The organism is Aeromonas finlandensis (assembly GCF_000764645.1).
Taxonomy (GTDB): Bacteria; Pseudomonadota; Gammaproteobacteria; order Enterobacterales; family Aeromonadaceae; genus Aeromonas; species Aeromonas finlandensis.
This window is the reverse complement of record NZ_JRGK01000061.1, coordinates 1-57671: the sequence shown is the minus strand read 5'-3', so window position 1 is coordinate 57671 and position 57671 is coordinate 1. Positions and strand designations below refer to the sequence as shown.

The 57671-nt window shown below is 61.3% G+C and carries 49 protein-coding genes and 1 riboswitch (1 of these 50 running past the window's edge); of the genes, 30 read left to right on the top strand and 19 right to left on the bottom strand.

Annotation, left to right across the window (positions count from 1 at the left end):
• Together cysQ and nudE are read right to left on the bottom strand one after the other, a co-directional pair.
• On the bottom strand, window positions 1–653 hold the 5' portion of the coding sequence (cysQ, locus tag LD28_RS0108105) for a 3'(2'),5'-bisphosphate nucleotidase CysQ (RefSeq protein ID WP_033136476.1). Its footprint begins 160 nt before the window's first position; 653 of the gene's 813 nt are visible here — the first part of the coding sequence; it begins with the start codon at window positions 651–653; its stop codon lies beyond the left edge, outside the window.
• A 37-nt stretch (window positions 654–690) separates the two neighbouring features.
• Window positions 691–1299: an ADP compounds hydrolase NudE gene (nudE, locus tag LD28_RS0108100; RefSeq protein ID WP_033136475.1), complete on the bottom strand. Its 609-nt coding sequence runs from the start codon at window positions 1297–1299 to the stop codon at window positions 691–693.
• Between the two features lie 147 nt (window positions 1300–1446).
• Between nudE and yrfG the strand changes: the two genes are divergently transcribed.
• Entirely contained in the window at window positions 1447–2127 is a 681-nt protein-coding gene (yrfG, locus tag LD28_RS0108095; protein WP_033136474.1) for a GMP/IMP nucleotidase, read from the top strand.
• A gap of 98 nt (window positions 2128–2225) precedes the next feature.
• Here the strand turns inward: yrfG and LD28_RS0108090 are convergent, their stop codons facing one another.
• The 4 genes from LD28_RS0108090 to LD28_RS0108075 form a co-directional block, all read right to left on the bottom strand.
• Complete coding sequence (locus tag LD28_RS0108090; protein WP_005348798.1) at window positions 2226–2438, bottom strand: hypothetical protein; 213 nt, start codon at window positions 2436–2438, stop codon at window positions 2226–2228.
• A 177-nt stretch (window positions 2439–2615) separates the two neighbouring features.
• Entirely contained in the window at window positions 2616–2954 is a 339-nt protein-coding gene (locus tag LD28_RS0108085; protein WP_033136473.1) for a DUF1294 domain-containing protein, read from the bottom strand.
• Window positions 2951–3541 carry a sugar O-acetyltransferase gene (locus LD28_RS0108080; protein ID WP_033136472.1) on the bottom strand — a complete coding sequence of 197 codons (591 nt, stop codon included), beginning with the start codon at window positions 3539–3541 and terminating at the stop codon, window positions 2951–2953. The genes LD28_RS0108085 and LD28_RS0108080 overlap by 4 nt, the downstream gene beginning before the upstream one ends.
• Window positions 3542–3627: 86 nt before the next feature.
• The gene (locus LD28_RS0108075; protein ID WP_033136471.1) at window positions 3628–4890 is read right to left on the bottom strand and encodes an MgtC/SapB family protein; all 1263 of its coding nucleotides are present in this window, start codon (window positions 4888–4890) and stop codon (window positions 3628–3630) included.
• Between the two features lie 220 nt (window positions 4891–5110).
• Between LD28_RS0108075 and LD28_RS0108070 the strand changes: the two genes are divergently transcribed.
• The 12 genes from LD28_RS0108070 to LD28_RS0108020 all read left to right on the top strand — a co-directional run bounded on the left by LD28_RS0108070 (window position 5111) and on the right by LD28_RS0108020 (window position 15323).
• Window positions 5111–6112, top strand: a complete 1002-nt coding sequence (locus LD28_RS0108070; RefSeq protein ID WP_033136470.1) for a sulfate ABC transporter substrate-binding protein — start codon at window positions 5111–5113, stop codon at window positions 6110–6112.
• 62 nt (window positions 6113–6174) lie between these two features.
• Complete coding sequence (locus LD28_RS0108065) at window positions 6175–6750, top strand: RBBP9/YdeN family alpha/beta hydrolase (RefSeq protein ID WP_033136469.1); 576 nt, start codon at window positions 6175–6177, stop codon at window positions 6748–6750.
• 270 nt (window positions 6751–7020) lie between these two features.
• Window positions 7021–7860 (top strand): sulfate ABC transporter permease subunit CysT, encoded by an 840-nt coding sequence (gene cysT / locus LD28_RS0108060; RefSeq protein ID WP_033136468.1) that lies wholly within the window; start codon window positions 7021–7023, stop codon window positions 7858–7860.
• A complete protein-coding gene (cysW, locus tag LD28_RS0108055; RefSeq protein WP_033113998.1) occupies window positions 7857–8747 on the top strand; it encodes a sulfate ABC transporter permease subunit CysW in 891 nt (296 codons plus the stop codon). The genes cysT and cysW overlap by 4 nt, the downstream gene beginning before the upstream one ends.
• Window positions 8748–8770: 23 nt before the next feature.
• The gene (locus tag LD28_RS0108050; RefSeq protein WP_033113999.1) at window positions 8771–9838 is read left to right on the top strand and encodes a sulfate/molybdate ABC transporter ATP-binding protein; all 1068 of its coding nucleotides are present in this window, start codon (window positions 8771–8773) and stop codon (window positions 9836–9838) included.
• A 122-nt stretch (window positions 9839–9960) separates the two neighbouring features.
• Window positions 9961–10908, top strand: a complete 948-nt coding sequence (gene cbl / locus LD28_RS0108045) for an HTH-type transcriptional regulator Cbl (protein ID WP_033136467.1) — start codon at window positions 9961–9963, stop codon at window positions 10906–10908.
• Window positions 10909–11103: 195 nt separating this feature from the next.
• Entirely contained in the window at window positions 11104–12315 is a 1212-nt protein-coding gene (locus LD28_RS0108040) for a threonine synthase (protein WP_033136466.1), read from the top strand.
• Window positions 12312–12977, top strand: a complete 666-nt coding sequence (locus tag LD28_RS0108035) for an amino acid ABC transporter permease (protein WP_033136465.1) — start codon at window positions 12312–12314, stop codon at window positions 12975–12977. Before LD28_RS0108040 ends, LD28_RS0108035 begins: the two co-directional genes overlap by 4 nt.
• Window positions 12958–13089, top strand: a complete 132-nt coding sequence (locus LD28_RS23910; protein WP_277619815.1) for a hypothetical protein — start codon at window positions 12958–12960, stop codon at window positions 13087–13089. Before LD28_RS0108035 ends, LD28_RS23910 begins: the two co-directional genes overlap by 20 nt.
• Window positions 13070–13732 (top strand): amino acid ABC transporter permease, encoded by a 663-nt coding sequence (locus LD28_RS0108030; RefSeq protein WP_033136464.1) that lies wholly within the window; start codon window positions 13070–13072, stop codon window positions 13730–13732. Before LD28_RS23910 ends, LD28_RS0108030 begins: the two co-directional genes overlap by 20 nt.
• A complete protein-coding gene (locus tag LD28_RS0108025) occupies window positions 13729–14490 on the top strand; it encodes an amino acid ABC transporter ATP-binding protein (RefSeq protein ID WP_033136463.1) in 762 nt (253 codons plus the stop codon). Before LD28_RS0108030 ends, LD28_RS0108025 begins: the two co-directional genes overlap by 4 nt.
• Entirely contained in the window at window positions 14487–15323 is an 837-nt protein-coding gene (locus tag LD28_RS0108020; RefSeq protein ID WP_033136462.1) for a transporter substrate-binding domain-containing protein, read from the top strand. Before LD28_RS0108025 ends, LD28_RS0108020 begins: the two co-directional genes overlap by 4 nt.
• A 150-nt stretch (window positions 15324–15473) precedes the next feature.
• Here the strand turns inward: LD28_RS0108020 and gbpA are convergent, their stop codons facing one another.
• The gene (gene gbpA, locus LD28_RS0108015; RefSeq protein WP_033136461.1) at window positions 15474–16898 is read right to left on the bottom strand and encodes an N-acetylglucosamine-binding protein GbpA; all 1425 of its coding nucleotides are present in this window, start codon (window positions 16896–16898) and stop codon (window positions 15474–15476) included.
• A 65-nt stretch (window positions 16899–16963) separates the two neighbouring features.
• Window positions 16964–17049, bottom strand: a riboswitch (cyclic di-GMP riboswitch).
• A gap of 265 nt (window positions 17050–17314) precedes the next feature.
• On the bottom strand, window positions 17315–18997 hold the full coding sequence (locus LD28_RS0108010) for a methyl-accepting chemotaxis protein (RefSeq protein WP_033136460.1): 1683 nt from the start codon (window positions 18995–18997) through the stop codon (window positions 17315–17317).
• Between the two features lie 277 nt (window positions 18998–19274).
• Here LD28_RS0108010 and LD28_RS0108005 point away from each other — a divergent pair, with 277 nt between their 5' ends.
• From LD28_RS0108005 to LD28_RS0107985, 5 genes are all read left to right on the top strand, one after another.
• Entirely contained in the window at window positions 19275–21119 is a 1845-nt protein-coding gene (locus tag LD28_RS0108005) for a M3 family metallopeptidase (protein WP_033136459.1), read from the top strand.
• A 572-nt stretch (window positions 21120–21691) separates the two neighbouring features.
• Entirely contained in the window at window positions 21692–24076 is a 2385-nt protein-coding gene (gene pgaA / locus LD28_RS0108000) for a poly-beta-1,6 N-acetyl-D-glucosamine export porin PgaA (protein ID WP_241462271.1), read from the top strand.
• The gene (gene pgaB, locus LD28_RS0107995; RefSeq protein WP_033136458.1) at window positions 24076–26025 is read left to right on the top strand and encodes a poly-beta-1,6-N-acetyl-D-glucosamine N-deacetylase PgaB; all 1950 of its coding nucleotides are present in this window, start codon (window positions 24076–24078) and stop codon (window positions 26023–26025) included. The genes pgaA and pgaB overlap by 1 nt, the downstream gene beginning before the upstream one ends.
• Entirely contained in the window at window positions 26022–27272 is a 1251-nt protein-coding gene (gene pgaC, locus LD28_RS0107990) for a poly-beta-1,6-N-acetyl-D-glucosamine synthase (protein ID WP_033136457.1), read from the top strand. Before pgaB ends, pgaC begins: the two co-directional genes overlap by 4 nt.
• Window positions 27259–27573, top strand: a complete 315-nt coding sequence (locus tag LD28_RS0107985) for a hypothetical protein (RefSeq protein WP_033136456.1) — start codon at window positions 27259–27261, stop codon at window positions 27571–27573. Before pgaC ends, LD28_RS0107985 begins: the two co-directional genes overlap by 14 nt.
• A gap of 146 nt (window positions 27574–27719) precedes the next feature.
• Here LD28_RS0107985 and LD28_RS0107980 read toward each other — a convergent pair whose 3' ends face one another.
• Window positions 27720–27953, bottom strand: coding sequence for a hypothetical protein (locus LD28_RS0107980; protein ID WP_033136455.1), 234 nt, complete (start codon window positions 27951–27953; stop codon window positions 27720–27722).
• Between the two features lie 66 nt (window positions 27954–28019).
• Entirely contained in the window at window positions 28020–31256 is a 3237-nt protein-coding gene (locus LD28_RS0107975; RefSeq protein WP_050514276.1) for a S41 family peptidase, read from the bottom strand.
• A gap of 281 nt (window positions 31257–31537) precedes the next feature.
• Between LD28_RS0107975 and LD28_RS0107970 the strand changes: the two genes are divergently transcribed.
• The 4 genes from LD28_RS0107970 to LD28_RS0107955 all read left to right on the top strand — a co-directional run bounded on the left by LD28_RS0107970 (window position 31538) and on the right by LD28_RS0107955 (window position 35085).
• The gene (locus LD28_RS0107970) at window positions 31538–32017 is read left to right on the top strand and encodes a L,D-transpeptidase family protein (protein WP_033136454.1); all 480 of its coding nucleotides are present in this window, start codon (window positions 31538–31540) and stop codon (window positions 32015–32017) included.
• 166 nt (window positions 32018–32183) lie between these two features.
• Complete coding sequence (locus LD28_RS0107965; RefSeq protein ID WP_033136453.1) at window positions 32184–33710, top strand: YjjI family glycine radical enzyme; 1527 nt, start codon at window positions 32184–32186, stop codon at window positions 33708–33710.
• A gap of 10 nt (window positions 33711–33720) precedes the next feature.
• Window positions 33721–34623 carry a YjjW family glycine radical enzyme activase gene (locus LD28_RS0107960; RefSeq protein WP_033136452.1) on the top strand — a complete coding sequence of 301 codons (903 nt, stop codon included), beginning with the start codon at window positions 33721–33723 and terminating at the stop codon, window positions 34621–34623.
• A 138-nt stretch (window positions 34624–34761) separates the two neighbouring features.
• On the top strand, window positions 34762–35085 hold the full coding sequence (locus LD28_RS0107955) for a DUF1820 family protein (RefSeq protein ID WP_033136451.1): 324 nt from the start codon (window positions 34762–34764) through the stop codon (window positions 35083–35085).
• Between the two features lie 70 nt (window positions 35086–35155).
• On the opposite strand, the gene LD28_RS0107950 is transcribed toward LD28_RS0107955, so the two are convergent.
• Complete coding sequence (locus tag LD28_RS0107950; protein WP_033136450.1) at window positions 35156–36088, bottom strand: LysR family transcriptional regulator; 933 nt, start codon at window positions 36086–36088, stop codon at window positions 35156–35158.
• Between the two features lie 169 nt (window positions 36089–36257).
• Complete coding sequence (locus LD28_RS0107945; protein ID WP_033136449.1) at window positions 36258–37454, bottom strand: amino acid aminotransferase; 1197 nt, start codon at window positions 37452–37454, stop codon at window positions 36258–36260.
• A 403-nt stretch (window positions 37455–37857) separates the two neighbouring features.
• Here LD28_RS0107945 and bcsG point away from each other — a divergent pair, with 403 nt between their 5' ends.
• From bcsG to bcsC, 7 genes are read left to right on the top strand one after another with little or no spacing between them, the layout of a single operon-like run.
• Complete coding sequence (bcsG, locus tag LD28_RS0107940; protein ID WP_033136448.1) at window positions 37858–39519, top strand: cellulose biosynthesis protein BcsG; 1662 nt, start codon at window positions 37858–37860, stop codon at window positions 39517–39519.
• Window positions 39520–39532: 13 nt separating this feature from the next.
• Entirely contained in the window at window positions 39533–39736 is a 204-nt protein-coding gene (bcsR, locus tag LD28_RS0107935; protein ID WP_033136447.1) for a cellulose biosynthesis protein BcsR, read from the top strand.
• On the top strand, window positions 39733–40401 hold the full coding sequence (locus LD28_RS0107930) for a cellulose synthase operon protein YhjQ/BcsQ (protein ID WP_033136446.1): 669 nt from the start codon (window positions 39733–39735) through the stop codon (window positions 40399–40401). Before bcsR ends, LD28_RS0107930 begins: the two co-directional genes overlap by 4 nt.
• The gene (gene bcsA / locus LD28_RS0107925) at window positions 40395–42962 is read left to right on the top strand and encodes a UDP-forming cellulose synthase catalytic subunit (protein ID WP_033136445.1); all 2568 of its coding nucleotides are present in this window, start codon (window positions 40395–40397) and stop codon (window positions 42960–42962) included. The genes LD28_RS0107930 and bcsA overlap by 7 nt, the downstream gene beginning before the upstream one ends.
• Window positions 42959–45184: a cellulose biosynthesis cyclic di-GMP-binding regulatory protein BcsB gene (gene bcsB / locus LD28_RS0107920; protein WP_081959463.1), complete on the top strand. Its 2226-nt coding sequence runs from the start codon at window positions 42959–42961 to the stop codon at window positions 45182–45184. Before bcsA ends, bcsB begins: the two co-directional genes overlap by 4 nt.
• Window positions 45185–45187: 3 nt before the next feature.
• Complete coding sequence (gene bcsZ, locus LD28_RS0107915) at window positions 45188–46297, top strand: cellulose synthase complex periplasmic endoglucanase BcsZ (RefSeq protein ID WP_033136443.1); 1110 nt, start codon at window positions 45188–45190, stop codon at window positions 46295–46297.
• Window positions 46279–49722 carry a cellulose synthase complex outer membrane protein BcsC gene (gene bcsC / locus LD28_RS0107910; protein ID WP_033136442.1) on the top strand — a complete coding sequence of 1148 codons (3444 nt, stop codon included), beginning with the start codon at window positions 46279–46281 and terminating at the stop codon, window positions 49720–49722. The genes bcsZ and bcsC overlap by 19 nt, the downstream gene beginning before the upstream one ends.
• A gap of 39 nt (window positions 49723–49761) precedes the next feature.
• Here the strand turns inward: bcsC and LD28_RS0107905 are convergent, their stop codons facing one another.
• Window positions 49762–50037, bottom strand: coding sequence for a metal/formaldehyde-sensitive transcriptional repressor (locus LD28_RS0107905; protein ID WP_033136441.1), 276 nt, complete (start codon window positions 50035–50037; stop codon window positions 49762–49764).
• 71 nt (window positions 50038–50108) lie between these two features.
• Here LD28_RS0107905 and dmeF point away from each other — a divergent pair, with 71 nt between their 5' ends.
• A complete protein-coding gene (gene dmeF, locus LD28_RS0107900) occupies window positions 50109–51077 on the top strand; it encodes a CDF family Co(II)/Ni(II) efflux transporter DmeF (protein ID WP_033136440.1) in 969 nt (322 codons plus the stop codon).
• Window positions 51078–51258: 181 nt separating this feature from the next.
• Here the strand turns inward: dmeF and LD28_RS0107895 are convergent, their stop codons facing one another.
• The 6 genes from LD28_RS0107895 to lpxL all read right to left on the bottom strand — a co-directional run bounded on the left by LD28_RS0107895 (window position 51259) and on the right by lpxL (window position 57668).
• Window positions 51259–51507 (bottom strand): hypothetical protein, encoded by a 249-nt coding sequence (locus tag LD28_RS0107895; RefSeq protein WP_033136439.1) that lies wholly within the window; start codon window positions 51505–51507, stop codon window positions 51259–51261.
• A gap of 69 nt (window positions 51508–51576) precedes the next feature.
• On the bottom strand, window positions 51577–52155 hold the full coding sequence (locus LD28_RS0107890; protein WP_033136438.1) for a DNA-J related domain-containing protein: 579 nt from the start codon (window positions 52153–52155) through the stop codon (window positions 51577–51579).
• A 205-nt stretch (window positions 52156–52360) separates the two neighbouring features.
• Complete coding sequence (locus LD28_RS0107885; protein ID WP_033136437.1) at window positions 52361–52882, bottom strand: MltR family transcriptional regulator; 522 nt, start codon at window positions 52880–52882, stop codon at window positions 52361–52363.
• 133 nt (window positions 52883–53015) lie between these two features.
• Window positions 53016–54161 carry a mannitol-1-phosphate 5-dehydrogenase gene (locus tag LD28_RS0107880; protein ID WP_033136436.1) on the bottom strand — a complete coding sequence of 382 codons (1146 nt, stop codon included), beginning with the start codon at window positions 54159–54161 and terminating at the stop codon, window positions 53016–53018.
• Window positions 54162–54198: 37 nt separating this feature from the next.
• Window positions 54199–56121 (bottom strand): PTS mannitol transporter subunit IICBA, encoded by a 1923-nt coding sequence (locus LD28_RS0107875; RefSeq protein WP_033136435.1) that lies wholly within the window; start codon window positions 56119–56121, stop codon window positions 54199–54201.
• Window positions 56122–56744: 623 nt separating this feature from the next.
• On the bottom strand, window positions 56745–57668 hold the full coding sequence (gene lpxL, locus LD28_RS0107870; RefSeq protein ID WP_033136494.1) for an LpxL/LpxP family Kdo(2)-lipid IV(A) lauroyl/palmitoleoyl acyltransferase: 924 nt from the start codon (window positions 57666–57668) through the stop codon (window positions 56745–56747).
• Between the last annotated feature and the right edge of the window lie 3 nt (window positions 57669–57671).

Sequence of the window (57671 nt, the reverse complement as noted above, 5' to 3'; positions counted from 1 at the left end):
TCCCACTCGCCGGTAGGGCCGAGCCGCACGTAGCAATCGGCCGCCCCTTCCGCCACCAGACAGGATTTGAGGGAGCTGGAGCCGAGCGGGATCAGCTCGTAGTTGATGGCCGGGTTGAGGCGGCGGGTGAGGTTCTCCAGCTTCTGGCGGCGGCTGATGGCCACTACCAGCGAGTCGGGCTGGTCATGCTCGTGATGCATGGCGCTGATGGGTAGGGTCTCGCCATTCACCTCCTTGAAGGCGCCGTAGCCGCGCACCGCCCAGTAGAGCACGTCAGATTCGGGGGCGTAGATGACCCCGAGCACCGGTACGTTGTCCCGTACCAGGGCGATCAGGGTGGCGAAATCGCCGCTGCCAGCGATAAATTCGCCGGTGCCGTCGAGGGGATCCACCAACCAGTACTGCCGCCAGTTGGCACGCTGACTGAAGGGCACATCGGCCGCCTCTTCGGTCAGCACCGGCACATGGGGGGTGAGCGCCGACAGCGCCTGCTTGAGGTAGGCATCAGCAGCAAGATCGGCACTGGTGACCGGGGTCGCATCCTCCTTCAGCTGGCGCTCGAACTGACCGCCGTGATAGATGTCGTGAAGGATCCTTCCGGCTTCGCGGGCAATCTCCTTGACCCCCGGCACCCAGGCCAACAACTCCTGCATCTCGTTATCCTCTGTCTGTTAACTGCCCGTCTGCGGGCTACTCTGCCTGCTCCGCCAGCCACTTTTGGGCCAAGAGCAGGGCACTGATGCAGCGCGACTCGGTGAAGTCGGGTCGTGCCAGCAATTCGTCGATCCGGTTGAGGGGCCAGGGGATCACCTCGAGGGGCTCCGGCTCGTCGCCGATCCGCTGCTCGGGGAAGAGATCCTGCGCCAGCAAAATATCCATCCGGCTGGAGAAGTAACCGGGCGCCAGCGACACCTGCTTGAGCAGGGTCAGGCTGTTGGCGCCAAAGCCAGCCTCCTCCATCAGCTCCCGGTTGCCCGCCTCGAAGGCGTTCTCGCCCGGGTCGATCAGCCCCTTGGGGAAGCCCAGCTCGTAGGAGTGGGTGCCCGCAGCGTATTCGCGCACCAGCAGCAGGGTGTGGGCATCGAACAGCGGCACCACCATGACTGCACCCCGGTTGCCGCCGCGCATCCGCTCGTAGACCCGCTCTTCACCGTTGGAAAACTTGAGGTGCAGGGACTCCACCTTGAACAGTCGGCTCTCGGCCACTATTTCGGCCTTGAGGATCTCAGGTTTGCGCTTGGGGTGATCCAGTTGGTCGGCAGAGATGTGCTCGGGTTTGCTCTTGTGGGGGTCGCTCATCGGACGCTGGCTGCTCGTTAAAAAATCGTGCATCAAGAGTAAACGACTCTCACACCGAACACCACGGGCCAGGGATGGCAAAGGGGGAGGAAAAATCCGCTATACTGCCGCTCCATTTCTTCCGCGACCCCGAGATCAAGAGGCCCGATGCCACACTCCCGCTCCACCGCCTTGCCCTGGCACCAGATAGATACCGTCTTGCTCGATATGGATGGCACCCTGATCGATCTCCATTTTGACAACCACCTCTGGCAGCAGCTGGTGCCGGAGCGTTACGCCGAGCGGCTCGGGCTGCCGCTGGATGAGGCAAGGGCGCAGATCGAGGTGCACTATCAGGCGGTCAACGGCACCCTCAACTGGTACTGCGTGGATTACTGGAGCGAGACGCTGGGACTCGACATTCGCGCCCTCAAGCAGGAGCTGCTGGCGAAGATCCAGTGGCGCCCTCACGCCATCCCTTTTCTGGCCGAGCTGCGCGCCGCGGGCAAGCAGTTGGTGCTCTTTACCAACGCCCACCCCGCCAGTCTGTCGGTGAAGGATGCGCAGCTTGGCCTTGCCGACCATCTGGATCTGATGGTGAGCACCCACGAGCTGGGCTGGTCGAAGGAGAGCCAGCTCTGCTGGCAGGCGCTGGCACAGCGGCTGGCGTTCGATCCGGCCCGCACCCTGTTTGTGGATGACAGCGAGCGGATCCTGCGGGCCGCCGCCGACTATGGCATCGGCTATCAGCTGGCGATCCAGAATCCCGACAGTAGCAAGCCGGAGCAGAGCATCACCGCTTTTCCGGCGATCCGCGACTACGCCGAACTACTGCCGCTGGTAATCTGAGTCTGCTGAAACGAGAGAGGGCTGCATCATGCAGCCCTCTCTCTTTATCTGAACTTTGGTTATCTGAAACCTGGTTATCTGAAGCCTGATGGCGAAAATCACAGCTCCCGAAACGGGCGCCGCTTCTCCTCTTCGATGACGATCGCCTCCAGATTGGCGACCCGCTCCTGCAACTCCCTGATGACCAGATCCTGCTTGCCGAGGCGGTCGGTGATGCGGGCATCCCCCATCTGGTAGCGAGCCCGCTTGCCGAGGTATCCGAACAATACGCTGATAAATACGATCAGGACGATGCCTGTCCACATGGTCATGTCACGACTCCTTGTCGTTATCAATATGGTCATCATAAACGGCGAAAACGCTGATGGATCAGCTCTGTTTTCTCATAGCCGCCAATTGGCCGCAATGGGGCCCATTTCGCCTTTGTGATGCAGTTGGCTATTGCTGCCAGAGCGGGTGGCCAAGCCACCACATTGTTACCCAAATGGCTATTGATGCCAGAGAGGGCGGCCAAACCAAAGTCCCCACAGGGTCAGGTGCAGCAGCACGATAAACCAGAACACCAGCCGGTAGCTGTGCTTCCGGGTCTTGTGGCGCAGCCACTGGCGGGCCACCAAGGCACCCGGCCAGCCACCGCACAGCTCCAGCAGATGCAGGCGGGATTCGGGAATGCGCCACTCACCGCGCACCGCCTGCCGCTTGTCCCAGGCGTAAGCGGCCACTGTGAGCAGACTCATGGTCAGCAGTATCCCCAGCGGCCACCACAGCTGGCCGTCGAGGCCGAGCCAGAGGGCGGCACCCAGTGGCAGCAGTGCCAGCGCCATCATTGAGCCAGCTCCCAGCAGCGCTCCTCATCCTGCTTGAGGGTGCGGATCACGCGAGCCGGATTGCCCACCGCTACCGAGTCAGCCGGGATGTCGCGAGTGACCACGGCGCCGGCGCCAATGATGGAGCGTGGCCCTATGGTGACGCCGGGGCAGATGATGGCGCCGCCGCCAATCCAGCAGTCGTCACCGATCTGCACCGGCTTGTTGTAGGCGGTCCAGTTGCGTCGCTCCAGATAGTTCATGGTGTGGGTGGCGGTGTAGATCTGCACGTTGGGGGCCAGCAGCACATGGCTGCCGATGTGCACTTCGCCGACGTCGAGAATGGTGACGTTGAAGTTGAAGAAGGTCTTTTCGCCGATATGGATGTTGCGGCCAAACTCGCAGGTAAACGGCGTGCTGATCCAGCAGGAGTCGGGGCAGTGGCCAAAGAGTTCGCGGCAGATCTGCTGGCGCAGAGATTCATCGCCTGCAGATGATCCATTGAGTCGGGCCAGCAGCGCCTGCCCGCGGATCCGGTCGTTGGCTATCTCCTCGCTCTGGCTATCCAGTGCCCCGCCTGCCAGTACCTTGTCCCAGTCGCTCGCCATTGCTACCTCCTCATGCTACAAGAGCGGGCAGTATACGTGACAGTCAGTCGGGTCGTCAGTCTGTCACTTGTTGCAGGTGAGCCCCGTCAACCTGCGGGCCAGATTAGGGGCAGGATCAGCAGGACCGAGACGAAGTAGGGGAGCAGCACCCGTAGCCCCAGACTGCGCCCGCCGATGCCAAGGGCCAGTAACCCCTTCACCAGCGAGTTGACCAGCCCGGCCAGTAGAATGCCGCGAGCGGCCACCTCCAGTGCCAGCTCCTTGTGGGAGAGCTGGGAGAGCGACAATGTAATGGCGTCCACATCGGTGATCCCCGACACCAGCGACAGCAGATAGACCCCCGAGTTGCCCACCTTGTCTTGCAGCAGGGTGGCCATAAAGCCGATCAGTGCCAGCAGCAGGCCGAACTTGATGGCGGTGGCCAGATCGAGCGGATTGCTGGTCTCTGGCTGTACCGGGCCGTCAGTCAGCTCTTCGCGCTGGCGCCAGAACCAGAAGGCAAAGCCGTAGACGGTGGCTGCCAGCAGCAGCAGAGGGGCGGCCAGGCGCATCGCCAACTCGCTGTGGATGAGCAACACCAGCACCAGCAGTCGCAACCACATGGTGGCTCCCGCCAGCAGGATGCCGGTAGCCAGCAGCCGCTCCAGCCCCCCTTGTTCCTTGTTGAGGCGGGCGAACTGCAGGGTAAGGGCGGTGGAGGAGGCCAATCCCGCCAGTATGCTGGTGAGCACCAGCCCGGCGCGGGTGCCGAGCAGCCGTACCGCGAAGTGGCCGCAAAACGAGATGCCGGCGATCACCACCACCATCAGCCAGATCTTGAAGGGGTTGAAGGCATCGAGAGGGCCCATCTCTTCGTTGGGCAGTACCGGCAGCAGCACCAGCGAGATAAGCAGAAAGCGCAGGGTGGCGTGAAACTCGGTTTCGCTGAGAAACAGCATCCCCTGCTGGATCTGTCCCTTCAAGCCCATCAGCAGGGCCGCCAGCACGGCGCAGGCCACCGCTTCGCTCGGGCTCAGCAGTACCGACATCAGACCCAGCAGATAGGTGAGCAGCATGGCGACCGAACTGGTGAGGCCGAACTCCCCCTGCCAGCGCTGGGCCAGCCAGACCGAGAGGCCGCAGCCGATCACCACCGCCAGCAGGCCGAGCAGCGGCAGCCAGGGGCCCAGGGTCGGCAGCAGCAAACCGCACACCCCGCCAAGCAGGCCGATGAGGCCGTAGGTACGCATCCCGGCGATGCGTTGGTTATCCCCCAGCTGGCGCACCTGCCAGCCCCGCTCCAGCCCGATGATAAGACCGATGGCCAGCGAGACCAGGGCGCCATTGACGGGTTCAGCATTGATCCACATAACGACTTCCTTTTCGTCATCTGCCAGCCTTGCTTCCATGATGGCACAGCGTGCAAGGGGGCAGAGGGGCATGGCTCACAGAGTCTGCGTCCGGCACCTTGTGTCGATGGAGATAGTGGCTTGATATGAGCAAAAGAGATAAGCAAAGAGCTATTTCTTTCTTCTCGGCATAACAACTCCACGGCATGCTGCTCTCAACCCAACGATATGGAGGTTCACCATGAAACTGCGAATGACCGCCCTGACCCTGCTCTCCCTGCTGGCACTTGGCCAGGCCAACGCCGCCGAGATCCGCCTGCTCAACGTCTCCTACGATCCGACCCGCGAGCTGTTTCAGGAGTACAACGCCGCCTTTGCCAAGGAGTGGAAGGCGAAGACAGGTGACGACGTGGTGGTAAGCCAGTCTCACGGTGGCTCCGGCAAGCAGGCTCGCGCCGTGGTGGATGGGCTGGAGGCCGACGTGGTGTCGCTGGCACTGGCCTATGACGTCAACGCCATCGCCAAGGCGGGGCTGACCGCCGCCGACTGGCAGAGCCGCCTTGGCAACAATGCTGCACCCTATACCTCCACCATCGTTTTCCTGGTACGCAAGGGCAATCCCAAGCAGATCAAGGATTGGGATGACATGGTGCGCAAGGATGTCGCCATCGTGACCCCCAACCCCAAAACCTCCGGCGGTGCCCGCTGGAACTATCTGGCCGCCTGGGGTTACGCCCTCAAAAAGAGCGGCAGTGAAGAGGGGGCCAGGCAGTTTGTCGGCGATCTCTACAAGAACGTGAAGGTGCTCGACTCCGGCGCCCGCGGCGCCACCACCAGCTTTACCGAGCGCGGTCTTGGCGACGTGCTGCTGGCGTGGGAGAACGAAGCCCTGCTGGTGCTTGGTCAGGCGGGGGCCAGCGACAAGTTCGAGCTGGTGGTGCCTTCTGTCTCCATTCTGGCGGAGCCGCCGGTTGCGGTGGTGGACAAGGTGGCCAAGAAGCATGGCACCGAAGCGGTATCCAAGGCGTACCTCGACTACCTCTACTCCGACGAGGGGCAGCATATCGTCGCCAAACATCACTATCGCCCCAGCAACCCGGCGATCCTGAAGGAGACGGCGGCGCAGTTCCCGAAACTTGCCCTCTTTACCGTCAAGGATCTGGAGGGGGATTGGGAGAAGGCCCAGAAGAAGCACTTCGCCCAGGGTGGTCTGTTTGACCAGATCTACCAGCCCGGTGGCTGAGGCAGATAACTCCATTTACCCCCTTTGAACTGGCCCCTGTGCCAGCCGATAGGAGCACCAAGATGAACAAGATCCTCCTGGTTCCCGGTCTGCACAACAGTGGGCCGGATCACTGGCAGAGCCGCTGGCACGATCACTTTCCCCAATGGCAGCGGATGACAGGACTGCCGTGGGACAAGCCAGACCTCAGGGTCTGGAGCGCCAAGCTGGCGAGCAAGCTGAAAAGTCGCCGCAGCCGGGTCCATCTGGTGGCCCACTCCTTCGGCGCGCTGACCGCCATCGCGGCGGCCCGATTGCAGCCGGAGAAGGTCGCCTCAATCTTTCTGGTGGCCCCCGCCGATCCCGCCCGCTTTGGCATTGCGGATGAGGCCTTGGCCGGGCCGCTGCAGGTGTCGGCCCAGCTGGTGGCCAGCCGCAACGATCCCTGGATGAGCTTTGAGCGGGCCGAATACTGGAGTCGTCAGTGGCAGGTGCCGCTGTTTGATGCCGGTGAGGCGGGCCATATCAATGCCCAGTCCGGTCATGGCGATTGGCATCAGGGGCTGAATTTGCTGGGTACCCTTTATCGCCGTGGCGAGCTGGTGGTGGCACCGGTCAAGGCTACTTCGGCCCGGCCTGTCGCACTCGGTTTTCGCTAGTTGTCTGTGAAGTGGTTGGAGGGCTGACGATCGCGCGGTTCGTTGGTTGCTCCATGCCCCGTTCTTTGAATGTTGCGCTCCGTATTGCTCCATTTCTTAGGTCTTTTATTTATATAAAAGACCTTTTTTTATTTGGATCGCTCTAAAAGCCTTGTTCCACCGTTGTTAGACAAAAAAGTAATTAGCAAAGTCGCAAACGGTGTTTGTTGCGGATAGGAAGAGTGCGCAGAATCACCACATCTGAAATTATTCATAACAGATGGATGTGTTATGCGATTTGGTTCTTATTCTGTCTTGCCGGGTTTTGGCCCTACCTTTGGCTTCACTCTGCTCTATTTGGGCGTGCTGGTGCTGTTACCGCTCTCGGCACTGGTGCTGTTTGCGGTGAACAACCTGAGTGCTGCCGAGTTCTGGCAGGTGATCGGTTCGCCGCGAGTGCTCGCCTCTTTTCGCCTTAGTTTCGGCGCGGCCTTTATCGCGGCGCTGCTTAACAGTCTGTTCGGGCTGATCCTGGCCTGGATCCTGGTGCGCTACACCTTCCCCGGCCGTCGACTGGTGGATGCGCTGATCGACCTGCCATTTGCCATGCCGACCGCCGTCTCCGGCATCGCCCTCTGCGCCATCTTCGCCCCCAACGGCTGGATCGGCCAGTTGCTTGCGCCGCTCGATATCCAACTCGCCTACAACCCCATCGGGGTGGTGATTGCGCTCACCTTTATCGGATTGCCGTTCGTGGTTCGCACCCTGCAGCCGGTGCTGCGGGAAGCCGAGAGCGAGCAGGAGGAGGCGGCCGCCAGCCTCGGCGCCGATCGCTGGCAGACCTTTCTGCGGGTGCTCTGGCCGACTCTGGTGCCGGCCCTGCTCACCGGCTTTGCGCTGGCGTTTGCCCGCGCGGTGGGGGAGTACGGCTCCGTCATCTTTATCGCTGGCAACCTGCCGATGGTTTCCGAAATCGCGCCGCTGATGATCATGAGCCATCTGGAGGAGTACGACTACGCGGGTGCCTCCGCCATCGCCGTGGTGATGCTGCTGATTTCATTCATTTTGTTACTGCTAATCAACAAGTTGCAGGCCTGGAGCTGGTCTCGCATCGGAGGGAGCCGGATATGAGTTCATCTGCTATCGCCATTGAGGTCGCCCCTGTGGAGGCGGCCCCTGTTCGCAAGGCGCCGGTCGTGATCCGCGAACCCCAGTGGGTCAAGTGGTTGCTGATCACGGTGGGTCTCGGCTGGTTTGCTGCCCTGCTGCTACTGCCGCTGGCCACCGTCTTTATTCAGGCGCTGACACCGGGGCTCGCCTTCTTCTGGCACGCCATCAGCGAGCCGGATGCCCTGAGCGCCCTTGGCCTCACCGCGTTGGTGACCCTCTGCGCCGTTCCCCTCAACCTGCTGTTCGGGATCGCGGCGGCCTGGGCCATCGCCCGCTTCCGCTTTCCCGGTCGTCAGCTGCTCATCACCATCATCGATCTGCCATTTTCGGTGTCGCCGGTGATTGCCGGTCTGATGCTGGTGCTGCTGTTTGGCAGCCGCGGCTGGTTTGGTGACTGGCTGAGCGAGCATGACATCAAGATCATCTTCGCGACGCCGGGGATCATCCTGGCCACCACCTTTATCACAGTGCCGTTCGTGGTGCGCGAGCTGCTGCCCCAGATGGAGGCACGCGGCCCGGAAGAGGAGGAGGCGGCCATCATGCTGGGGGCGAGCGGCCTGCAGATGTTCTGGCGCGTCACCCTGCCCGGCATCCGCTGGAGCCTGATGTATGGCCTGCTGCTCTGTACCGCCCGGGCGGTGGGGGAGTTTGGCGCCGTGTCGGTGGTCTCCGGCCATATTCGCGGTCAGACCAACACCCTGCCGCTGCATATCGAGATCCTCTACAACGAGTACCAGACCGGCGCCGCCTTTGCGGTGGCAAGCCTCTTGGCTCTGTTCGGGATCTTTACCCTGCTGGGTGAAACCCTGTTGGCCCGGCTGCGTGGTCAGCCCACCAAATCTCACTGAATCACCGTTTTAAAGAGGCAGCCATGAGCATTCAGGTTCAACAACTCAACAAGCATTTCAATCAGTACGCAGCGCTGGCAGACATCAACCTCGACTTTCACGACGGTGAGCTGGTGGCGCTGCTCGGCCCCTCCGGTTGCGGCAAGACCACGTTGCTGCGGATCATCGCCGGGCTGGAGCAGGCCGACTCTGGCCACGTCATCATCCGGGGTGAGGATGCCTCGGATCTCCATGTGCGCGAGCGCAACGTCGGTTTCGTATTCCAGCACTACGCCCTGTTTCGCCACATGACGGTGTTCGAAAACGTGGCGTTTGGCCTGCGGGTCAAACCGCGCAGCGAGCGCCCGGCCGAGGCGGCGATCCGCGCCCGGGTCAAGGAGCTGCTGGATCTGGTACAGCTCAGCCACGTGGCCGAGCGCTACCCGACCCAGCTCTCCGGTGGTCAGCGTCAGCGGGTCGCATTGGCCCGCGCGCTGGCGGTGCAGCCCAAGGTGCTGCTCTTGGACGAGCCCTTCGGCGCCCTTGATGCCCAGGTGCGCAAGGAGCTGCGCCGCTGGCTGCGCGAGCTGCACGACGAGCTGCACGTCACCAGCCTGTTCGTCACCCACGATCAGGAGGAGGCGCTGGAGGTGGCGGATCGGGTGGTGTTGATGAATGCCGGACGAGTCGAGCAGATCGGTACCCCGGCCGAGGTCTACGACCAGCCCGCCAGCTCTTTCGTCCACAGCTTCCTCGGCAGCGTCAACCAGTTCCGCGGTCGGGTGGCCGAGCAGGGATTCGGCATCGGCGAGCAGCTGCTCGGCGGGCCATCGGCTTCCCATCTGGCCCACGGCAGTGCAGCCATCGCCTATGTCCGTCCCCATGAGCTGGAGATCTTGCCAGCCGATGCGCCGGGCGGGATCCGCGCCACCATCACCCGTCTGCTACCCATGGGGCCGCGCATTCGGGTGGAGCTGCGTGGCGATGGCGAAACGAAAGGGGCCCACTACGAGGCGGAGCTGACCAAGGAGGCGGCCAAGCTGTTTGCTCCGGGTCAGGGGGTGAAGCTGGTGGCCAGACAGGCGCAGTTCTATCCCGACTATCAGATTTGATGCTGTGTTGCGGGCGGTGTGGCCGCCCGGTTCAGGCGCTCTGCCGGGGCATGATCCGGCCAAATAACAAAAATGAGGGGGTGACCAGATTGTGTCGCCCACCCTTCGCAGGAGGCGACAAGGTGAATTTTCAGCAGTTACGAATTATCCGGGAGGCAGCGCGGCGGGATTACAACCTGACCGAGGTGGCCAACGCCCTTTTTACCTCGCAATCCGGGGTGAGTCGCCATATCCGCGAGCTGGAAGAGGAGCTCGGTATCGAGCTCTTTATCCGCTACGGCAAGCGGCTGCTCGGTATGACCGAGCCTGGCAAGGAGCTGCTGGTGATTGCCGAGCGCATTCTCAATGACGCCAACAACATCCGCAAACTGGCCAGCACCTTTGCCAACCGCGACTCGGGCCGCTTGCTGGTGGCGACCACCCATACCCAGGCCCGCTACGCCCTGCCGCGGGTGGTGAAGGCGTTTCGCGAGCAGTTCCCGCTGGTACAGCTGGAGCTGCGTCAGGGCAGCCCGGAGGAGATAGTGCGGCTGGTGCAGACCGGTGAGGTGGATATCGGCATTAGCAGCGAGCAGCTCGACAAGAGCGAAGGGGTGGTGGCATTTCCCTACTACCGCTGGCACCACAACATCGTGGTGCCCGAGCTACATCCGCTGGCTGGCGAGCGGGCTCTGACCCTGGCGGCGCTGGCCAACTGGCCCATCGTCACCTATCAAGCCGGGTTGACCGGGCGGGTGCGGGTGGACGAAGCCTTTGCTGCGGCGGGTATCGAGCCGCAGATCCTGCTGACGGCGCAGGACTCCGATGTCATCAAGACCTATGTCGAGCTGGAGATGGGGGTCGGCATTCTGGCCGATATGGCGTTCGACGCCCAGCGGGATCAGGGGCTGGTGCAGCTCGACGGCAGCCATCTGTTTGCCCCGCACACCGCCTGGATTGGCCTCAAGCAGGGGCAGTTCCATCACAACTTCGCCTGGCAGTTTATCCAGCTCTGCAACCCCGAGCTGGCGCTGGCGGATATTCAGGCCCGCGCCATGGGCAGCGAGCCCGCCATCGACTTCCAGATTTGAGTTCGGAAGAGAAGAGAGAAGGGGAGCCAATGGCTCCCCTTCTTCATTGCTGCCAGATGATATTGCTAGCGAAAACAGACGGCTTCATATGAATTTTTTCACTTAGATTTGCCAGTTAATTTTGTTTGTTATCCGGTACTTGGATTGCAGGATGGAATAAGTGACTGACCAAAGTCGATCCATTCAGGATAAAGCATGCCGTATAGCTACCTATCACATCTGCGTTGCAGCAAGAGTGGCGAGATCCATGAGGCCGACCAGCCCTGGCAACTGAGCCGGGCAGGTGCACCACTGCTGGCCAGCTATGATCTCGATGCGCTGAAGCGAGTCTGGCAACCTGCGGTATTGTCGGGTCGCCCTGCCAGCCTGTGGCGCTATCACGAGTTGCTGCCGGTGCGGGATCCTGCCCACGTCGTGACACTGGGGGAGGGGTTCACCCCACTGCTACGGCTACCCACGCTGGGCAAGCAGATCGGCATTCCGGATCTCTGGATGAAAGACGAGAGCGTCATTCCCACCGGCTCCTTCAAGGCCCGTGGTGCAGCGGTGGGCATCTCCCGTGCTCGTGAACTCGGCGTCACTCACTTCGCCATGCCGACCAACGGCAACGCAGGTGCTGCATGGGCGCTCTACGGTGCCCGCGCCGGACTGCGCAGCACCATCGTCATGCCGCAGGCAGCCCCCGCCATCACCCGACTGGAGACCTCCCTCGCCGGTTCCCGTCTCTATCTGGTGGATGGCCTGATCAGCGATGCCGGGCGCCAGGTGGCGCAGGCGGTGGCGGAGCACGCCCTGTTTGATGCCTCAACCCTGAAGGAGCCCTACCGGATTGAGGGCAAGAAGACCATGGGGCTGGAGATTGCCGAACAGCTGGGCTGGACCCTGCCGGACGTGATCCTCTATCCCACCGGTGGCGGGGTCGGCCTTATCGGTATCTACAAGGGGCTGCGCGAGCTGCAGGAGTTGGGCTGGGTCAAGGGTGAGCTGCCCCGGCTGGTGGCCGTGCAGGCGAGCGGTTGCGCGCCCATCGTACAGGCGTGGCAACAGAGAGCCGCCGAGTCGAGCTTCTGGCCCGACTCCCAAACGCTGGCGTTCGGCATCAATGTACCCAAGGCGCTGGGGGATTTTCTGGTGCTGGACGCCCTCTATCGCACCAATGGTTGCGCCATCGCGGTGGATGACAAGGCCATCCAGAGCGAGATCCGCCAGCTTGCCTCTCGCGAAGGGAGCTTTGTCTGCCCGGAAGGGGCCGCCGCGTTTGCTGCCGCTCGTCAACTGCGCGAGGCTGGCTGGATCCGGGAGCAGGAGCGGGTGGTCGTGCTCAATACCGGTGCCGGTATCAAGTACCCGGATGCGATCACTGTGCTGCCCCAGCGTCTGCAGCGTGACGGGAGGATCCCGGCATGAATCTGGATCTGCCCTTTATCCTCACGACGCTGCCCGCCTTCGGCAAGGCGGTCTGGGTCACCCTGCAGCTGGGAACCATAGTGATCCTCACTTCGCTGGCGGTCGCCCTGCTCAACGTCGCCCTGTTGAGCCTGCACAAGCGGCCGCTCAGCGCGCTGATCCGCGGGTATGTCGAGCTGGCCCGCAACACGCCGCTGCTGATCCAGCTCTTCTTCCTCTATTTCGGGCTGCCTGCGCTCGGTTTGTCGCTCTCCGGGTTTACCACCGCGGTGATCGCCATGACCTTCCTCGGCGGTGGTTATCTGACCGAGGCGCTGCGTGCAGGCATTGAGGCGGTGCCCGCCAGTCAGCTTGAGGCTGGCCGGGCTATTGGGCTTTCTCGCTGGCAACTGCTGCGCCACGTGCAGTTGCCCCAAGCCTGGCTCGCCACTCTGCCCGCGCTGTTTGCCAACTTCATCTTCCTGCTCAAAGAGACGACGGTGGCTTCTGCCGTGGCGGTGCCAGAGCTGCTCTACACCACCAAGAATTACATCGCCCTCTACTACAAGACCTACGAGATGCTGGCGGTACTGACATTGATGTGCGTGCTGATCTTTCTGCCGCTCTCCCTCGCTCTGCGCGTCGTTGAAAGGAGGCTGCAACATGGTCAGTTCGGTCACTGAATCGCTGATGCAGGCGAGGATCCCGATGTGGGCACTTATCTTCCTGCTGCCGCAGTCACTCGCCAGCGAGGCGCAGGAAAGGAGGGCTCAAAATGGCCAGTTCGATCTCTGAGCAGTTAACGCAGGCACTGCCACTGCTGGCGGTGGGCGCAGGCCAGACCCTTGCCATCTCGCTGCTGGCCATCCTGTTTGCCACCCTCGGCGGTGTCGCTTACGGCGTGTTGGCACAACAGGGCGGTCGGTTGGTTCGGGGGCTGCTGCGGCTTTATCTCGAGCTGTTTCGGGTGGTGCCGGTGCTGGTGTGGCTCTATCTCTTTTTCTTCGGGTTGCCGATCTTTTTCGGCCTCGATATGCCGGCCTTCTGGTGCGCTGTGCTGGTGCTCGCCCTCTGGGGCGCCAGCGAGGTGGGAGAGGTGGTGCGCGGTGGCCTCAAGTCCCTCGCCCGCGGTCAGCAGGAGGCCGGGCTGGCGCTCGGGCTCTCGACCTGGCAGCTCTATCGCCATGTGTTGCTGCCGCAGGCGTTGCAGCGGCTGACGCCGCCGACCATCAACATCTACACCCGCATCATCAAGACCAGTTCGCTGGCGGTGCTGATCGGGGTGGTGGAAGTGATCAAGGTGGGCCAGCAGATCATCGAGCGCACCTATGGCTCGCTGCTCATTTACGGTCTGCTGTTTCTGTTCTTTTTTCTGGTCTGCTATCCGCTCTCGCTCGCCGCGCGCCGGCTGGAGCAACAATGGGGTAATGCGGTATGACACCTCTGCTTGAACTCGGTTCTGTCAGTAAACAGTTCGGCCCGAATCGGGTGCTGGATCGGATCAGCCTCAGCGTGCGCGCCGGGGAGGTGATCGTCATTCTGGGGCCAAGTGGTTGTGGCAAGAGCACCTTGCTGCGCACTCTCAACGGGCTCGAACCCATTCAGGGGGGCGAGATCCGCTTCGATGGTGTGTTGCTGGATGACGCCACCGACTGGCAACGGGTACGCCAGCGGATCGGCATGGTGTTCCAGAGCTATCACCTCTTCCCCAACCTGACGGTGCTGGAAAATGTGCTGCTTGGCCCCCTGCAGGTGCAAAAGAGGGAGCAGGCAGAGGCGCTGCGGCAAGCCGAGCAGTTGCTGACCCGTATCGGTCTTTGGGAGCGCCGCCACGACTATCCGCGCCAGCTCTCCGGTGGTCAGCAGCAGCGCATCGCCATCGTGCGGGCGCTGTGCATGAACCCCCAGGTGATGCTGTTTGACGAAGTAACCGCCGCCCTCGACCCCGAGATGGTGCAGGAGGTGCTGGAGGTGATCCGCGATCTCACTGGCAGCGGCATGACCCTGCTCATCGTCACCCACGAGCTGGCCTTCGCCCGGGCGGTGGCGGATCGCATCGTCTTCATGGATGGCGGCCACATTCTGGAGCAGGCCGCCCCCCACCAATTTTTCGACAATCCCGGGAGCCCGCGTGCGCGCCAGTTCCTCGCCAAGTTTTCTTATACAAATGTCATCAAACGAAAGGAGTCAGCATGAAAAAAATCACCTCGGTTCTGCTTAGTGCCTTATTGGGACTGGGTATCGCCAGCGGCGCTGCCCATGCGGCGGACGGTTCCCTCGACAAGATCAAGGCGCGGGACAAGCTCATCGTCGGCGTCTTCACCGACAAACCGCCGTTTGGCTACGTGGACGAGAAGGGCAACTACGTCGGTTTTGACACGGATCTGGGTCGCCGCCTCGCCAGGGATCTGCTGGGGGACGAGAACAAGATCGAGTTCGTGGCGGTGGAGCCAGCCAGTCGCATCCCCTTCCTGCAGAGCGACAAGGTGGATCTGATCCTCGCCAATATGACGGTGACCCCGGAGCGGCGCGAGGTGGTGGATTTCACCAACCCGAACCTGCGAGTGGCGGTACAGGTGCTGGTGCCGGAAGGGAGCGCGGCCAAGAAACTGGATGATCTGGCCAGCAAGACCCTGATCGTCACCACGGGCACCACGGCCGACATCTGGCTGACCCGCAATCATCCGGAGTGGAAGGTGCTCAAGTTCGAGAAGAATACCGAATCCTTGCAAGCGCTGGCGCAGGGACGCGGCGATGCCTACGCCCAGGACAATCTGGTGCTGTTCAGCTGGGCCAAGGAGAACCCGGGCTATCGGGTATTGCCCGAAAAACTGGGCTCGGAAGACCCCATCGCCCCGGCGGTGAAGAAGGGCAATATCGAGCTGCGTGACTGGGTCAATGACCGTCTCGCCAAGCTGGGTGAGGAGAAGTACCTGCTCAAGCTCTATGACCAGTATGTGCGTGACAAGCTGAGCCCTGATACCGATCCGAATGATGTGATTGTCGAAGGAGGAAAATGGCAGGGTTAATGGACAAACCCTGTTTTGAAGAGTGTGTTGAGTGTGTGAAGTAAGTGAAGAGTGAGGTCTTGGTTCCGTTGGTATGCAAACCGCAAGGTTTGATTTTTCCGGGCGTCCCCTGCTAGAGAGGACGCCCTTTTTTATGTGCACAAGCGTGGGTTAGTGCACTTCATCCCACGCCATCTGCCAGTGGGAGCCGATGCCCGGCTCGTACTGGGGGGCGGTGGTGGTCCACTGCTGGCAGTAACCGCTGTAGGGGAAGGGCTTGCACTGATAGACCTTGCCATTCTTGGGTTGCTGCACCTTGGTGCCAGCGGCATAGGATTTGAGCGAATTCGGGAAGACAAACTGGTAGTCGCCGCCACTGCTCGCCTCCTTGAACATCAGATCCATGGTCTGCTGGATGGTCTCGCCGCCCGCTTTCGGGGTGGCCTTGATCACCAGCTGGTGGTGACCTGCCTTGAGCCCTTCCAGCGCCATGGTGAAGGTGTGGCTGCTGTCCTTGATGTCGGCACTGCTTTCACCCTTGGCGACGCCGCCATGGTCATAGAGGGTGTTGGTGACGGCCAGATCGCCCTGTGCGGTGACGGTGAAATCGAGGGTTGCCTTGCCGTTGTCCAGCACATAGTCGCTGGCCAGGCCGCTGACGCTGATGCTGTCCACCACCGGCGGCTGCAGCTGTTGCAGGTCAATCTCGACCCGCTCCAGCTTGCTACCGCGCTTCAGATAGACGGGGTTCATGCCATAGACCGGATTGAACTGGCCATCGGCTCCTTGCTGACCGGCGCGGATCTGGCTCTGTTCGGCGTTGATCTTGCTGGCGAGGGCGTGGGCCCAGCTGTTCTTCTGGCCTTGCTCGGCGGTGGTGATGGTCAGCACGGTCTGCAGCTCGGGGCGCTCGCCGTTGGCATCGAATACCCGGGTCATTGCCTTGTCACCTGCCGCGAGGTCGATGGAGGGGTAGATGGTGCCTGCCTGGCTCCACGCCAGCGGCGGCTGGCTGCCATCTTTGAACTTGGCATCGATGATGTTGTAGAAGCTGTTGCTGGTGTCGCCCACTTCCCACACGCCGAGGATCACTTGATAACCGGTGCGCTCCGGCAGGGTACAGTTGTGGGTGACCTGCTTGGGCGGCTGCACCATGTTGCCGTCGATGACGCAGAAGGGGGTCAGGTCGAACGAGGCACGGGTGAGCGGCTGGTTGGGGTTCCAATCCTGCTTGGTGAGGTAGTAGCGCCAGTTGCGGGTGACGTGGTTGGCGGTGAAGGTCCAGCTGATGGCGAAGGGGCCGGGCTGTACTTCACGCTTGGTCCAGCGGTCGCTGGTCTGGATGTTCAGCTCGCTCCAGCGCGGGCTGCCCGCCGAGGCGATTTGACCATCCTGCGGGCCGGTTTGCGGGAAGCCGGAGGGGCCTTCCACGCTCTGGGGCTCCCACTGCACACCGCCACACTGACTGTTGCCGCCGGTGTTGCACAGATAGTTGCGGCTCTCTGGCTTGCTGATATAGCCGTGAGCCAGGGCGCTGCCGCTGGCCAGCAGGGCCAGAATTGCAGCGATGTGATTGAGTTGGATTTTTGCTGCCATACATTCCTCTGTTCGACAGATGTGGGCAGTCAGTTGGCCGGGGAGTTCCCCGATGCACACTTGCGTGTGGCAACCCCGCTATCCTGGACAAAACGTCTGTAGACCGGAGGCTTTGCGTCCCGACCTTTCGGTCAGTTTGCCAAATGACTAGATAGTTAGTGATGGGCCAAATGTTCGGCCATCAGCATTGTGCACTGCATTGATTGATTATTTGAAGTTAAATGTTTAAATGCACCGTTCAATGGCGCATAAATCATCCTAACTGACTGTTTTTTAAGTTGTTATCTTGTTTTAGAATGGCGTCAGATGCTGTTGGATATGCCGATAAGGTGTATGCTGATTGCGTGTTGCTGGCGCAAAAAAACCTGCCAGCTGGGCTGGCAGGTCGGGTGACAAGTCGACACGGGGTGACGCCATCAATGACGGGCGCGCGGCTCGCCGGAGGGGCGAGATACGGGCGCCATCATCGGAGCCGCGACGGACTCCTTGCTCAGTTTGAACACCGCAAGCCGCTCATCCAGGCTGCGGGAGAGACCGGCCAGCAGCTCGCTCTCCTGTGCCAGTTGCGAGGCGGACTGGGACATCTCCAGCGCCGAGTCGTTGATGCCGCTGACGTTGCGGTTCATATCCTCGGCCACCATGCTCTGCTGCTCGGCGGCGGTAGCGATCTGGGTCGCCATGTCGCTCACATGCTGGATATGGTTGACGATCAGGGTGAGATCCTGCCCAGCTTGCTGGGACTGGTTGACGCTGCTCTCTGCCAGTTTGCGGCTGGTATCCATGGCGTTGGCGGCGGTGACGGCCCGTTGCTGCAGTTGGGCGATGGTGCTCTGGATCTCTTCGGTGGATTGGCGAGTACGGCTGGCCAGCTGGCGCACCTCGTCGGCCACCACGGCAAAGCCACGGCCCTGCTCGCCGGCCCGGGCCGCTTCGATGGCGGCGTTGAGGGCCAGCAGGTTGGTCTGATCCGAGATGGAGCTGATAACGGCGGTCACCTCGCTGATCTGCATCACCCCCTCCTTAAGCTGGTTGACCTGATAGGTGGCTTGCTCCACCTCGGTAGCCAGCGCCTTGATGCCATGCACGCTGGCATGGACATCCCGATTGCCGAGCCCAGCCTCACCGGTCGCTTCTTGGGTATCCCGCGCGGTATTTTCGGCATGCCCGGCCACATCGGAGATGGTGGCGCTCATCTCGTTCATGGCGGTGGCGAGCTGGGCCAGCTGATCCCGCTGGCTGGTGACCGCCTGATTGGTCTGCTCGGCAGAGGCGGCGATGCGCAGGGCGGCATCCGCCACGTTGCGGGCCCCCTGACTGGCCTCCAGCAGGGCGTGACGGATGGCGTCGAGACTCTGGTTGGTGCAGCGGGCGACCATGCCCAGCTCATCCTTGCCCTGCACCGGGATGCTGACCACCAGATCCCCCTTGGCAACCCGCTGCATGGCATGGTTGATCTGGTTGAGGGGGGAGACGATGGAGTGGGTGATGCGCCAGCCCAGCAGCCCCATCAACAGGATGACAATACCGGTGGCGGTGCCCATCTTCAGGTATTGCGACCAGATAGTCTGATGAATGTCCTGCAGCAGCATGCCGGAGCCGAGGATCCAGCCCCACGGCTGATAGCCGGAGACCATGGAGAGCTTGTCAGCGGTTTCACCCGACGGACCGGTCCAGATATATTGCAGGGTGCCCTGTTTGCCCCCTTTGGCAATATCCACCATCTGGAACCAGAACTGCCCTGCGGTGGCGGCGCCACCTTCCCCCATTGTCTGGCCGACCAGTTCGGGGCGGATGGGGTGAACCAGCATCTTGCGGCTCTCGTCGATGACAAACAGGTAGTTGTTGCCATCAAAGCGCATATGGGTCAGCAGCTTGCGCGCCTCCAGCTGGGCCTGATCTGCTGGCAATGTGCTGGCCAGAAACTGGATCTGGCTCATGGCCTGACTCAATACCGCACTGAGTCGCGCTTCCCGTTCACTCATCAGGTTTCGCTGGAGCGCGTTGGCCGAGATAAGCAGCAATGCGACAAAACCGACAAACGCCAGCGTGAGCAGCAAAAGCAATTTGCGGCTCACGGTGATATCACCGAGCTTGAACATGACTAAACCCTCATTTCCCTGTTGATTTTGTATGGCTCGTTACAGCAGCAGCCTGTGTGTACGAATTAACATCTCATTTACTTTCAGCAAGTTGCCACCGGTTCTTAAATGAGCGTTTTAACATCAGTATAGTCAGCAGACAGCAACCACCCACTTTGTGGTAGCGTATTCAGGCGCATCCCTGCGCAATTTTTGCCAAAGAGTGTGAATGGTTTGGCATTTCATCAAAAAAAGGAGGGGGCCCGGGTACGGGTAACCCCATAACAAGAGGGAATTTATGAGTTCCATTGCCAGGAATTACTTCAACCAGCTCAACGCCGACTACCTGCAGGTACACAGGCACAAGGAGGACCTCTTCTGGTCCACCTACATGGGCACCAGCGACGATCAGGCCGGCTTTACTGCGGCCGAGCAGGCCTACAAGGCCTTTTGTGCCAATCCGGCCCGTCTGCCCGCGTTGCGGGAGATGCTGGCGCAGGCTGAAGAGGATGATCTCAAACGCGGTCTGCAAGGCTGGATCGCCTTCTTCGAGTGCAACGTCATCGAAGATCCGGCTGCCGCCGCTCTGATGGATGAGCTGGTGGCCGCCGAAGCGGATCTGTTCGCTCGCCGCAAAGGGCTGAAGCTGACCCTGCTGGATGAGCAGGGTCAGCAGGTGGCAGGCAGCTTGCCCGCCGCCAGCACCTCGCTTGCCGCCAGCCCGAACGAGGCGGTGCGCCAGAGCGCGCTCGCCATGTTCCACTCCCTGGAGCAGTGGGTGGTCGGCAACGGTTTTCTCGAGGTGGTGGCGATCCGCAACCGCTTTGCCCGTGCCATGGGCTATCGCGACTACTTCGACTACAAGGTGCGCAAGAACGAGCAGATGAGCCCGGAGCAGCTGTTCGCCATCCTCGACGATTTTATTGCCCGCACCGACGCGCGGCTGCAGCAGAGCCTCGCCGAGCTCAAAGCCGCCAAGGGGGAGGCGGCCTTGCTGCCCCACAACCTGCGTTACAGCGTGAGCGGCGATGTAACCCGCCAGCTCGATCCTTACGTGCCCTTCTCGCGGGCACTGAGAGATTGGGTCGAGAGTTTCCGTCGTCTCGGCATCCAGTATCGCGGCGCGACCCTCACCCTGGACTTGCTGACCCGGGAGGGGAAATACGAGAACGGCTTTTGCCACGGCCCGGTACCGAGCTTCTTCCAGAAAGGGGAGTGGGTGCCTGCGGTGGTCAATTTCACCAGCCTGGCCGATCCGGCGCAGGTGGGCAGCGGCTGGAACGGTCTCAACACCCTGTTCCACGAGGGGGGCCACGCCGCGCACTTTGCCAATGTCACCGGCAACGCCCCCTGCTTCTCACAGGAGTTTCCGCCCACCTCCATGGCCTATGCCGAGACCCAGTCGATGTTCTGCGACAGCCTGCTGGACGATGCCGACTGGCTCAAGCGCTACGCCAGAAACGCGGCGGGAGAGGCGATCCCCGATGCGCTCATCAAGGCGATGATCACCGCACGCCAGCCGTTTCGCGCCTTCAACGAGCGTCAGATCGCGCTGGTGGCCTACTTCGAGCGGGATCTCTACGCCATGGATGAGGCCAAACGCACCCCGGATGCCGTGCTGGCGCAGGCTCGCCAGTGGGAGCGCAAGATTGTCGGAGTGGAGAGCCCGCGTCCGCTGCTGGCTATTCCGCACCTCCTTAATCAGGAGTCCGCCTGCGCCTATCATGGCTACCTGCTGGCGCTGATGGCGGTGGAGCAGACCCGCGCCTATTTCCTCAAACGTGATGGCTACCTCACCGACAACCCGCGCATCGGGCCGGATCTGGCTGCCCACTACTGGGGGCCGGGCAATGGCATGACTCATGATGAGACCCTGCGTAGTCTCACTGGCGAGGGATTCAGCGCAGTGCCGCTGGCCGAGGCGTGCAACCTGAGCGCCGCTGAGGCGTGGCAACAGGCGCAAGCCTGCATGGCCGCCGCGCAGCAGCGCCCCGTGGCGGGTGAGGGAAGCCCGCTCGATGCCCATATCCGGGTGGTACACGGCTCCGAGCTTATCGCCGACAACAGTGAGTCGGAGGGGCGTATGCTGGCCGATTTCGAGGCGTGGATCGTTAACCATTACCGACCAGTGTCAGCCGCGTAATCCACAGTGCTCCCGGTGATCGGGCCGGGAGCACTGCTTTTCGTAGCAATTTATTGTCGCAACAGTGTCAGGTATTGCCATTTTGTGGACATGTGCGCGACACAATCTGTCGCTTTGTCGATTGGGCCGCAATTTTTTCATCAGATATGTATTCATATGAAGATGAGTGCGAATAGTGGGTAGCAAGGTCATAGAACCAACAATCCACATGGTTTTGCCTAATTCTTCAATAGTGTTTTTTGTGGCTATCTTTGTGCATAAATATCGATCACATCAATCCATTTGATAACCATTATCATCTAATCTGATTGACTTAATTGTCTACAACTGCAGAATCGCCCTCCTTGCCACTCCCGATGTGAATCGGGTTCGGAAAGCCTCAGATCTCCGCCCGGAGATGGCTGGGCCGCACATAGGAAAGGTGCTGGCCCACAGCCCGCCTTTCACCCTCGAAATCAGCACACAAGTCAGGAAGCCCTCTTGCTCATCAGGCAGGAGCGGACGGGTGTGTATATCCGTATGGCCGTGCAGGGACGATACGACCAGCGTTTGTTATGGGTGGTATGTTGCGAATGAATCGCATCTTTTTGATGTTGGCGCTGCTGCCCCTGCTGGTGTGCGCCAGTGAGGTGGACAGAGTGCGCGAAGCCTGGGTGATCAAGGCCCGGGCAGGAGAGTTGGATGCGGCTGCATACGGGCTGGATGCCCTCTATCGACAAAGTGGTGATGGCAAGGTGCTCGACGATCTGATCGCTGTGCAACTGTGGCGGGGGGATCGCAAGGGAGCGTTGGCCGCCTGTGAGCCGTGCGAGTTCAGCCCCATCAGCAACAGTACGCTGGAAGGGGTGGCCCGTGCCGCCCGCGACGAGAAGCGCTACTCCGAGGCGATCAGCTATTACCGCATCCTGGAGGAGCGCGATCCCGCCAACCGCAATGGCTGGCTCGGGCTGTTTCTCACCGCCAGCGATCAGGGCAACCGCGAGCTGGCCCGCCGTGCGGCGGATGAATATGAAGTCCGTTTCGGCCGAGATCAGGCGATCCTCGATGCCCGCATCTATGCGGCTCGTCAGGGTGAAGACCCCATGGGTGAGCTGCTGGCCCGTCAGCAGTGGCTGGAGCTGGAGCCGGATAACCATGAGCAGGTGCTGGCGCTCTATCGAGTGGCAGTGAGTCTGGGGGCGGGGCCTGCGGCAGCGGATCTGATGGGCCGTTACCCCACGCTGTTCAAACCGGTCGACCGGCTCTGGCTCGACTACTACCAGGCGGTCAATCTGCTGCGGATCTCGGCCCAGACCGAGGATCCGGCGTTGGCCCGTCGCTCTCTTACCCGCACGCTTGCGCTGCAAGACAGGATCCTGGCCCGCGCGCCTCACGATCATGTGCTCTACATCAGTGCCCGTCGCGATGCGGTGGTGACGCTGGTGGCCCTCGGCGATTTTGCCCGGGCCGAACGGGAGTCCGCTACGCTGCAGGCCGAAGGGCCGCTACCCGACTATGTGCTGGAGGCGCGCGCCGATGCATTGGCCGGGCTGGGGCGGGTGGATGAGGCCTCCGTGATTTACCAGCAACTGGCGACCCCGGCACGGGCCAAAGACAAGCGCCTGCTGGAGAAGCGCTTCTACGCCTATGCGGATGGCGAGCACTATGGTGCGGCGCAGGGGCTGCTGGCCGGTTGGCAGGAACCACCGACTCGCTGGGATTTCACCGGCAACATGCGAATGGCCAACGACGACTACGAGAAGGTATTGCAGCTGAAAACGTTGCTGCAAGCCTGGCGTGGTGAGGCGGGCGCGGCAGAGAAACAGTTGGAAGGGTGGCTGCAAACCGCGCCAGCCAACCCCTGGCTCTGGCTGCAACTGGGGGATATCCGCCGTTGGCGGGGTCATCCCGACGGGGCCGAGCAGGCCTATCAGCAGGCGGTGCGCTGGCTGCCTGCCGGTCGCACCGTGCTGGCCGAGCCCGGTCGCCTCAACGCCCGGCTCGACAAGGGCGATTGGCAAGGCACGCCGCAGGCCGTGCGCACCCTTGGCAACCTGACCCGCGACCGTCAGGAGCTGCAGCAGCGGCTGACCCTGGAGCAGGCACCGCAATTTGTCACCGACCTGACCCATGGCCGCAACGAAGGGGGCTCGGTGCAGGCCAGCCGTGACTGGAGCTACGACAGCCGCCTCTACAGCGCTCGCAGCGATGGTGGCGATCGGCTGTTTGTCCGTCGTCAGGGCAGCTTTGGCGAGTTCGACCAGCAGCCCGAGCGCGCCGCCTATACCGGGCTGGGGGCCGAGATCTTTCTCTACCCGCTGCAGCTGACGCTGGAGGGGGGCGCGGGCAGCGAGCTCAACCACAGAGGTTATTTGTGGAGTCGCCTCGACTGGCGGTTGGACGATCGCTGGATGTTGGGCACTGCCATCAACCTCAACAGTGCCTACACCCCGCTGCGGGCCCTGGCGCGTGGCAACTACGCCGATCAATACCAGCTCGATCTGGGCTGGCGTCAGGATGAGACCCGCGAGGGGGCGTTGCGGCTTGAGCGGATGGATATCAGCGATGGCAACCGGCGGCTGACGGCCTCTGGCTGGCTGCGTCAGGATCTCTGGCGCCGGGATCGCTGGTGGTTCGATACCACCTTGCGCGGTGCCACCTCCCGCAACGAGGCGGTGGAGGTCGACTACTTCAATCCCCTGCAGGATCGCAATCTGGAGCTGGAGCTGGCGGGGCGCTATCGACTGCCGCTGGATGGGCGTCGCTCCCTGCTGCAGAGCCTTACCATGAGTGGCAACCACTACTGGCAGCAGGGCTATGGCAGCGATCAGGGGTGGCAGCTCAGCTATCGCCACGACTGGATCCTCTCTCCCGCCCTTAGCCTGGGCTATGGCCTGGGCCGCCGTCAGGCCATCTATGACGGCAACCCCGAGTTCGGAAATTTCATCTTCGCCAATCTGCAATGGAGTTTCATGTGATGAAACGCTGGCTTGCTCCTTTCGTTTTGCTGCTTGCACTGCTGCCTTCGCTGACGCAGGCGGCCCGGCAACCCGATGATTATGTGGTGCTCTGCTACCACGATATCGTCGATCTGAAATTGACCCCCAACCTCAAGCTCTACCCCCAGACCATCCGGCGCGACACCCTGATCCGCCACTTCAACTGGATCAAGCAGCAGGGCTATCACCCGGTCAGCTTCCAGCAGATCCTGGATGCCAAAGCGGGCAAGGCACCGCTGCCGGAGAAGGCGATCCTACTCAGCTTCGATGACGGCTACGAGAGCTTCTACCGGCTGGTCTATCCGCTGCTCAAGCTCTACAACTACCCGGCAGTCTTTGCGCTGGTGGGCAGCTGGCTGGATGTGGCCGATGACAAGATGGTCCCGTACGGCAATGACAAGCTGCCACGCAGCTACTTCGTCGGCTGGCCGCAGATCCGCGAGATGCAGGATTCCGGGCTGGTGGAGCTGGCTTCCCATACCTTCACCTCCCACTACGGGCTGCTCGCCAATCCGCAGGGCAACGTGCAGCCAGCGGTCACCACCGCAGGTTGGAGCCAGAATGGCTACGAGAGCATGGCCGACTACCGGGCCCGGATAAAAGCCGACTTTGACGCATCGGCCAGCCAGCTCAGGGAGCAGACCGGTCGGGCACCACGGATCCTGGTCTGGCCCTACGGCGCCTTCAACCAGACGGCGCTGGATCTGGCCAGTGCGGCCGGGATGCCCTACACCTTCACCCTGGCCGAAGGGCTCAACAAGCTGAGTGACTCGGGCAGCACGGTGCGCCGCTATCTGCTGGAGGAGGATACCAGCCTCGAAACCCTGGACGAGATCATGGGGGGCAATACCTGGGAGCGGCAGGTGGAGCGCTTGGTGCACGTGGATCTGGACTATGTCTATGACAAGGATCCGCAGCAGATGAACAAGAACATCGACATGCTGCTGGACCGGATCAAGGGCTACGGCATCACCACCGTCTATCTGCAGGCCTATGCCGATGACAACGGTGACGGGGTGGCGGAGGCGCTCTACTTCCCCAACCGTCATATGCCGGTCAAGGCAGATCTCTTCAACCGGGTGGCCTGGCAGCTAAAGACCCGGGCCGGGGTCAAGGTGTTCGCCTGGATGCCGGTGATGGCCTACGACATGGGACCGAACCACGCCTATGTCACCGACAGCCGCACCGGCGCCCCTGCCAAGGGGCAGTATCTGCGCCTTTCTCCCTGGGATCCTGCCAGCCGTCAGCTGCTGCTGGATATCTATGAGGATCTCGGCTTCTACACCAAGTTCGACGGCCTGCTGTTCCATGACGACGCCTTCCTCAGCGACTACGAGGGGCCGATGCCGCTGGCTCGTACCCCGGATGCGCTGCAGGCGCAAGGGGAGCAGAAGACCGATCTGCTGATCGACTTCACCATGGCGCTGCGTGATGCCGCCGCCCGCTACCGTCAGGGGGGAGCCGACGGCCTCAAGACTGCCCGCAATATCTATGCGGCGCTGGTGACCGAGCCGCAATCCCAGCAGTGGTTTGCCCAGAGCATGGCGGCGTTTGCCAAGGCCTATGACTACACCGCCGTGATGGCCATGCCCTATATGGAGCAGGCGGAACACCCCGATGAGTGGCTGGCCAAGCTGGCGGAGGATTCGCTGGTGCAGGTGCCAGCCAATCGACTGGTGTTCGAGCTGCAGAGCCGCAACTGGCGTACCGACCAGCCCATCCCTGATGCCGAGCTGGCGCGCTGGATGGAGATCATTCAGCGCCAGGGAGTGACCAACTTTGGCTACTACCCGGATGATTTTCACAACAATCAGCCGGATCCTGCAGCGCTCAGGCCGGTCTTCTCGGTGCAGACCCAGCCTCAGCCGACCCAACTGCCGGCCACTGTCAGTGTCGCCGCGGCCACCCGCGTGGAGGCGATACGGTGAAGGATCTTCTGGAAGGGATAGCCATCTTTACCCTGGCCTATCCCAGTCTGATGGCCATGGTGTGGGTCTGTGGCGGCCTCTATTACTACTTCCAGTGGGAGCGGCGGGATATCGCGCTGGCCAAGCGGGGGCTGGAGCTCCCCTATTACCCCAGGGTGACGTTAATGGTGCCTTGCTACAACGAGGGGGCCAATGTCGAGGAGACCATCGGCCACCTGCTGCGCCAGCGTTATCCCGATTTCGAGGTGCTGGCCATCAACGACGGCAGCAAGGATGACACCGGCGTTCGGCTGGATCGGCTGGCGCAGCAGGATCCACGCCTGACCGTGCTCCATCAACACAACCAGGGCAAGGCGATGGCCCTCAACAACGGGTTGACCGTGGCCAGTGGGGAGATCCTGGTCGGCATCGACGGGGATGCGGTGCTGGACTATGACGCGGTGCGCTGGATGGTGAAGCACTTCATCGAGAGCCCAAGGGTCGGGGCGGTCACCGGCAATCCGCGGGTACGCACCCGCTCCACCATCATCGGCAAGATCCAGACCGGCGAGTTCAGCTCCATCATCGGCCTCATCAAGCGGGCCCAGCGGATCTACGGCACCGTCTTCACCGTCTCCGGGGTGGTGGTGGCTTTTCGCAAGCAGGCGGTCGAGGCGGTCGGTGGCTGGAGCAATGACATGGTGACCGAGGATATCGACATCAGCTGGAAGCTGCAGTTGGCAGGGTGGCTCATCCACTATCAGCCGCAGGCGCTCTGCTGGGTGTTGATGCCCGAGACGGTGCGCGGCCTCTACAAACAGCGGTTGCGCTGGGCGCAGGGGGGCGCCGAGGTGTTTCTGCGCTACGGGTTGCAGGCGATGCGTTGGCGCAATCGCCGCTTCTGGCTGTTGCTGCTGGAGTATCTCTCCAGCGTTGCCTGGTGCTACAGCATGTTGCTGCTGGCGCTGATCTGGCTGCTTGAGCCGGACTTGAGCGGACTGGCGGTGGGTCACCTGTTCCAGTGGACCGGGGTGATGATGACCGCCATCTGTCTGGTGCAGTTCGGGGTCAGTATCTTTATCGACAACCACTACGACAAGCGCATGGCCCGCAGCTTTATCTGGTGCGTCTGGTATCCGCTCATCTACTGGTTGCTCAATCTGGTGACCGTGGTGGTGGCGGTGCCCAAGGCGATCCTGCGTCGCCGTGGCCAGCTGGCCGTTTGGGAAAGTCCTGACAGGGGAGAGTCGTTCCGTGACAAAACATAAGCTGGCGAACGAGATGATCATCAGCAACGGCACCCGGCGCAGCTGGAAGTATCGGCTGCGGGATCTGCTGATCCTGCTGGTGACCTGGGGGGGCTGGTTGTTTTTGGCCCTGCAACCCTGGCTCAACTATCTGGAGACGGAGGAGAACGAGAGCTTTATCGGCTCGCTGGATGCCGTCGAGGTGGGGCAACTGTTTCTGGCCCTGCTGTTCGGCATCTTCCTGCTGATCCACTCCTGGGCGAAATACAACAAGCTGCTACACCGGCTGGTGGGCAAGCGAATGGTCTCGAAAGCGCAGTGATTACGAGGGGCCAGTCGGCCCCTCACTCTTTAAAAACCGGTCACCTACTGCGCAACGGGCAGTGTGCCGCGAGCTGTTTTTCCATGTCGGCTGGCCATTGCGATGTCACCGACAGCCCCAAAATCAGTCGTTTTACTCCTGATTTTTCATTCATCAATGACTTTATTTCCACAATTTTCGCAGATGACGTGGCGTTCAAAGCGATCCATGTTGGCCAGAAAGGGCCCAGCCGCCCAGCCGGTAATAAAGTCTTTGATAAACGCTTTGCGCTTTTGCTCCGGTTTCACCTCTTTTCCATAGGATTTGTCGACCAGCACCACGACATGGTTGGTCTCGCGTTGGCAGGTTGGGCAGAAGCGTTTTTCGGTTGATGTAAGCACCGTATTCTCCTTGTCAGTTCGCTGGATTGGCACAATACGGTGTCCCAGCCCAGATATTTTGTGTCCTCATTTGATTCCCTTTTCGGGCGAGGTGTCAACCTGTTGTGTGTTACCTGAGTGCTCTTTTGCATTCGGTATCAGGGTCAGTGCCTTGTTGACGGCGGCCTCCAGTTGCGGGTCGCGTCCGGCCACCATATCGGCGGGGGTGAGCGGCACCTGCAGGTCCGGAATGAGCTCTCTGTTTTCGTATAATGAACCGTTCGGATCTTTCATCCCCAGCGTCGGGATGCCGTAATTCAGACCCGGGATCAGCGTCGATCTGTGCTGGTAGACATAGGTGCCGGTACCCGGCACGGGCTCGCCGACGATGGGGCCTGCCTTGAGGGCGCGGTAGTACTCGGGGAAGGCGGAACCTTCCGAGTAGCTGCCCGCATTGACCAGTACCACCGAGGGTTTGGTCCACTGGCGGCTGGCGGCATCTGTCGCTCCCTTGCCTTGTCGCGGCCAGCTGATCGCCATCCCCTTGGTGCTGCCACTTCCCGTCAGAAACTCCACCAGGGTATTGGCCAGATAGCCGCCGCTGTTGAAACGGACATCGACGATCAGCGCTTCCCGATTGCGTTGGCTGCCCAGGGCCTCCGCAACCACCTTGTCGTAGACGTCGCTATTCATCTCAGGCAGATAGACGTAGCCGACCCGCCCATTGCTCAGCTCATCCACCTGTTTCCGCCGTTTTTCCACCCAGCGGTCCATTTTCAGCTGGTACTCCTGTTGCAGGTCGATGGCGGTGACCACCACTTCGTCAGGGGTGGGGTTGCCCGCTTGCTGGAAGGTGAGGGCGAGTCGGGCGCCAGCCTGATGGTTGAGGGCCTGATCCAGCGCGCTCAGATTGGCGATTTCCACGCCGTTGATGGCGAGCAGCCGGGCCCCCGCTTTGATGTCGCTCTCCTGCTCCAGCGGGCCACCGGCCAGCAGTGCGACCAGCTCCACCCCCTGTTTGCCATCCCGCCAGTAGCCGCCGAGGCTGGCGGTGTTGTCCGCCATGCGCGGGAAGGGGGCCGGGCCATTGCCCCAGGTGTGGGAGACATTCAGCTCACCGGCCAGCTCCGCCAGCAGGTTGCCAAAGTCGCGCGGGTTGCCGATGCCCGGCAGCAGGCGGCGGTAAGCGTTGACATAGCTATTCCAATCCACGCCGTTCATGTTGTCTTGATAGAACTCATCACGGGTGAGACGGGCGATCTGATCGAAGGAAGCGGCCATCCGTGCCTGCCAGCGGTTGGTTGACTGCAAGACAAAATGCGTGCTGGTCGTTTCGCCGGATTCGAGATGGATCCGGGTTATCTCCCCGCCGTCCCGTACCAGCGTGACCAGCGTCGCGTCATCATTGAGAGTGACCTGGGCTGGACCTGGCTGCTCGGAAAATAGCTCTCGGGTTTTGTCCTTGCGCAGATCCCGGGCATAGCCCTTGATCTCACTCTCGCCGTTGACCTTCATCTCTTCCACCAGATAGATCAGCTGGTCGTCGACAATGCGGCTGGCGAGCAGTGTGCCAGAGGGTTGCAACAGGAACGCCTCGCGATGGGTGAGACGCTCGGTATCAAATCCATACCCCGCTTTTGGCGGTGTCTGCTCGGCGAGAAAATCGGCTTTGGCCGCCCGGCTGCTGTAGATTGCCAACAGACTCTGACCGATGGGTTCACCATCTGCCCCCAGTGGCCCAAATCGGGCTGATAGCCAATAGAAGATGGCGCCATCTTTGCTCCAGCCAGGCTGCTCATCCAGGTAACCATTCCGGCTGATATTGATCGGCTTGGCATCCGGTGTGCGAGTGTCGATGAGGGCGATATCCTGTCCCGCCGAGTCGGGGCGGAAGGTGAACGCCAGATGGCGGGAGTCGGGGGCAAAGGAGAGCGTGATTTTGTGGCGCCATGGGTTGAAGCTGGCAGGCACCAGCTCCCGCTCCTTGTTGCTCGCCAGATCGAGCAGATGGATAGCCTGACCGTCCACCACGAAGGCGAGTTGCTTGCCGTCGGGGGAGAGCCGCGGTCGGCTGATCCCCTTGCCGGGAATGGCCAGCAGCAGGCTCTCGGTCAGGGGGCCCGGATCGCTGAACAGCCGATCAGGCTCCCCCTTGCGCAGGTGATAGAGGGCGGCGTGCCCTTGCTGCTCGGAGAGGTAGATTAGGGAGCGCCCCTGCTCGGCATAGAGGGGGCTGGACTGTTCGCTCGGATCATGGGTCAGCTGGCGTACTCGCTCCCGCTCGGGGTCGACGGCAAACAGGTTGCCCTCGCTCACCAGGATCAGCTCGTCAGCCTCCTTGCTGACCAGCGCCTCGTCCGCCTGAGTCAATGTGTCGCTCGCCTCATCCGGCGTGCTTGCCACCTGCGGGATGATGGTCAGTTTGCGCGGTGTGCTGCTGCCTGCATCAAGGCGATAGATCTCACCCAGCCATGACCAGACCAGATCGCCGTTGCGGGAGGCGCTCAGCCCTCGCACAGGATGACCTTTATAGTGGGTGAGCTGCTGCTCCTTGCCGCTGGCAAGATCGCGGCGCCAGACGTTGAAATCACCGCTGCGCTCGCTCAGGTAAAAGAGGGCATCCCCCTTGTCGCTCCAGACCGGATCGGTGGCTGCCACCCGATCTTCGGTCAGCTGTCGATGCTGCTTGCCATCAAATAGCCAGAGGCGGGGCACCGCGAAGGAGTGCTGATGCTTGCGAAAGGGTTGATCCGCTGCGGGCATCTGGTAGGCGAGCTGCTTCCCGTACGGGCGCGCCAGGGTCGCTGGCAGCGGCAGGTCAGCCTGCAGTTCTCCTCCTGTTACCGGCGTCCAGTAGAGCTCTCCCCATTGGTAGCCTTCTGCGACAAAATGGTCGGCCGCGGGCGCGCCCGGACGCTGGCTGCTCAGTAGCAGCCGTTTGCCATCGGCGCTGAACGCTTGTGGCAGATCGGCGCGCGAATCGCGGGTGAGACGTACCATCTCGCCGCCGCTGGCGGGCACCACGAACACATCCTCGTTACCGTAGAGGTTGGCGGCAAAGGCGAGCTGCTTGCCATCCGGCGACCAGACCGGCCGCTGGCTCAGGTAGTCGCTGCCGGTGAGTGCCGTCGCAGGTCCTCCTTCGGCGCTACTGATGAAGATGCGCCCCTGCCAGGTGAAGGCAAGCTGCTTGCCATCGGGGGAGAGGGCAGGCTCGCGCAGCCAGAGCGCATCGGCGGCGACACTGGCGGGCAGCCAGAGCAACAGCGGCGAGGACAGTAGCGAAGAGAACAGCAGAGGGACGAGGCGGCACGAAGAGCGCATGGCATGATCCTGTCGATGAGGTAAAAATTAATCATCACCGATAATCAGCGCTGATACCAGAGCTGAAACATGTAGCTATCCTATTGTTTTAAATATTAATTGTTACACTTAGTTTCTCCTGCTGGCTGGCGTGGCGAAGCGGGATCCAAGATATGTTTTATCGGGCATCTTGAGTATTGATGGCGATCCAATATCATGGCGCTCGCTCGCCACTCGGCGGGCATTGTTCAGATGATTTGGTAACAAGAAAAGCCCGCACCAGCGGCTTGTCGAGGGATGGAATGAGAGCCGTATTACTGTGTTTGTTGGGGCTTTGGCCCGCATTGAGTTTTGCCTTTACTGAAAAAGCCGATTTGGTGGTGGTCAAGAAGTCGACCTATAGCCTGACCCTGATGAAGGATGGCAAGGAACTGAAGCGCTACTGGATTGCACTGGGCCCGGCGCCCAAGGGGCACAAGCAGCAGGAAGGGGATCAGCGTACGCCGGAAGGGCGCTACACCCTCGACTACAAGAAGACCAATTCCGGCTACTACAAAGCCATCCATATCAACTATCCGAACCTTGATGACATCAAGCGAGCCAATGAACTGGGAGTTCGTCCGGGTGGCATGATCATGATCCATGGTCAGCGCAACAGCATTGGCAACCGTCGCTTGCAGCCATCCAACTGGACCAACGGCTGCATCGCCATGCTCAACCATGACCTCGATGAGGTGTGGAACGCCATCGAACCCGGCACGCCTATCATCATCCAACCCTGATTGCCTGAACGGGGGCCCTGTCGCGAGAGAGGGCCCCTTGTGTTTTCAAGGGGTTGTCCGGTCGATACTGGATGTCTTATATGGACATCCGGCATGTTGTGAATGTCACTTCAAAAAAAGCCTGCAAAAGGTGAGGATATGGGCTCTGTCCGTGAAGGAGTGTCCCATGTCTTTGATCGAAACCTGTCAGCGCATCGTGCGTGATCACAACCTCTCTGCCGCCCAGAAGAGCCATGCTTTGGCGCTGGCTGCCGAGAATGCGTTGCCCTACCCCGACCTGCCTGCCGCAGTCGCCGAGGCGATGGCGCAGGGATTTATCTGTGACATGTTCGAAGGTCACGCTCCTTACAAGCCGCGCTATGTGCTGCCGGACTATGAAAAATTCCTGAGTCAGGGCTCTGCCTGGCTGGAGCTGGCACCGCCGCAGGATTTCGACGAGGCGCTTAACGCCCTGCGTATCCTCTATCACCACGTCCCCTCCGTTACCGGCATCCCGGTCTGGCTGGGTCGACTCGACCATCTGCTGCTGCCGTTTGTCGGCGAGCTGGATGACGAGACCCTCTATCGCAAGCTGAAGGGGTTCTGGGTCTATCTGGATCGGGTGCTGCCGGACGCTTTCATGCACGTCAACATCGGGCCGGATGACAACCGCATCTGCCGCCTGATCCTGCGCATCGACAACGAGCTCAAGCAGGTGGCGCCCAACCTCACCTTCTTCCACGATCCGGAGCAGACCCCGGACAGCCTGCTGTTGCAGGCGGTGAAGAACATCGCCGAGTGCAGCAAGCCGCACATCGCCAACTACCCGATCCACCGTGATACCTTCGACAATCGTGGCTTTGGCATCGTCAGCTGCTACAACGCCCTGCCGCAGGCGGGTGGCGCCAATACCCTGGTGCGCATCTCCCTCAAGCGGGTCGCCGAGCAGTGCCAGGGGATCGATGATTTCCTTGGCTGCCTGTTGCCCCACTACTGCCGTCTGGCCTCCCAGTTGATCGAAGCGCGTGCCGCGTTCCTCCATGATGAGTCCGGTTTCTTCGACAGCTTCCTGGTCAAGGAGGGGCTGCTGGATGAGGATCGTTTCGTCCCCATGTTCGGTATCTACGGCATGGCGGAAGCGGTCAATATCCTGATGGATAAAGAGAATCTGCCGGATCGCTACGGCCATGGCGAGGAGGCGAACCAGCTGGGCTATCGCATCTCGGCCCAGCTCTCTGACTATGTGACCACGACGCCGCAAACCCATGCCTGGGGTGGTCGCGCCCTGCTGCACTCGCAAGGTGGCCTCAGCATCGATGTGGCTGTTACCCCCGGGGTGCGCATTCCCTACGGTCATGAGCCGGATCCGGCCAGTCATGTGCTGGCGCTGGCGCCGCACCACACTTATTACCACTCGGGGATCAGCGAGATCCTGACCCTGGATCCCACCATCCGCCAGAACCCGCAGGCGCTGTTGCAGCTCTGCAAGGGGGCGCTCGCCATCGGCATGCGTGAGTTCACCGCCAACGTGGCCGACAGCGATCTGGTGCGGGTGACCGGCTACATGATCCGCAAGAGCGACGTGGCCCGCTTCGCAGAGGAGGGGTCGCGCTTGCAGACCACCTGTCTCGGTGCCGAGGCGAGCGAAGTGACCGCCATTCGTCAGCGGGCACCGCGAGTGGTCGCCCACGAGTCGACCATCTGCGAGTATTGAGTTCGTCCTGATGGCTGATGTTTTGCCAACACGCAGCGCCCTGGTGAGCAGGGTGCTGCCGTTCTCCTGTGTCGACGGGCCGGGCAACCGGCTGGTGCTGTTTCTGCAGGGCTGCAACTTTCGCTGCCCCGGCTGCCATAACCCCCACACCATCGGGCTGTGCGACGATTGCGGCGACTGCCTCGCGGTCTGTCCGAGCGGCGCCCTCTCTCTGGATGAGGGCCGCACTGGCGAGCGCAGCGTGCGCTGGCAGGCGGCGCTCTGCACCGACTGCGACGCTTGTCTGGATGTCTGCCCCCGCAGCGCCAACCCCAAAACCGCCACCATGACGGTGGCCGAGGTGCTGGCCCTGCTGCGCCGCTACGGCCCGCTGCTGAGCGGGATTACCGTCTCCGGCGGCGAGGCGACCACCCAGCTCCCCTTTGTGGTTGCGCTGTTTTCCGCCATCAAGGCCGCGCCGGATCTGGCTCATCTCAGTTGCCTGCTCGACAGCAACGGCTCGCTGGCCGAGACCGGCTGGCAGCGGCTGCTGCCAGTGCTCGACGGCGCCATGCTCGATCTCAAGGGGTGGCGCGACTCGGTGCATCACACCCTGACCGGCTATGGCCGCGAGCGGGTGCTGGCCTCGCTGCAACTGCTGGCACGCCACGGCAAGCTGACTGAACTGCGGCTGCTCCATGTGCCGGGCAAGAGCGATTTTCTGGATGCGAGTGGTGAGCTGGACGCGGATCTCGCCGCCTTCTTGCAGCAGCTTGGGCCGGTGCCGATCCGCATCAACGGCTTTCGCCACCACGGGGTTCGCGGGGAGGCCGCGCAATGGCCAGAGGCCAGCCAAACCGAGCTGGAACAGCTGGCCAGCCGCTTGCGCGCAGCGGGGCTGGGGCCGGTGTCACTGCCTGCCTTGATGGTCTGAGTGGCTGCGTTATCCGGTGACCGTCATGGCGTGAGGAGTGGAATGGAAAGGCCGCAACTGTGATTTCTGTCTATTGGAGGGGGCGAGAACGGCGGCTAGAATAATGGCCATCTTCTTCCCCCTCAATGACAGATAATCATGAGTGAAAGCAAGGCGTTATATCGGGTTCAGTTTATTTGCCACAGCGAGCGCTACGAAGTCTATGTGCGCGAAGTCAATCAGGGCCAGCTGTTCGGTTTTATCGAGATTGCCGACTTTGTCTGGGACAACCACACGGCGCTCATCGTCGATCCCAGTCACGAGAAGCTCAAGAGTGAATTTGCCGATGTGCGCCACACCCTGATCCCCATGCATCAGGTGCTGCGCATCGATCAGGTCAGAAAGCAGGGGGCGGCCCGCATCACGGATCTGGGCAGCAACGTCGCCTCCTTCCCCAGCCCCATCTACACCAAACGCCCCTGATCCCTTACTGCCATTGATGTCTCGTCGCCCTTTGCGACGAGACATCAACTCATCACAGATGTTGCCCGGTTCAGGGCTGTATCAACTCGCGACCCAGTTGCAGGATCCGCTGGCGGAACCAGTGGCGGGCCGAGCCGTCACCGGCCGGGCCGTACCAGACCAGACTGTGACTCACCTTGCCGTAATCGAACGGGGCCGGACGCATCACCAGATCCGGCTGACTGGCCATGCAGGCTGCCCAGCCACCGATGGCGGTGAGGATCAGGTCGGTTTGGGGTAGCAGGGCCGCTGCGCTGGAAAAGTCTGGCAGGGTGGCGCCAATCTGGCGGCGTCCCTGCTGCTGGGCCAGGCTCTGCTCGAAGAAGGGGTTGGCCAGCTCCTGATCCCGAATGGCGATATGGCGCCCGCTCAGGTAGGCATCGAGATCCCAGGGCTTGGCCAGCGCCGGGTGATCTTTGCGCAGCAGGCAGACCAGCTTCTCCTCCCGCAGGGTCTCCCACACCAGCCCCGGCTGACGGGGCAACGGCTGGCTCTGGTCATGGGGCAGGATCACGAAGTCGAGCTTGCCCGCCGCCAGCGCCTCCAGCCCCTGCTCATCCTTGTTCCAGATCTCCGGCACCATGCCCGGCACCTCTTTCATCAGCTGACCCAGAATGGGGCCCACCGGCCAGGTCATCACGCTCTCGCGCAATCCCAGTCGCAAGGTGCCCTGCCACTGCTGCGGGTTGAAGGCGTTCTGGCGGGTGAGACCGTTCAGCTCCCCCAGCAGCCGGTGCAGGGTCGGAGCCAGTCGCTCGGCCATGGGGGTGAGCAGTAGCTGGTTACCCTGGCGGTAGAGCAGTTGATCCCCCAGCAGATCCCGCAGCTGGTTGAGGGTTTTACTGACGGTGGAGGGGGTGGTACAGAGCCGCTCGGCGGTGCGGGTGACGCTTTGGTTGTCGAGCAGCAGGTGCAGGGTGACCAGATGGCGACCTCCCAGCCGAGAGAGTGCGATCAGATCCATAGTGGCTCCTGAAGATAAGCGGATGAAGATAAACAGGCTCGGAACCAGGAAGATTCAACGTGAGCCGCTGGCATTCTCTCACAGCCGGGGGAGGGTGAGCAGACCCATCAAGAGGTGACAGTGAACGCAACAGACAAAAAAAGCCCCGCGTGAGCGGGGCTGGTGCGTATTAGCCCTTGAGCACTGCGGCCATGGCGTCGGCCACATAGTCAACGTTGCGACTGTTGAGGCCCGCCACACACATGCGGCCGGAGCGCACCAGATAGACGGCGAACTCCTCGCGCAGGCGATCCACCTGCTCCGGCGTGAAGCCGGTGTAGCTGAACATGCCGCGCTGGTTGATGAAGTAGCTGAAATCGCGGCCCGGGACCTTGGCGCTCAGCACCTCGAACAGCTTCTGGCGCATCCCCTTGATGCGGGTGCGCATCTCGGTCACCTCCTCGACCCACATGGCGTGCAGCGCGGGCTGGCTCATCACCGCCGCAGTGATCTGGCCACCGTGGGTGGGGGGGCTGGAGTAGTTGCGACGCACGGTGGCCTTCATCTGCCCCAGTACCCGGCTCGCCTCTTCGGCATCTTTGCAGATCACCGACAGGCCGCCGCAGCGCTCGCCGTAGAAGGAGAGGTTCTTGGAAAACGAGTTGCTGACGAAGAAGCTGACCCCGGCGGCCACCATGGCGCGGATGGCGTAGGCATCCTCTTCCAGCCCGTCACCGAAGCCCTGATAGGCGATATCCATAAAGGGGATCAGGTTCTTCTCGACCACCAGCGTGATGACCTGATCCCACTGGGCGCGGGAGAGATCCACCCCGGTCGGATTGTGGCAGCAGGGGTGCAGCAGCACGATGCTCTTGGCTGGCAAGGTGTTCAGGCAGTCGAGCATGGCATCGAACTGCACGCCGCCGGTAGCCGCATCGTAGTAGGGGTAGTCGTGCACCTTGATGCCGGCACCCTCGAACATCGCCTTGTGGTTATCCCAGGTGGGATTGCTGACCCACACCTCGGAGGTTGGGAAGTAGCGCTTGAGCAGATCGGCGCCGATCTTGAGCGCGCCTGAGCCGCCGATGGTCTGGATGGTGGCGATACGTCCCGCCTTGATCGCTTCATGGTCGGCACCAAACAGCAGGTGCTGCACCGCGGTGCGGTAGTTGGCGGCACCCTCCATCGGCTGGTAGGGGCGCGGCGCCGGGGCGGCAGCGCGCTGGGCTTCGGCCTGCTGTACCGACGGCAGCAGCGGAATGCGGCCCTGCTCGTCGTAATAGAGGCCGATCCCCAGGTTCACCTTCTGCTCGCGGGTGTCTTTGTGGAAGGTCTCGACTAGCGTCAGGATGGGGTCGCCAGCATAGGCATCGACGTGTTCAAACATGGGGGATCCTTGAAATTGACTGTCCAGTAAAACCGGCGGTCAGCCGGGCTGGACATCATGGCGTAATCCCCATTACGCCTCAAGCAGTTCGCATGCCGGAGCGTATATGCAGACCGTGTTCAGTGCGCTGGAGCCTGCGGTGTAATGGAATTTGGATCCCAGAAACGGGAGTAAAGTGGGGCTCTTTGTTGTTTTTAGTAATAAAATGAACAAAAAATGACTTTTGAATCATGCAGCTAATAACTGGCATTTAATTGGCATGTCATGCTGTATGAAAAACACGCATAAAGATATTTAACTAGCCACATGCTATGCTGCTGGGCTAAATAACTTTGTTATCAATTTTGAGGTTGAGCCCTGGCCGCAATTGTCCGGTTTGGTGGTGACAGCCAGACCGGTTTCAATGACGCGACATACATCTTCAGACTCTCTTTCTCCCTTTCCCTTGAACTGGTTTGGTTTGGGGGGCTGGAACCTCTATTTTCTGGGCAAACTGGCGTTGCTGTGGGGGGGATATCTCAATTTTCACCCGCTGGCCAATTTGGTCTTTGCCGCGTTTCTGCTCTTTCCGCTCCCCTCGACGCTGATGCGGCGGGCACGGTCGTGGATCGCCCTGCCGGTAGGTGTCGGGCTCTTATATCACGACACCTGGCTGCCCGGTTTCGAGAGCATTGTCAGCCAGGGAGGACAGGTTTTCTCTTTTACGGCTGATTACTGGCTGGAGTTGCTCGAGCGCTTCATCAATTGGGAGATGGTCGGGGCTGGTTTTGTCATGCTGACGACCTACCTGTTTATGGCGCAGTGGTTACGGTTTACCCCCTGGGTGCTGGCCGCGCTGCTCTGGCTGTGGCTCTCCCCCCAGTTGTTGCGTGTCCTGCCAGAGGGGAGTGCTCCTGCATCCAGTGTGGCTGCCCAACCGGTTAACGGTCTTGTGGACAACGGGCAGGGGGCAGCGGAACTGGAACAGCAGCTTGGCCAGAGTGCTCCCCCCACCAGTGCCAACCTCAATGCCTATCTCAATGACTTCTATCAGGCAGAGCGTGGGCGCGAAACCCGCTTTCCGCAGCAGTTGCCGGCCAAGGCGACACCCTTTGACGTGCTCATCATTAACATCTGCTCCCTGGCCTGGAGCGATGTGGAGGCGAGCGGTCTGCAGGAGCATCCGGTGTGGCGGCGTTTCGACGTGATGTTCGACAGCTTTAACTCGGCCACCTCTTACAGCGGCCCGGCATCCATTCGTCTGCTGCGTGCCAGCTGTGGTCAGCCCAGTCATCAGGATCTCTATCTGGCCGCCCCCAAACAGTGCCTGTTAATGGATCAGTTGGCTCAATTGGGCTTCGAGAAACAGGTGGCACTGGATCACTCCGGCGCGTTTGGTAATTACCTCAAGGAGCTGAAAGAGCTGGTCTCGCTCGAGACGGAACCCATGAGCAGGAAAGACTTGCCACATGATTTGGCCTCTTTTGATGGTGAGCCCATCTATCGGGATGATGCCCTGTTTGCGCGCTGGTTGAATGAGCGAGGCCAGAGCCAGGCCATTCGCAATGCCACCTTCTTTAACCTGATTGCCCTGCACGATGGCAATCGTTATGCCAAAAATCGGCAGATTGCACCCTACAAGGCGAGGTTGAGAACCTTGCTGGATCAACTGGATCACTTCCTCTCTGAGCTGGATCGATCCGGGCGCAAGGTGATGGTGGTAGTGGTGCCGGAACATGGTGCGGCCCTCGCCGGTGATCGCATGCAAATGTCAGGTTTGCGCGATATTCCCAGCCCTGCCATTACCCGTATTCCAGTCGGAATTGCCTTTATCGGCACTCGTGCCCCCCATGAGCCAACCCGCCATATCACAGGAGAAAGCAGTTACCTCGCCATGTCCGAGCTGGTTGCAAAAACGCTGGGGAGTGATCTGTTTGATGCCCCGACCATCGATTGGGATGGTTTGCTGAACAACCTGCCTAAAACCCCAATGGTGTCGGAGAACCAGGGAACCGTGGTGGTGCATTATCAAGATGGCTATCACATCAAACTGGGACAGGGCGAGTGGGTTCCTTACCCCCAATAATCCGGAGTGCGGCATGACGATAGATGAGCAGGCAATCAAGCCGGTACCTTTTGAGGTTCCCGTGGAAGGGGATGGGGTTACTGATATCGAGCTGGTCCAGAGGGCGTTTGGTGTCAGCTTTCAGTATCACGACATCGCTCTGGAAGAGCATCTGGCCGATGTCCGGTCACGCTTTCCTCTGCTTGCCGAGCTTGATTTAAAGAGGAAAGCGGAGTGATCACCGTTGCACTGCAAGGGATAAGAGGGGGCGTGGGGACGACCTCTATCGTTGCCGGGTTGGCGTTGGCCGCCTGGCGGCAGGGCGCCAGGGTGCTGGCTGTCGATCTTTGCCCTGACAATCAATTGCCGCTCCATTTCGGGAGGCCTCACGATGAGGTGTGCGGCTGGGGCTTGCTGGCTGATCCGGCACACTCGTGGCGCACCGCCATTCATTGCTGGCGACCGGGTCTGGATCTGTTGGCGCAAGGCGGTGTGGCTGGGCCGCTATCTGTCGACTGGTTGTCTGTCGTGGAGGGTTACGATCTGGTGCTGCTGGATCTGCCTGCAGGCGTGACACCGGTGGCCGTTACCCGATTGCTCACCGTGGTCAATGCCGACGCCAATGCCCACACGCGGCTCTATCGCCATCTATTTGTTCCGCATGAGCAGGTGGTGGTGACCCAATTTACCAGTCGGCGTGCGTTGCAGCAGGATCTGCTCGACCTCTGGATGGAGGGGGGGATCCCGATGCTCTCCATCCGTCTGCACCGGGATGAGTCAATGGCGGAGGCGATGGCGGCCAAGTTACCGGTGGGTGAGTACGCCCCCGACAGCCTGATAGCTCATGAGCTGGATGCGCTGGCGCGCTGGTGTATCAACCACAGTAGTGCGTCTTCATGCTAGCTGCCTTGCTGACACCTGCCGCGCTCTGCTGGTTACGGCGCAGTTATCGGGAGTTGCGAGACGCGGGCTCATCCCGCTGGGCTGCCTCGTCAGTGACGCTGCTGCGGCTTTTGGCATGGATAGTGTTTCCCCTTGAGGGGGCGGCCTGGCAGCGCGTGCGTGCCAATAGAGATATCTTCTATCCGCATGTGACGCACACTCGTCCCGGCGATCCCCTGCGCTTGCTGTTACAGACGGTTTGGTTGCTGGTGCGCAGGCCTGAACCCAGGCCTCTCCACTGGCCGGCCTGGTGTCAGCGGGTATGGCAGAAAGGCACCTTGTGGCTGGAGGGGCAGCTGGCGCACTTCGAGCGCAGCCAGTTGCGGCAGTCACGCAATGCCGTGGCCGTTGCCAGATGGAAGAGCATATTGCTCTGTACCGTGGCGGGGCTGTTGAGTCTGATCTGTATTACCCAACCGTTTGATCTTTATGCCCAGCTGGTCTTTGTCCTCATGCTGGCCGTGATGGCATTCGTGCTGCGCGCCGTGCCGGGGCGCTATCCCATGCTGATGATGATGGTGCTCTCCCTGACCGTCTCATGCCGCTATATCTGGTGGCGCTATACCTCCACCCTGGACTGGCTTGATCCCATAAGCCTGTTCTGTGGTTTGTTACTGCTGGCGGCGGAGACCTATGCCTGGGTTGTCCTGATCCTGGGATACTGGCAGACCGCATGGCCACTCAATCGCCCACCGGTACCGATGCCCGCTGATATTGCCAGCTGGCCTTCGGTGGATCTGATGATCCCCACTTACAACGAGGATCTGGCCATCGTCAAAGGGACGGTTTATGCCTCGCTGGCGCTGGACTGGCCAAAGGACAAACTGACCATCTGGCTGCTCGATGATGGCGGGCGCGAGGAGTTCAGGCAGTTTGCCGAAGAGGTCGGGATCCGCTATGTGGCGCGAGCCACTCACGAGCATGCCAAGGCGGGCAATATCAACCATGCCCTCAAGCTGGCGAGTGGGGAACTGGTGGCCATTTTCGACTGCGATCACCTGCCAACCCGCTCCTTCTTGCAGATGACGGTGGGGTGGTTTTTCAAAGATCCCGCCCTGGGTCTGGTGCAGACACCCCACCACTTCTTCTCGGCCGATCCCTTTGAGCGCAACCTGCATCGTTTCCGCAAAATGCCTAATGAGGGCGCGCTCTTCTATGGGCTGGTGCAAGATGGCAACGATATGTGGGATGCCACTTTTTTCTGCGGCTCCTGTGCCGTCATCAAGCGCTCGGCACTGGATGAGATTGGCGGGCTGGCGGTCGAGACGGTGACCGAGGATGCCCACACCTCGTTGCGGTTGCATCGCCGGGGGTACACCTCCGCCTATATGCGGATACCACAGGCGGCAGGGCTTGCCACCGAGAGCCTGTCGGCCCATATCGGCCAGCGTATCCGCTGGGCGCGCGGCATGGTGCAGATCCTGCGGCTGGACAATCCGCTGTTTGGTAAAGGGATTAGCCTCGGGCAGCGGCTCTGCTACTTCAACGCCATGCTGCACTTTCTGTCCGGTGTTCCGCGGCTGATCTTTTTGACCGCTCCACTGGCCTTCCTGATCCTCCATGCCTATGTCATCTACGCCCCCGCGGCAGCGATCGCCCTCTACATGTTGCCACACCTGCTTCATAGCGCCCTGACCAACTCCCGGATCCAGGGCAAGGTGCGCCACTCCTTCTGGGGGGAGGTCTACGAGACCGTGCTGGCCTGGTATATCGCGCGGCCCACCACGGTGGCCCTGTTCGCGCCGCACAAAGGCAAATTCAACGTGACCGCCAAGGGGGGATTGACGGAGGAGGTCTATCTCGATCTGGAGGTATCGCGTCCCTATCTGATCCTGGTGCTGCTCAATATCTGCGGTCTGGGATTCGGCATCTGGCGGATTCTGGTCGGGCCGTCCGATGAGATCCCGACCCTGATCCTCAGCATGTTGTGGGCCCTCTACAACATGACCATTCTGGGTGGCGCATTGGCCGTTGCCTTCGAATCACGGCAGGTGCGCAGCAATCCCCGGGTGGAGATGGCGATGCCTGCCGCCATCAAGCTGGCCAATGGGCATCTTTATCCCTGCACCCTCAGTGACTACTCGAACGGTGGTGTCGGGGTGCGCCTCGATACCAGCTTGCCGCTGACGGGCAAGGAGCGGGTCTGGCTGTTGTTGCGCTATGGTCGCCGGGAGGCCGCATTTCCTGCGCGGGTGCAACGGGTATTTGGCAGCCGCCTCGGTCTGGAGCTGGAGCCAATGGACAAAGCGCAACATATTGCCTTTATCCAGTGCACCTTTGCCCGCGCCGATACCTGGTCCCTGTGGCAAAAACGGTTGGGCAGCGATCGCCCGATACACAGTTTTTTCCAGATAGTTCAGCTGGGTTGGGGGGCTTACTGGCGTCTGCTGCGCTCCACACCACTGGCGCCATTCTGCATTCTCAGTGAGAAGCTGGTGTTCTGGCTGCTCTCTTTTGTTCCACGTCGTGTCTCGCCGGATTATCGGTCCGGGAGAGCGACAGCACAGACAGTAAAAGCATGATGAAACCAAAACCTTACCTGCTTGCATTGATACTGGCGGCTCCCGCGGTATCGGCGACTGAGATGACGGGGCCGCAGCCTGCGGTGGAGGCACCGGTACGCACTCGTTCCATGACGCTGGAGCAGATGGCTGCACAGCCGGGTACGCTCGCGCTGCGCGGCAACGCACCTGATGGCGTCGCGGATTTCACCGTGCGGCGTGACGAGGTGGTGACTCAGGCCACGCTGGATCTGGACTTCACCCCTTCGCCTTCCCTGTTGCCGCTGATCTCCCAGCTCAAGGTCTATCTCAATGACGAGCTGATGGGCGTGCAGCCCTTTGTGGACAAGCAGATGGGGCAGCGAAGCTATGCCTCTATGGTGCTTGATCCCCGTTACGCCAAAGATTTCAACCGGCTCAAACTGAACTTCATCGGTCACTATCAGAAGGTCTGTGAAAACCCGGCCAGCGATACCCTGTGGCTCAATGTCAATCGGGATACCCGGCTCAATCTGCAGTTGCAGACCCTGCCGGTGCGCAATGAGCTCTCCTTCTTCCCGATGCCGTTTCTCGACACCCGCGATGATGCGCAGCTGGTGTTGCCCATGGTCTTTGCCGGGGCGGTTTCGCTGGAGCAGCAACAGGCCGCGGCCGTTCTCGCCTCCTGGTTCGGGGCCAAGGCCAAATGGCGAGGGCAGCATTTCCCCGTGCTGATAAACGAGACGCCAAAGCGTAATGCCATCGTTTTTGCGACCAACGAGACTCGGCCTGATTTTCTGAGTGACTACCCCAAGGTGACGGGGCCCACCATCGACATGGTGAGTTCCCCTGATAACCCTTATGTGAAGTTGTTGCTGATATTGGGGCGCAATCAGGATGATTTGCTGCTTGCCAGCAAGGGGATCGCTCAGGGGAATGTGCTGCTGCGCGGTCAGAGCGTCCGGGTTGAGGAGCTCAAGCCTCTGGCGCCAAGAGTGCCCTATGACGCACCCAACTGGGTCAGACTGGATCGTCCGGTACGGTTTGCCGAGTTGCTCGACTATCCGGGTCAGTTGCAAGCCAGCGGGCGAGCCATCTGGCCGCTGGATATCACCGTCAAATTGCCACCCGATCTCTATCAGCCGGGGGCGAACGGGATCAAGCTGCAGCTGGATTATCACTACACCTCGCCGGTTTTGCATGACGGCTCCCGGCTGGACGTGAAGGTGAACGATCAGTTGATGAAGTCGTATGCCCTGGAGCCCGACGCGATCAAGGGCAAGCAGTTGCTGACGCTCCCCCTCTGGTTGACCGGCGATGATGAGTCCAGAGCATTGCGGATGCCCGGGCTCAAGAGCGGGCAACCCAATCGTCTCAGTTTCGCCTTCCAATATGGTCAGCAGTTTATGGGCGGGCACGAGGATGGGCGCTGCGATCTGCTGTTGCCACCGGCTCATCAGGTTCGGATTGATGAGAACTCGACCCTCGACTTTACCGGCTACCGTCATCTTATTGAGATGCCCAACCTCAAAGCCTTCTCCGGTGCGGCTTTCCCCTTCAGCAAGCTGGCTGATCTATCTGAAACCCAGATAGTTATGCCGGTTAAACCATCTCCTGATCAGATAACGACTCTGCTCGACACCCTGGGGGCGATCGGTGCGGAAACCGGTTATCCGGCCCTGGCGGTGACCCTGGCCAATGACTGGCAGCAGGTGCGGGATGCCGACCTTGATACCTTGCTGATCGGCGCGCTGCCCGCCGAGTTCCGCCACGATGCCGAACCGGATGCGCTGCTCGCTTCGCTGCAGAGTTGGGTGAATCAGCCAAGGCGCGAGTTCAGCGCGGTTGAGCACTCGTCGGCCAACGACCGTCAGCCAGAGGCCCGGGTCGGGATCAGCGGGAATGATGCGATAGCCGTGGTGCTTGGTCTGCAATCCCCCGTTCACCCGCAGCGCAGTGTGGTGGCTCTGCTGGCCGATGGTCACGCCGGTACCCGATTGCTGAACGAGACAATGCAAGCTCCTTCGCTGCGGGCTCAGGTCGAAGGCTCGGTGGCAATTATCCGGGAGGCCGGGGTCACTGCGCTGGATGTCGGCGATCGCTACGAGGTGGGCTATCTCCCTTGGTGGGAGCGCGTGTGGCATCTGCTGGCCAACCATCCGGTGCGGTTGGCCGGTATCACTCTGCTCAGCATGTTGCTGCTGGGATGGGGTCTCAGGTTGCTGCTGGCCGGGCTCAGCCGTCGTCGTTTGAAGGAAGAGTAAGAGATGAGAAAGATGATCCGACAGATCGCGGTAGTGCTGCTCTGGTGTGCCAGCGCACTCCCGGCACGAGCCGCGTGTGACTGGCCCGAGTGGCAGCAGTTCAAGCGGGATTACATGACTGCCGAGGGACGGGTGGTTGACCCGTCAGATGCGCGTCGCATCACCACTTCGGAAGGGCAGAGCTATGCGCTCTTTTTCGCGCTGGTCAATGATGATCGGGAGACGTTCGAGCAGGTGCTGAACTGGACTGAACGCGAGTTGGCAAAAGGTGATCTGACCGGTTTCCTGCCCGCATGGTTGTGGGGACAGCAGGGAGAGAAGTGGGGTGTGCTGGATGCCAATAGCGCGGCAGATTCGGATCTCTGGATCGCCTACAGCCTGCTGGAGGCCGGGCGTTTGTGGCAGAACCACAGCTATGAATCCATCGGCACCATGTTGCTGCGTCGCATCGCCCGGGAAGAGGTGGCACGAGTGCCGGGCTTGGGGCCGGTGCTGCTGCCGGGGCCCAAAGGATTTGTGGCGGAGAACCGCTGGACGATCAACCCCGCCTATGTGCCACCCCAGTTGCTGGCTCGCGTCGCCGGGTTGCAGGGGCCGTGGCAAGAGATGCACAAGCAGTGGCCCGCCATCTTGATGGCCAGTGCACCCAAAGGGTTTGCCCCTGACTGGGTCGACTGGCAGCAACCGACAGGCTGGGTGAGCAACGAAAAACATGGGGCCCGTGGCAGCTATGATGCGATCCGGGTCTATCTCTGGCTCGGTATGCTCAGCGCTGACGATCCGGCGAGACAGCAACTGGTGGCCCACTTTGCTCCCATGCAGGCCTATATCAATCGTACCGGCCAGGTTCCGGAGCGTATCGATACCGCCACCGGCAAGGTTGAGGGAAGTGGTGCAGGCGGTTTTGCCGCGGCCCTGCTCCCTCTGATGCAAGGGGAGCCCGCTCTTGATGGGCTGCGTGCGCAAGTTCGCCAGCGCGGCTGGGATGCCCATGCCTACTATGGCAGCGTGTTGACGCTGTTTGGGTCTGGTTGGGATCAGCAGCGCTATCGTTTTGCGGCAAATGGCAATCTGATCCCCCGCTGGAGCGAGCAATGTCATCAACCAGAGTGACATCCCTCTGCCTGGCGCTCGGGTTGCTGATGGCTGGCAACACCTACTCTGCGGTGGAGCCGGTCAGCTGGCTGCTGGAGCAGGTGCGTGTCGGGGAGGCGACCCATAACGAGGCGCTGATCAGCAATTCGCTCTACTCCCTCTCTCTGGTTGAGCCGAACCACCCCGAGCTGCTGGCGGCCAGGGCCCGTCAGGCACTGCGCCTCGGGAAGCAGGGGGATGCCCGACAGGCGCTGGCACAACTGGCCAGTGTGGCGCCGGATTCGAGTCAGTACCGACAGATCATGGCTGCACTGGCGCTCGATGCGCCTGCGCTGCGGCAACAGTTGCAGCAGGCTCGCGTGCTTGCCAGCGCAGGGCGTTTGCAAGAAGCGCAAGGGGAATACCGGAAACTGTTTGGCCAAGATGGGCCACCGACACTGGATCTGGCGGTGGAGTATGCGCTGCTTGAGGCCCGTATGCCCGCTACACGTCAGACCGCGATGGTGACGTTGCTGGATCTTGAGAAACGCTATCCCGGCCATGCGGCGTTGCGGGTCGGTCTGGTGAGCAACCTGCTGCAGGATGGTCGCCAGCAAGAGGCCACGGCACTGTTGAAGCGCATGGCGCTTCATCCTGATAGCCGTGATGCTGCCGCCTCCCTCTGGCTCGCCTCGATCCGCGATATGCCGGTTGGCACCGCGAGCATGGATGCCTTGCGGCAATTCATCGTGACCTTTGGTGCTGACAGTGGTGTGGATGAGGCGCTGGCACTGCTTGATACCCAGGAGCAGCAGTGGGCATCTCCGGCCTTTCGCCAGCGTCAGCAGGTCCTGGCGCGCAGCCAGACAGGCAAGGCTTCGATAGGGGAAATCAAGGCCGCACTGGCGGCTAATCCAGATGCTCAGGGGTTGAGAGGGGCACTGGCTGAAGCCTACTCACGGGATAACCGGCGAGCGGAAGCGGTCGCCCTGCTGGAGCAGTTGTTACGGCAGCCTGACGTAGCCGGGCGAGCAAAGTGGGAAAGTCTGCTGGCGACCAACCGTTACTGGTTACAGCTGGATCGCGCTGACAAGGCGGCGAGCGCGAGGCAGTGGGACGAGGCGGTCAGCCTGTACCGGCAAGCAACCCGGCTAGATCCGCAGGAGGCCGAGGGGTGGCTTGGGCTGGGGGATGCAGAGCACGCTCGGCAGCAGGATAAAGAGGCGGAGCTGGCCTATCGCAAGGTACTTGCCTTCGCTCCCGGCAACGAGCGGGCGCTGGGGCGTCTATTTGATCTTTATGTGAAGCAGGACCCGGCCAAAGCAGTGGCGCTGGGCAAACAGAGTCGCTCTCCTCGCTTGCAGGCACAAGCTGCGCAGCTCAAGGCAACGCAGTTGGAGGAGGAGGCCGATATGCTTGCTCTGGCGGGCAAGTGGCCGCAGGCAGTCGCTCGCCGTCAGGAGGCATTGCGCTTGCGGCCTGATGATGTCTGGTTGGCTTACCGGTTGGCTGGGGATATGACGCATGTCGATGGCGCTGCCGCGGGTGAGCATCTGCTGCGGCAACGTCTTGCGGCCACGCCTCGAGATCTCTCATTGCGTTATGCCACCGCACTCTTTCTTTCCGGACAGGGCAACCTGGCGCAAGCGCGCTCTTTGCTGGCCGAAGAGCCCGCAGCCCGCTGGACCGAAGATATGAGTGAGCTGGGTAGTCGACTTGCTCGCCGGGAACTGGTTGCACACGCTACCCGACTGCGTGAGCAGGGCGATGAAGTCGCAGCCGAGCGGTTGCTGCAACCCCTGCTGCCTGACGAGGATATTGCATTGCTGTTGGCGCAATGGGCGGCGGTTCGCAGTGACACGGTACGCGCAGCGCAGCTCTACCAAGGTATTCTGGCCGAACATCCGCAGCATCCCGATGCGCGCCTTGGTATGGCCGAGATCGCGTTGGCCAGAGGGGATCGCCAAGCTGCTTATCAGTGGCTGCCTGTGTGGCCCGATAACCCATCGCCAGATAAGGTGAATCTCTATCGTCAGGCCGCCAATCTTTACCAGCAGCTGGGGGAGCCTGACCTTGCACAGGAGATTTTTGCCACCTATACCCCGCTGGTGTCCGGACTGCCCTCCTCTCAAGAGACCACCCTGTTTTGGCGCGACGCAGCACGCCAGCGTTTTGCCAGCGGAGACAACGAGGGGGCCCTGGCACTGGATAGAAAGGCCCTGCTGGCCAGCGGCATTATCCCCCGGGAGGATATATCCGATGGAGAGCTGAGCGAGCAGGCGCGTAGCCAGCGTGATGACGATTGGCTGCTCTCCGGCCTACGCAGCGATCTTGATCGGCACTATCGTCAGGAGCAGACCACCTTCTCGTTTGACAGTGACTACTGGGGCTCCAGTGGTACGCCGGGCGTGTCCAATCTTCGTGCCCTTACCCAGATGTTGCAGCTGGATATGCCTTTGGCAGGCGGAACCTGGTTCAACCGACTCGAGCTGGTCGAGATGGATGCGGGCTCCTTGCCTGACGCTCCCTATCAGGAGCGGTTTGGCTCCTGCGCCGAGGTAGATTGCAGCGGTATGGAGCGGCAGCGCCAGCGGGGGACGACGGTGGCTGCTGGTTGGCATGATGATCGCTGGTCGTTTGATCTGGGGACAACACCGCTCGGGTTCGAGGTGGTGGACTGGGTCGGCGGGGCGAGCGTGAAAGGGGATTGGCAGCGTGTAGGGTGGAGTGCGACGTTATCACGACGCCCAATCAATAGCTCTCTGCTCTCCTATGCCGGTGCAAGCGACCCAGGCAGCGGGTTGATTTGGGGCGGGGTGCGTGCCAATGGGGTTCGTCTGGACTTGAGCCACGACCTGGGCGGTAATACCGGTTTTTGGGGAAGCGTTCAGCAGCATCTCCTGACAGGAAAAAATGTGCCTGACAACTGGCTCACCCGGCTGATGGGCGGCAGTTATTACAAGCTGGTCAACGAGGAGCAGCGCCGGGTCAGTGTCGGACTGAGCTCCATGTGGTGGCACTATCAGCAGGATCTGAGTGGTTACACCCTGGGGCAAGGGGGGTATTACAGTCCCCAGCGTTACCTCTCGCTGGCGCTCCCGGTCAGTTATCGGCAACGGGTGCAGGATTGGTCCTGGGAACTGGGTGGGTCGGCCTCCTGGTCGAAGGCCAGAACCGATGACAGTCGCCGCTATCCTCTGCCCGGTCTGTTGCCGGATGGTTTGCCGGATCAGGATGCCACCGTGGCCGGTGGCAGCAGCAGTGGCATGGGTTACACCCTCAACGCGCTGGTCGAGCACCGGCTGACCGATCACTGGCGCATCGGCGGCCGGATCGATATCCAGCAGGCGGATGACTATGCCCCCAGTCATGCCACCCTGTTTTTGCGCTACACCTTCAAGCCGTGGCGGGGGGATCTCGATATGCCACCGCTGCCCCTGACCCCGTACGGGGAGTTTGATTGACGAGACGCCCGGCTTGCTGCCGGGCGTCTTTGCATTGTACTACTTCAAATAGGATCGCAGGACGTTGACCACCTGATCCAGATCCTCCAGCCGCTCGGCAGGGGTGGCATCGGCGGCGCCGAGATGCTCGCGCATATGCCCCTCCAGCACCTCCAGCATCAGGCCGTTGACGGCGCCGCGGATGGCGGCGATCTGCTGCAAAATGGCGGCGCAGTCGCTCTCCTGCTCCAGTGCGCTCTCCAGCGCCCCGGCCTGTCCCTTGATGCGGCGCACTCGTGCCAGCAGCTTTTTCTTGTTGTGAATGGTGTGGGACATGGCGGATCCTCTCGATCAATAAAACTATACTGGGGTATAGTATATTGCATCATCGCTCCCAGGAGAAATCCATGTCATCCCTCGCTCAATCACACTGCCATCACCCCGTCATCCACGAGGGCAATCCACTGGCCGAACAGAAGACCCGCTGGGCCGTATTGCTAACCATCATCATGATGGTGGCGGAGATCGGCGGCGGCTGGTTCTACAACTCCATGGCACTGCTGGCTGATGGCTGGCACATGAGCTCCCACGCGCTGGCGCTCGGTCTCTCGGTGCTGGCCTATCGCGCCGCTCGCCACTTTGCTCGCGACCACAGATTCAGCTTCGGCACCTGGAAGATCGAGGTGCTGGGTGGCTTCACCAGCGCTCTGCTGCTGGTGGGGGTGGCCGGGTTGATGCTGTTCGAGTCGGTATTCCGGCTGCTGGACCCCAGCCCGATCCACTATCAACAGGCGATCGCCATCGCGCTGGTGGGGCTGCTGGTGAACCTCGCCTGTGCCTGGTTGCTTAAGGATGATCACGGCCATCACCACCATCACCACGGCCATGGGCATGGGCATGGCCACCATGATGATCATCACGACCACGATCACTCGCACGATCATCACCACGGTCATCAGGATCTCAACCTGCGTGCCGCCTACATCCACGTGCTGGCGGATGCGGCCACTTCCGTGCTGGCAATTCTGGCGCTGGTAGGGGGCATGTTGTGGGGGGCCGACTGGCTCGATCCGCTGATGGGCATAGTGGGTGCCGGGCTGGTGGCGGTATGGGCCTGGGGGCTGCTGCGGGACTCCGGTCGGGTGTTGCTGGACGCGGAGATGGATGCCCCGCTGGTGACGGAGATCCGCGAGGTGATAGCCGACTTGCCGGATGCCGAGATCCGCGATCTGCACGTCTGGCGGGTGGGGCAGCAGCAGTATGCTTGCGTGATCTCTTTGCTGATGGTCAATCCGCTACCAGCGCAACAGATCCGCGAACGGCTGGCGATCCATGAAGAACTGGTACATGTGACCATCGAGATTGCCACCGAATAGCCATATGTTCTGGCGCGCCATGGCAAGAGCGCTCGCAATTGACACAATTGTGCTCATCATGCGGCGTAAATGGCATGGTGTGGCTTCAGTGAGGCGTGCGACAGGCTTGTGCCATCCCCATGAACTGGATGGCACAAGTATCACTGGCGTGTTGAGGTCTATTGAGAATTGATTGTTAGGCTCAGCGTTCGAAGAAGCGGTAGAGGTGTTCGACCTGGATCGGGCAGTCGGCCACCAGATGCACATGTTCGCGTGCCTGACTGACCGTGCCGAAACTGACCGGGCAACCAAGGGTATCGGTCATTTCATAGCGGGTGCCATCCTGGCCTCTGAACTCGATGAGCCAGCCTGAAATAGCGATGTCATGGATAAGTTCAGCTTCCATGAGGAGCTGTTGCTGATAGAGCTTACGAAGTTCACTGACTGTCATGATGCTCTCCTTTCCTTTGGGGAATATCCACCTCCAGTCTATGCCTGCCCTCTATGTGCGGCAACGGGATCATCCACGCAGGCACTCCCAGGCCCAGCGGATGCGAATAAAGGTCTCGGTATCCCCGCCGCGATCCGGATGGTGCTGCAGCGCCAGCTCCCGCCAGCGGCGGCGGATCGCCTCCTGACTTGCCCCTTCCGTCAGCTCGAACAGTGCCAGCGCTTCCTCTTTGTGTCCCTCCCCGTCATAGGCACGCCAGAAGCGGTTGAGCAGGGCTTCCACCTCTGCCCGGTCGGTCTGCCAAAACACCTGCCAGTCGAGATAGTAGCTGCGCAGATTTTCGCCAAGGGCAAAGGCGTGGTTGGCATCCAGGGTCTCGGCCAGCGGTTCGAGCCGGATATCCAGGGTGCTGATCACCAGCCACCACCCCTCGTGCCAGAGTTCCGCCTGCAACTGGTAGAGGGCGTTCATTATCAGGAAGTTGACCCGAAACAGCTGCAGCTGCTCATCGTCGGCCAGCATCGGAATCGCCCCCTGCTGGCGCAGGGCGGACATCAGCTCGTGCACCTTGTAGCTGCCCGCCGCCTGTTGCAGCAGGGCCAGCAGGGGGGCGATCAGCGGATTGTGATGGGGGATTGAGTCACTCATGGGGTAGCCATCCTGCACCAAGGCAACGACGCCACAGCTGCTTGCCCGAAGGGGAGGAAACACACATGCAAACCTCGTTACGAAACAGTGGTCGTGGGGGGAGACGGGTTTGGCCAGAGTGACATTGGTCGCCACGGGGAGCAAGCAGATCGCAGTGCCAGAGGCTGGAGATGAGGGCCGCCACCGCAGCGGCCTCGGGGCCGGATTAGATGGGGCTCTCCTTGTGGAGCTCGCCGACACAGTCGGCCAGCGCCAGTACCAGTGCGGAGCGCACCATCTGATCGAGCCGGTTGAGCTGCATCTGGTAGAAGGCCCAATCCTCTTCGCTGGCGGGGGGCTCCAGCTTCATCATGCCGCCCTGATTGACCCCGTGCAGGCGGTTGAGCAGGTCGCGGATCGGCTTGTCGCTGAAGCGGTAATCCTTGGGGTCGCGCACCAGAAAGTCGCGGATCTTGATATAGGCTTCGATATCCTGATAGCGCTCGAGGGAGATGAGGCCGAGGGCGAAGATGAGCTTGAGGCGCACCTCCAGCTGGCCGAGGGGGCCGCTCTGGTTGAGCAGGGGTTCGATGGCGTATTTGACGGCATACTCCTCCTGACGGAACGCGCGTCGCATCAGGGAGTCGACCGCCTCTTCCAGGATGGTCACGGCTTCGAGAAAGAAGCCGCGGGGGCCATCCTGCTCGTTCAGTCGTTCCAGTACTTCATCTTCCTGGTGTGTGGTCATAGGTGTATAGGGTCCAGCTGACAGGGAGAGAGTGGGCCTCTCTCCCGGTTTTTATCATATGGGGCACATTCCCTTGCCATTCAAGCGCTTGGCGCGCTATCAGTGGTGGCTGAATGCGCCGCAAGCAGGGTTATTACAGGGTTTCGTAACGGGCGACGATGGCGCGAACCACCTCGCTCTCTTCATCCAGTCCGGTGACACGGGCCAGCGCTTTGGCCGGGCCCAGCTCCGCCAGCAGGGCTTGCAACTCCACCGCCTGCGGGTCATCGGCATTGCGATAGTGGAGCGCTGCAGCGATCCCCTCCTGCAACTGCTCGTTTGGCAGGCCGTACTCCAGGGTGCCGAGCAGCGGCTTCACCAGTCGATCCCCCGCCGCCAGCTTGCGCAGCGGCTGACGACCGACCCGGTCAATCTCGTCCACCAGATAGGGGTTGGCGAAGCGGGCCAGGATCTTCTCGATGTAGGCGGCATGCAGGCGCGGGTCGAAGCCGTAGCGTTTCACCAGCACGGCACCGCTCTCCTCCATGGCGCGGCGCACCTTGCTGCGGATCACCGGATCTTCGATTGCCTCGCGCACTGTGCGGTAGCCCCGCAGCTTGCCGAGGTAGGCGGTGACGATGTGGCCGGTGTTGAGGGTGAACAGCTTGCGCTCGACGAAGGCCATCAGGTTGTCGGTGGGCTCCATACCCGCCACCTGGGGCAGCTCCCCCTTGAACTGGGTCTGGTCGACGATCCACTCGCTGAAGCTCTCGACCGTCACTTCCAGCGGGTCATCGTTGGCAGCCGCGGCGGGCGGTACGATGCGATCCACCGCCGAGTCGACGAAGCCGATGCAGGATTCGAGCGTGGCATGATACGCGACTGGCAGGTACTTGAGTACCTCCTGCTTGAGGTGGCTGGTGCCGCGCACCATGTTTTCGCAGGCGATGACGTTGAGGGGGGTCAGGTTGCCAGCATCGAAGCGGGCCTGCAGCCCCTTGGCCAGGGTGCTGGCAATCTTGTCCAGAATGTTGGGGCCGACGGCGGTGGTGACCAGATCGGCGGTGATGATGCGGGCGATCACCTCGTGACCGGCGGAGCTGACCGCTGCCACGTTGCGCACCACGTCCAGCTTCTGATCTGCCCCCACCACATGAACCTTGTACTCCTGACGGTGGTTGAGCTGATCGATAAGAGTGTCGTTGACGTCGGCGAAGGTGACCTGATGGCTGGCATCTGCCAGCAGTTTTCCGATAAAGCCGCGACCGATGTTACCAGCACCAAAATGCAATGTTTTCATGATATTAACCTCTTGAACCAAAGACGATGAAAGATGATTACGCAGCCTGTTCGGCACCCAGCAGATCCAGGAAAGCCTGGGGGTCCGTGGTGCTGGCCAGCCGGTCGATGAGACCGGGTTCATCCAGTGCATTGGTCAGGCGGGTTATCACCTGCATGTGTTCGTCGTTGCGGGCGGCGATGCCGATCACCAGTCGCGCCACCTCATCAGCCGCCTCGCCAAAGGCGACCCCGGCCGGGTACTGGCAGATGACGATGCCGGTACGCTTCACAAACTCCTTGGCGGCGATGGTGCCGTGGGGCACGGCGATAGATTCGCCGAGGTAGGTGGAGACCAGCTGTTCACGCTCCAGCATGGCGTTGACATAGTCGGGCGCCACGTAACCGCGCTCTGCCAGCAGTCTGCCTGCGGTCAGGATGGCGGCCTCCTTGTTGTCCGCTTTCAGCCCCAGATGCACGTCATGACGGCTCAGGGTAAAGACTTCGGCCGCTTGCGGTTCGTAGCTGTCGTCGTTGGCCGCCACCAGCAGTTGCGGGTTGGCGACATCATCGTTGGCGGCCTGAGTCAGGCTTTGAACCAGCTCCTGATAGAGGCCGTTGTCGAGGAAGTTGGTCAGGGAAATATGGTGAGCATTCGGCGCATGGCGACGGGCCCGCTCGGTCAGATCCTTGTGGGTAATGACCCAATCCACCTGATCGTCGAGCTGATCGATGGCGCGGTTGGTGACGCTGATGTCGAGCCCGGCGGCCTGTACCCGCTTGCGCAGCATGCCGGCGCCCATGGCGCTGGAGCCCATCCCCGCATCGCAGGCGACCACGATATTGCGCACCGCCATCAGTTCGCCGCCCGGCTTCTTGGCCGCTGCGGTTTCGGGCTTGCCGCCCTTCATGGCTTTCATCTTACGAGTGGCTTCACCGAGGGCATCGGCCTCGTCGGCTTCCGGCTGCTGGGCGCGGACGAACACGGCGGCGACCAGGAAAGAGACAAGAGTAGCGCTGATGATGGAGAGGGCGACCCCGATCAGGGAGGCCTTCGGTGTCATCAACAGCACGGCGAAGATGGAGCCCGGCGACGCGGGGGAGACCAGACCGGCGTTGAACAGCGTCAGGGTAAAGACCCCGGTCATGCCACCGGCGATCACCGCCAGAATGAGGCGCGGGTTCATCAGCACATACGGGAAGTAGATCTCGTGGATGCCGCCGAAGAAGTGAATGATGGAGGCGCCAGCCGCGGACTGCTTGGCCGCACCACGACCGAACACCATGTAGGCCAGCAGCACGCCCATGCCCGGGCCCGGGTTCGCTTCTATCAGGAAGAAGATGGAGCTGCCGTGCTCGGTCGCCTGCTGGATCCCCAGCGGCGAGAAGATGCCGTGGTTGATGGCGTTGTTGAGGAACAGGATCTTGGCCGGTTCGACGAAGATGGAGGTGAGCGGCAGCATGTGGTTTTCCACCAGGAAGCCGACACCACCGGCCAGCAGGCCGGAGAGCACCTTGACGAAGGGGCCAATCACGAAGAAGGCGAGGATCGCCAGCAGCATGCCGATAAGGCCGGCGGAGAAGTTGTTGACCAGCATCTCGAAGCCGCTCTTGACGCGACCGTCCATCGCCTTGTCGAAGCGCTTGATGGCCCAACCACCGAGCGGGCCGACCATCATAGCGCCCATGAACATCGGGATGTCGGTGCCCACGATGACGCCCATGGTGGTAATGGCACCGACCACGCCGCCGCGCTCACCGCCCATCAGCTTGCCGCCGGTGTAGCCAATCAGCAGCGGCAGCAGGTAGGTGATCATGGGGCCGACCAGCTTGGCCAAGGTTTCGCTTGGCAGCCAGCCGGTGGGGATAAAGAGGGCAGTAATAAAGCCCCAGGCGATAAAGGCGCCTATGTTGGGCATGACCATATTGGACAGGAAGCGTCCAAAATTCTGTATCTTGACTTTGGTATCCGGTGATAACATGTCGGGACCCCGTTTTAAGCCTGTTTGATTAAAAGTGGTAGTCGGGATGGCCGGTTTTGCCGAACCGCCATCCCGGTCGTCTAAGCAACTTCAATCTACCAGCTTGCGATCAAATTAGGCTGAAAACGGGGTGTCTTGTGATCTACCTCTCAGATACCACGCTATACCCCCTCCACAACCAGTGACCAAGATCACATTAGAGTGCTGTAATTAGGCTACATTTCGCTCTTCTCTGTTTTGAATGACCGTTTTTTGTGACTCAGATCACCAAGGTTGCTTTGTGGTGTCTTTGCATAAAGGTGATCTGCGTCACAAATTCGGTTTTTGTATTCGAATGGGGCAAATCACTCAATAACTCATCAGTGGGTAGTGACGATGGATCTATCGAAATATCCAGCTAATTACCAATGAATCAATAAATTTGTAACCCGCTTTCAGTTTTTACAGTTGGTGATGAGGGCTCTTTTGCGGCTGATTGATGGGGATGGTGCAAACATGCAGGATGTTATGGCGCGGCTGACGTTTGGGGGGGCTTGCCGCTCAGGGCTGACAGCAGATAAAAACAAACCGCCAGCAGGCGGTTTGTCGGTTTTGGCGCTGTGGCCCTTGTCGGGCATTGCCGCTTAGTAGAAGCCGGCATCCTCGGGGGAAGGGCGGGTCTTGAAGCGGCGATGGAGCCACATGTACTGCTCCGGCGCCTTGCGCACGGCGGCTTCAATCTCTCGGTTGGCGCGGGCGGCATCGACCATGTCGTCACCGCTGGGGTAGTCGGCGAGCGGCGCGCCGATATGCAGGGTGTAACCCTCGCTGGTGCGGATGTTGTAGCAGGGCAGGGTGACGGTGTTCTTCACCCGCGCCAGGGTGGCGGTGCCGGTGATGGTGGCCGCCTGCTCCACCGCGAAGTAGGGCACGAACACGCTGGCGTGGGAGCCGTAGTCGTGATCCGGCGCGTACCAGAGGGCGTCGCCGTTGCGCAGCGCCTTGATCATCCCCTTCACATCCATCCGGTCCACCAGATATTTGTTGGAGGCGCAGCGACCGTGGTACTGGGCATACTCCAGCACCGGGTTGGTGTTGGGGCGATAGACCCCCACGCCGGGGCGCACCAGACCGAAACAGCGAGCGTTGAGCTCCAGGGTCAGGAAGTGGCAGGAGAGCAGCAGCATGCCCTGACCTTTTTCCATGGCGGCGATGACATGCTCTTCCCCTTCCACCTTCATCAGGTTGCGCATCCGCCAGTCTGGCCAGAACCAGGCGATACCCACCTCGAACACGGCGCAGCCCACGCTCTCGAAGTTTGCCTTAAGCAGTTTCTCCCGCTCATCCCGGCTCAGCTCGGGCATCGCCAGTTCCAGATTGCGACGGGCAATCTTCACCCGGGATTTCAGCACTTTAGCGGCGAGATGACCGAGCTGACGGCCCAGCCACATCTGGCTGCGCCACGGCAGCAGAGTCAGCAGCCAGAGCAGGGCAAGGCCGAACCAGCTGGCCCAGTAACGGGGATGAAACAGGCGGGGCTCCAGGCGGGGAGCGTTGTCATGGGCCATGGC

Bases quoted from the DNA above. Each gene is read 5' to 3' on its own strand.
- nudE (WP_033136475.1), bottom strand. From the start codon at position 1,299: ATGAGCGACCCCCACAAGAGCAAACCCGAGCACATCTCTGCCGACCAA.
- yrfG (WP_033136474.1), top strand. From the start codon at position 1,447: ATGCCACACTCCCGCTCCACCGCCTTGCCCTGGCACCAGATAGATACC.
- LD28_RS0108090 (WP_005348798.1), bottom strand. From the start codon at position 2,438: ATGACCATGTGGACAGGCATCGTCCTGATCGTATTTATCAGCGTATTG.
- LD28_RS0108085 (WP_033136473.1), bottom strand. From the start codon at position 2,954: ATGATGGCGCTGGCACTGCTGCCACTGGGTGCCGCCCTCTGGCTCGGC.
- LD28_RS0108080 (WP_033136472.1), bottom strand. From the start codon at position 3,541: ATGGCGAGCGACTGGGACAAGGTACTGGCAGGCGGGGCACTGGATAGC.
- LD28_RS0108075 (WP_033136471.1), bottom strand. From the start codon at position 4,890: ATGTGGATCAATGCTGAACCCGTCAATGGCGCCCTGGTCTCGCTGGCC.
- LD28_RS0108070 (WP_033136470.1), top strand. From the start codon at position 5,111: ATGAAACTGCGAATGACCGCCCTGACCCTGCTCTCCCTGCTGGCACTT.
- LD28_RS0108065 (WP_033136469.1), top strand. From the start codon at position 6,175: ATGAACAAGATCCTCCTGGTTCCCGGTCTGCACAACAGTGGGCCGGAT.
- cysT (WP_033136468.1), top strand. From the start codon at position 7,021: ATGCGATTTGGTTCTTATTCTGTCTTGCCGGGTTTTGGCCCTACCTTT.
- cysW (WP_033113998.1), top strand. From the start codon at position 7,857: ATGAGTTCATCTGCTATCGCCATTGAGGTCGCCCCTGTGGAGGCGGCC.
- LD28_RS0108050 (WP_033113999.1), top strand. From the start codon at position 8,771: ATGAGCATTCAGGTTCAACAACTCAACAAGCATTTCAATCAGTACGCA.
- LD28_RS0108040 (WP_033136466.1), top strand. From the start codon at position 11,104: ATGCCGTATAGCTACCTATCACATCTGCGTTGCAGCAAGAGTGGCGAG.
- LD28_RS0108035 (WP_033136465.1), top strand. From the start codon at position 12,312: ATGAATCTGGATCTGCCCTTTATCCTCACGACGCTGCCCGCCTTCGGC.
- LD28_RS23910 (WP_277619815.1), top strand. From the start codon at position 12,958: ATGGTCAGTTCGGTCACTGAATCGCTGATGCAGGCGAGGATCCCGATG.
- LD28_RS0108030 (WP_033136464.1), top strand. From the start codon at position 13,070: ATGGCCAGTTCGATCTCTGAGCAGTTAACGCAGGCACTGCCACTGCTG.
- LD28_RS0108025 (WP_033136463.1), top strand. From the start codon at position 13,729: ATGACACCTCTGCTTGAACTCGGTTCTGTCAGTAAACAGTTCGGCCCG.
- LD28_RS0108020 (WP_033136462.1), top strand. From the start codon at position 14,487: ATGAAAAAAATCACCTCGGTTCTGCTTAGTGCCTTATTGGGACTGGGT.
- gbpA (WP_033136461.1), bottom strand. From the start codon at position 16,898: ATGGCAGCAAAAATCCAACTCAATCACATCGCTGCAATTCTGGCCCTG.
- LD28_RS0108010 (WP_033136460.1), bottom strand. From the start codon at position 18,997: ATGTTCAAGCTCGGTGATATCACCGTGAGCCGCAAATTGCTTTTGCTG.
- LD28_RS0108005 (WP_033136459.1), top strand. From the start codon at position 19,275: ATGAGTTCCATTGCCAGGAATTACTTCAACCAGCTCAACGCCGACTAC.
- pgaA (WP_241462271.1), top strand. From the start codon at position 21,692: ATGAATCGCATCTTTTTGATGTTGGCGCTGCTGCCCCTGCTGGTGTGC.
- pgaB (WP_033136458.1), top strand. From the start codon at position 24,076: ATGAAACGCTGGCTTGCTCCTTTCGTTTTGCTGCTTGCACTGCTGCCT.
- LD28_RS0107975 (WP_050514276.1), bottom strand. From the start codon at position 31,256: ATGCGCTCTTCGTGCCGCCTCGTCCCTCTGCTGTTCTCTTCGCTACTG.
- LD28_RS0107970 (WP_033136454.1), top strand. From the start codon at position 31,538: ATGAGAGCCGTATTACTGTGTTTGTTGGGGCTTTGGCCCGCATTGAGT.
- LD28_RS0107965 (WP_033136453.1), top strand. From the start codon at position 32,184: ATGTCTTTGATCGAAACCTGTCAGCGCATCGTGCGTGATCACAACCTC.
- LD28_RS0107960 (WP_033136452.1), top strand. From the start codon at position 33,721: ATGGCTGATGTTTTGCCAACACGCAGCGCCCTGGTGAGCAGGGTGCTG.
- LD28_RS0107955 (WP_033136451.1), top strand. From the start codon at position 34,762: ATGAGTGAAAGCAAGGCGTTATATCGGGTTCAGTTTATTTGCCACAGC.
- LD28_RS0107950 (WP_033136450.1), bottom strand. From the start codon at position 36,088: ATGGATCTGATCGCACTCTCTCGGCTGGGAGGTCGCCATCTGGTCACC.
- LD28_RS0107945 (WP_033136449.1), bottom strand. From the start codon at position 37,454: ATGTTTGAACACGTCGATGCCTATGCTGGCGACCCCATCCTGACGCTA.
- bcsG (WP_033136448.1), top strand. From the start codon at position 37,858: ATGACGCGACATACATCTTCAGACTCTCTTTCTCCCTTTCCCTTGAAC.
- bcsR (WP_033136447.1), top strand. From the start codon at position 39,533: ATGACGATAGATGAGCAGGCAATCAAGCCGGTACCTTTTGAGGTTCCC.
- bcsA (WP_033136445.1), top strand. From the start codon at position 40,395: ATGCTAGCTGCCTTGCTGACACCTGCCGCGCTCTGCTGGTTACGGCGC.
- bcsB (WP_081959463.1), top strand. From the start codon at position 42,959: ATGATGAAACCAAAACCTTACCTGCTTGCATTGATACTGGCGGCTCCC.
- bcsZ (WP_033136443.1), top strand. From the start codon at position 45,188: ATGAGAAAGATGATCCGACAGATCGCGGTAGTGCTGCTCTGGTGTGCC.
- bcsC (WP_033136442.1), top strand. From the start codon at position 46,279: ATGTCATCAACCAGAGTGACATCCCTCTGCCTGGCGCTCGGGTTGCTG.
- LD28_RS0107905 (WP_033136441.1), bottom strand. From the start codon at position 50,037: ATGTCCCACACCATTCACAACAAGAAAAAGCTGCTGGCACGAGTGCGC.
- dmeF (WP_033136440.1), top strand. From the start codon at position 50,109: ATGTCATCCCTCGCTCAATCACACTGCCATCACCCCGTCATCCACGAG.
- LD28_RS0107895 (WP_033136439.1), bottom strand. From the start codon at position 51,507: ATGACAGTCAGTGAACTTCGTAAGCTCTATCAGCAACAGCTCCTCATG.
- LD28_RS0107890 (WP_033136438.1), bottom strand. From the start codon at position 52,155: ATGAGTGACTCAATCCCCCATCACAATCCGCTGATCGCCCCCCTGCTG.
- LD28_RS0107885 (WP_033136437.1), bottom strand. From the start codon at position 52,882: ATGACCACACACCAGGAAGATGAAGTACTGGAACGACTGAACGAGCAG.
- LD28_RS0107880 (WP_033136436.1), bottom strand. From the start codon at position 54,161: ATGAAAACATTGCATTTTGGTGCTGGTAACATCGGTCGCGGCTTTATC.
- LD28_RS0107875 (WP_033136435.1), bottom strand. From the start codon at position 56,121: ATGTTATCACCGGATACCAAAGTCAAGATACAGAATTTTGGACGCTTC.
- lpxL (WP_033136494.1), bottom strand. From the start codon at position 57,668: ATGGCCCATGACAACGCTCCCCGCCTGGAGCCCCGCCTGTTTCATCCC.